We start from the raw sequence: 57,671 nt of genomic DNA on the forward strand, positions 1-57,671 counted from the left end.
CGCGACCGGCCGGACGACCTGCACGCTGACCACGTAGCGGTACATGTCACCCACAGCACGGCAGCCGGTGAGGGTGGCCGGCGGCTCGGCCTCGACCTGGCGCCGGACCGCGGGGCACGGGTCCGCCCCCGTGACGTACGCTGCCGCGCCGGCCAGCGCCGCACGGTCGGCAATGCCTCGCACCCGGTGCATCCCCAGGGCGTACGTGCCGCCGATCAGGCCCGCCCAGGCCAGCACCAGCAGGATCGCCACGGTGGAGGCGAGCAACGCCGTCCCTGAGCCCCGCTGGTCCGTCCGTCGACGGCGCGGACCGCCCGCCGGCCGACCGGCGGCCGCCCTCATCGGATCGCCCCCGGCTCGAGCAGCACCCGGGCCTCGGCGACAAGCACCAGGTCCTCCGGCCGTCCCGGTGGTCCGCTGGGCAGTTCGCCGCGGACCAGCACAGCCTGCGCCTCCGGCGAGACCGTGAGGCGGGTGCCGGCCACCGCGTCGGACCGGGCGGCGGCCACTGCCGTCCGGTCACCCCGGGCGGTCTGCCGGGCGACCTCGGCGACGGTGTCCTCCAGCAGGAGTTGCCGGGTGAACAGGTGCAGACCCCAGGCGAGCAACAGCGTCACGAGAACGACGGCGACGGTGCCGACCGCCAGCTCCGCGGTGACCATGCCGCGGTCGGCGTGCCGGCTTCGATCGGGCCATCCTGCTCGATCGGAACACCTGCCTCGACCGGGCCGCGACCCCCGGCCGCGATGCCGATGTGACGCTCGCCCGGGCCGGTGACCGGAGCGCGCGTCCCTGACCGGGTGACAGCTCGCGGTGATCATGGTGGTCCTTCCCAGGGACTGTGGCGGCCCGGGTGGACGAGCCGTCGGACGAATGGACGGAGACCGGAAACGGCCGGTGGCGACACCCAGCTGGGCTGCCGCCACCGGCGTCTCCGTTGTGCGCTCGCGGGCGGACCGGCTCAGATGCCGAGCCCCTTGGCGGCCATCACGGCCTTGAAGATGGTCTTCACCAGGTCGAGCAGGAGCTGGACGAACTCCTTGTTGCGGAAGACGTTGATGAGGGCGGTGACCAGGGCGACAGCGGCGACCGTGCCCACCGCGTACTCGGCGGTGGCCATCCCCCGCTGGTCGTGGCGACGTCGCGCGAGGGCCCGCAGGCCCCGACGACGGGCCGGGCCCTCGGAGACGAGGAGGTCGGTGGTCGGGTCGGTCATGGTGATGTCGGAGGTGGTGGTCTCGGACATGGGCTTTCCCCTTTCGTGCGCCCGTCCCCCTGCGGTCCGGGCTCGCTCGGAGGGTGGGACGGAGGCGGGGGCCTGCGGCTGCTTCGGTGGTCCGCTGTGGACGGTTGATCCGGGGAGATCCGGGCTGTGGACGAATCGGTGTGCGGGCGGGGCGAGCCGGCCCGCGACCCACCGCGTACGGCCCAGTCAGCCCAGCAGTCGTGGCAGGGTGCCGGCGACCACCGGGACGATGCCGACCAGCAGGAACGCCGGTAGGTAACAGCCCATCAGCGGCAGCACGCTGCGGACTCCGACCGTCCGCGCCGCCTCGACGATCGCCCCGTGGCGTTCCTTGCGGGCGCGCTCGGCGTGGCGGCGCAGCAGGTCGACCAGGGTCGATCCGCTCTGCACCGACCGGGCGAGGTCGCGGGCCACCAGCGTCCACACCGGGTCGTCGGCCAACCGCAGCCAGGCATGTCCTTCGCTGTCGCCGATGGCGATCTGTGCCAGCACACCACCGACGTCGTCGGCCAGCGGGCCACCGTACGCGCCGGCGACCGCCGCTGCCGCACCCCGCACCGGCAGGCCGGCGGCCAGGCAGGAGGCCATCAGTTCCAGTGCGCCGGGCAGGTCAGCCGCGAGTCGCCGTCGGCGGCGCACGGTGGCCGGGGAGACGATCCGCCCGCTCACCAGATAGCCGGCCGCGGCGCTGGCGCCGACCAACAGCGGTGCCAGCAATCCGCCACCGGGCGCCAGGCCGAGCACCACCACCCCGGCGAGGCCGCCGGCGGTCATGGCGATCCGGGCCCGGGTCTCGGTGGCCGGGGCCCCGGGCACCGGACGGGCGAAGCCTTCCCAGCGGGCCAGCCACCACGGACGGCCGGCGCCGGTCCGCAGGCGACGGGGACCACCGGGCGGCTCCGGCAGCACCAGTCCCACCGCGGCGGCCAGCAGGGCGGCGACCAGCAGGGCGGTCGGATCCTCGGGCACCACCTCAGACCTCCCGTCCCGGCGTCCGCGCCAGCGCCGTGGTCCACAGCGTCCCGACGCTGGCCAACACCACCGCCGTGACCGTGCAGGCCAGCCCCGCCGTGGTGTGCAGCAGGAAGTCCAACGGGCGGCCACCGATCGAGTACCCCAGCCCGATCCCCACCGCGGGCAGCACGGCCATCAACCGGCCGGTGGCCTGGGCCGAGGCGAGCTCGCCGCGGACCAGCCGGGACATCTCCGCCTCCCGCTCCAAGGCGGCCGCCACCTGGTCGAGGGCCGGCCCCATCGGGGCTCCGCAGGCCCGGGACACCTCCCAGGCACGGGCGAGGTCGGCGAGTCCGCCGCAGCCGGGTCCCGCGGCCTGGTGGCGCCAGGTGCGGACCACGTCGTCGCCGACCTGCAGGGCGGCCGCGGCCGGGGCGAGGATCGGACAGTCCTCGGCGACCAGACCGACCGCCCCCTCCGGGGCACGACCCGCCCGGACCTCCGCGGCCACCAGACTGCAGGCCCGGGCGACCTCGGCCTCGGACCGGGCCCGAGCCGCCTCCTGCACCCGTCCCCTCACCAGTGACGTCACCGTCAGGGCCGGCACCAGACCGATCATGACGTACGCCGCCCCCGCCAGTCCGGCGACCACGCCCGCCACCGTGGTGACGAGAAGACCGCCGAGTGCCACCAGCAGGCCGACGCGACGGAACCCGCCCGGTCGCCGCTCCCCCGCCGCTGTCTCCGCCGCGGGGCGCTCCACCAGTCGTGCGACGGATCGGCCGCGCGGAGCTGCAACGAGCAGCGCCACGGCCAGGCCTGCGGCCATCGCCGCCAGGCCCGCGACACTCATCGGATCACCCGTGACAGCAGTTCGTCGGCGGCCGGACCCCGCCGGATCGTGCCGTCCCGGGGGAACGCCAGTGCCTCCCGGACCTGCATGCCGCCCGTCGGGTCGGCGCCGAAGAGGCCGACCTGGGCCACCCTGCGGTGCCCGTCGTGGTCGCGGCGCAGGTGGATCACCGCGTCGAGCGCCGACAGGGCCTGCGTCCGGGTCGCCTCGCGGCCCAGCCCACCGAGCGCGGCGAGCGCCTCCAGCCGGGCCGGGACATCGGCGGCCGAGTTGGCGTGGATCGTCCCGCAGCCGCCTTCGTGACCGGTGTTGAGCGCCGCGAGGAGGTCACAGAGCTCGGCCCCGCGCACCTCGCCGACGACCACCCGGTCCGGCCGCATCCGCAGCGCCTGGCGGACCAGGACGGCCAGCCCGAGGGCCCCGCTGCCTTCGGCGTTCGCCGGCCGTCCTTCGAGGCGTACGCAGTGCGGGTGCGGCGGGTCGAGTTCCCGGGAATCCTCGACGACCACCAGCCGCTGATCCGACGGCACCAGGCCCAGCAGGGTGCCGAGCACGGTGGTCTTTCCGGTACCAGTTCCTCCGGAGACCAGGAAGGCCAGCCGGTGCTCGATGATCCCCTCCAGCAGCGGCACCGCCGCACCGGGCAACGCGCCACGGTCGACCAGGTCGGCCAGACTGAACCGATGCCTGGCCGGGATCCGCAGAGAAATGCAGGTGCCCGGGTCGGCCACCGACCCCAGCACCGCATGCACCCGGGTCCCGTCGGGCAACCGCGCGTCCACGTACGGTGCAGCGTCATCGAGGCGGCGCCCCACCCGGGCGGCCAGTCGCAGCGCGAGCCGGCGGACCTCCTCCTCCGCCCCGAAGGTCAGCGGCATCCGCTCCAGGCCGTGGCCGCGGTCGATCCACACCTGGTCGGGGCCGTTGACGAGGACGTCGGTGACGCCGGGCAACCCGAGCAGCGGGTCGAGGACCCCGGCACCGTACGACTCGCGGTGCAGCCGCTCGACCGCGTCGTAGAGCAGCGCGTCGGTGACCACCAGGCCCTCGGCCCGCATGGCCGCCGCGACGTCCTCGGTGGTCGGCGGGTGGCCCAGCCCGGCGAGTGCCGGGCGGAGCCGGTCGAGGTCCACCAGGCCGCTCATCGCGCTCCGTCCGGCCGACGGGAGACCCGTCGCTGCGGTCCGAAGGCATCGACGCTGGCGAGCAGCTCACCGCAGGCGGCCACCCACTCGCGGCGGGCCACCCGCCAAGGCGGGTCGCCACGTTCCGCGGCGACCGGCAGCCTGGCGTCGTGCGGCAGCAGGCCGATGACCGGGAAGCCGAGGGTCTGCGCCACCATCTCCCGATCCGCTCCCCGGACAGGGCCGCCACCGCCGCGGCGGGCCGCGATCATCGGGTCCAGCCCGTCTCCGACGCAGTGCAGCGCGACCTGGCGGGCCGACGCCAACTGCCGGACGCCCGGCCCCGCCACCACCACGACCGACCCGGCCCGGGCCAGGTGCCGGTCCCACGGCGCCCGCCGCGAGACGTCGAGCACCACGAGGTCGTACGTCGCCCGGGCTGCGGCGAGGACGCTGTCGACGGCCTGGTCGTCGGGGAGCCGGTCCTCCGGCGTCCGACCCATGGTGATGATGTCGACGCCGTCGCCGCCGGGCAGCCGCCCGGCCAGTGACCCGACGCCACCATGGGCGCGGGCCAGGTCGTCCCACCGCCAGCCCGGGGAGCGCTCGGCGCCCAGCAGCAGGTCGATCCCGCCGGCCCAGGGGTCGAGGTCGACGAGCACCGGACGGCGTCCGTCGAGTGCCGCCGCGCCGGCCAGGCCCGCAGCGGTGGTGGAGGCTCCGGCGCCGCCGCCACCGGAGACCACGGCGAGGGTGCGGGCACCTTCGCGGGGCGGCGGCCCGCCGAGCACCCGGCCGAGCACCGGGGTGTCCCGCGGCACGACGACCAGGCTCGCCCCCAACGGCCCGGACCACCGGCACAGTTCGTCGGCGTCGGTCTCGGCACCGAGCAAGTGGACGCCGTCGCGGGCGGGCAATCCCAGCTCGGCCACGGCCGGGGCCGCATCGACGGCGATCAGCACGGCGTCGGCGGCGCTCCACCGGGCCGGCAGCTGGGCGGCCGGGAGCGCCAGCGGTGGTGGCGTGGTGAGCGCAGCCGTGACGGATTCGACCGCCCGCAGCAGGTCGGTCCGCGCTCCGACCAGCACGCTCGTCGCCGTCGGGAGGGCCCGGGACGGCGACGGCAGGCGCTGGCCCGGGGGTGGACCGGACGGAGAGGTCCGGGGGATCGGACCGCGACCGGTCCCGGGGGCCGTGGCACGGACACGACGAGGCAGCAGATCCATGTCCGGAGGGTGGGCCGGCGGGCCTCCCGGACGGGCCTGCGGCGGCGGATCTGTGGATGACCGGATCCGGACGCCCCGCCTGTGGACAACCCCTGCCGGGCAGCCGGGAGGCTCGCCGCCACCGGCCAGGTGAGGCCAATCACAGCCGAAACCTTCCCCGACCACCGGGCCTACTGGTATGAATTGACCAAGGTTCACACCCCACACAGCAGCCAGGCACCCACGTATCGATCGACCGTCTTCGAGGGCGTAGCAGTCGGCTCCCCGCCGATGGGCACGACACGGCAGTGCGCCTGATCACCTGGTCTGAGGTGTCCTGTGGGACCCGCCCCCGGGCGGGTCCCACAGCACGTTCCGGGGTGATCGCAGGCCTCCCCCGTACAGTGGGCGCATGCCTTCCCCCCGCACCCACCACCCGGCGGCGGCCATGTCGTGGCTGCTGCCGGATGCCGGTTCCCGGGTCCTCGATCTCTGCACCGGGAAGGGCGCCTTCACGGCGGACCTCGTCCGGTGCGGGCACCGGGTGTTCGGCATCTCCGTCGATCCCCGGGTCGCCCAGCTGGTGTCCGGGCGGGCCGAGGGCGCAACAGTCGTCCGGGCGACCGCCGACCAGCTCCCCTTCCGGCCGCATTGGTTCGACGTCGTGACGATCGCCGGCCAACGGGCCCGGACGACCGCTGTCCTTCCCGAAGCGGTCCGAGTGCTGCGCCCCGGCGGCCACCTGGGCGTGCTGCGGACCACCCGGGACGACACCGTGCCATGGGTCCGCCGACTGGCGCGACTGTTGCAGGCGTACGACCCGACGGCGATGACCACCACGGTGTCCGGGCCCTCCGAGGAGGAGATCCTCTCCGGCGGCTGGTTCGTCACGGCGGAGTCCCGGTCGTTCCGGCATTGGGTGCCGGTCGACCGGGCCGGTCTGCTGGCGATGGTCGAGGCGCGGCCGCGGGTGCGGCAGTTGGCGGCACACGACCGGGCGGCCCTGCTGGGCGACGTCGGCGGCCTGTTCGACGACATCGCCCGCGGGCACGAACTGATGCTCCCCTACCGGGTGGAGTGCCGGAAGGCCTGGCCCGACCCCGAGCGGCAGGCGCAGGAGCCGTCGATCACCGTCGGCATCCACCTGCGCTGGTGAGGCGCCGCCTCAGATCCCGGGCGACGGCTCGTCGGTGATCCCGCGGCGCGGCAACTGGGGGTCGACCGCGCCGAAGGCGTCCGCCGGGACGGGCTCGAGTCGTACGTCCAGGGGTCGTACGTCCTGCTGGAGTCGTACGGCCGGGGTGCGCTCGCCCGGTGGGGACAGGAACGGCCGGTCCGCCACCACGGGGACAGGCACCGGCGCGGGAGCGGGTGGCGGCACCGGCGCCGCCGGGCCCGCCTCCTTCCGGCGCCGGCGCCGCGGAGTCTCCTCCTGCTGGACCCGGCGGGCCAGCCGGCTCTCGCGGCGGAGCTCCCGGGTCTCCCCGACCCGCTCGACCATCGTGTAGAGCACGGGCACCAGGATCAGGGTGAGCAGTGTGGAGGAGACCAGGCCACCGATCACGACGATCGCCAACGGCTTGGAGATGAACACCCCGCCCCCGCTGAGGCCGAGCCCCATCGGCGCCATCGCGAGGATCGTCGCGAGCGCCGTCATCACGATCGGGCGCAACCGGTGCCGGGCCCCCTCGCGGACCGCGTCGTCGATCGCCCGGCCACGGTCCCGGTACTGGTTGATCAGGTCGATCAGCACGATGGCGTTGGTGACCACGATGCCGACCAGCATCAGCGCGCCGATCATCGACGGCACGCCGAGCGGGGTATTGGTCAGCACCAGGGCGGCGACCGCACCGATCGCCGCGAAGGGGATGGACACCAGCAGGATCAGTGGCTGGACGAGCGACTTGAAGGTCGCGACCATCACCACGTACACGATGGCGACCGCCACCAGCAGGGCGAGGCCGAGCTGGGTGAACGCCTTCTGCTGGTCGGCGCTGACACCGCCGACGACGACGGAGGCACCCGCGGGCAGGCTCACCGTGTCGATCCTCGCGGTGACCGCCCGGGTGACGGCGCCGAGGTCGGTGCCGGCCGGGGTCACCGACACCGTCGCGCTGCGCTGGCCCTGATCGCGGGCGATGGAGGTCGCCACGTCGGCCCGGCGTACGTCCGCGACGTCGCGCAGGCGCACCGTGCTCGGTCCGGCCGTCGGTGTGGTCACCGCCGTGCCGCCTGCGCCGGTGGCCCCGGTGGCCCCGGTGGTCGGCGTGGCGCCGGTCGCACCGGTCGTACCGGGGGTTCCGGGGATTCCGGGGGTTCCGGCGGCGGGCGGGGTCGCCGCGACGGGCGGCGCGACCGGCGCCTTGACGGTGGCGGGGACCTCCAGGTTGCGCAGCGCCTCGAGACCCACGGGGGCGTCGCGCAAGCTGATCATCACGTCCTTGGTGACCCCGTCGCTCTCCACCTGGGCGACCTGCTGGGACGCCAGGGCGGCCTTGACGGTCGCCGTGACGGTCTGCTCGTCGACGCCTCGCTCGGCCGCCTTCGTACGATCCAGGTCCACTACGATGGTGGGCCGATCCGCGGCGAGGGTGTCGGTGACCCCGGCAGATCCTTGGACGCTGGTGAGCGCCGCATGGACGGCGGTGGTGGCCGCCCGCAGCCGCTCGGTGTCGGGGGCGGAGACCTTGACGTCGATGGTGCTGGCACCGTAGCCGGCCTGTGCGGCGACCGCGACGTCCCCGACGTCCGTCAGCGGGGCGACCGCGTCGCGGACCCGCTGCTGAAGCGCCTTCTGGTCGGCCGCGGCGTCGGTGGTCAGCGAGAAGGTCGCCTGGTCGGCGCCGCCACCGGTGAACATCGCCTCTGCCCCGGCACCGCCGATCGTGGTCTGCACCGTCTCGACGCCGGCGACACCGCGCAGGGCGTCCTCGACCGTACGGGCCTGGCGGTCCTGCTCGGCCAGGGACAGTGCCGGCCGGAACTTCTGCGTCACCGTCAGGGTGTTCTGGCCGGTGTCACCGAGGAAATCGGTCTGCAGCCGGGGCACCATGGCGCCGGAGAGCCCGAGCAGGACGACCGCGATGAGCACGGTGACCACGGGGTGGCGGGTCGCTGCCGTCAGTGTGGGCAGGTAGAGCCGCTGCATCGGCGTACGCCGCGGCCGGCCGGAAGCGTCCTCCAGGGCGGTGACATGGCTGCGGGAGCGCTCCGGCAGGAACCAGTACGCCAGCACCGGCACGATGGTCAGCGCCACCAGCAAGGAGGCCAGCAGCGCGAGCGAGCTGGTGATGGCGAACGGACGGAACAGTTCGCCGACCTGCCCGCCGACCAGCGCCAGCGGCAGGAAGACCGCGACCGTGGTGAGCGTCGAGGCGGTGATCGCCGTGGCGACCTCGAGGACGCCGGCGAGCACGGCGTCGGTGCGGCGTTGTCCCTCACCCAGATGGCGTTGGATGTTCTCGATCACGACGATCGAGTCGTCGACCACCCGGCCGATGGCCATCGTCAGCGCGCCGAGGGTGAGCATGTTCAGCGAGTAGCCGGCCGATCCCATCCCGATCAGCGCCATCAGCACCGACACCGGGATCGACACCGCGGTGACCAACGTCGGCCGGATCGACGCGAGGAACAGCAGGATGACGACGATCGCCATCAACAGGCCCAGGCCACCCTCGACGAGCAGGTTGTGGATCGACTCGGAGATGAACGGCGCCTGGTCGAACACCACGGTGGTGTGCGCGCCGTGCCCGAGGGCGGCGTCCAGCCCGGTGAGCTTGTCGCGGATCTGGCCGGAGATGGCGACGCTGTTGCCCTCCGGGGTCTTGGTGACCGACAGCGACAGGCTCTCCCGGCCGTTCGTACGGGCCAGGGAGGTGGCGGGTGCCTCGCGGTCGCTGACCGTGGCAACCTGGTCGACGCGTACGGCCGCCCCGGTCGCGCTGGTCATGGTGACCGCGGCGACGTCGGACGCGCTCGCGTACCGCGCCCCCACCGTGACGGTGAGGTCCTGGGTGCCGTCCTGCAGCGACCCGGCGGCGGCCGGCGCGCCGGCGGTCCCGATCGCCCGCTGCAACTGGGCGACGGTGACGCCCTTGTCCGACAGCTTCGTGTCGTCGACCGCGACGAGCACCTGCGGGATCGGGGCGCCGGCGACACTCACCGCACGGACCCCGTCGACCTTCTCCAGCTCGGGAACGACGAGCGTACGGACCCGTTCGGCCAGCTGCCCGGCGGTGGTGTCGTCGGCGACGGCGAGCTGGATCACCGGGACGTCGTCGACGCTGCCGGTGAAGACCTGGGTGGTGACCCCGTCGGGGAGCATGCCTTCGATCCGCGAGATCGCCGCCTTCGCGTCCTGCTGGACCGACGACATGTCGGACCCGTAGCGCATCTGCAGGGTCACCGTGGCGGAACCGGCGGTGGACACCGAGGAACTCGTGTCGAGCCCCTGCAGGGAGGCGACGGCCTGTTCGATCGGGATCGTCACCCGCTGTTCGACCACCTCGGGGGACGCGCCCGGGTAGGAGGCGTAGACGACGGCGACCGGCACCGAGATCCGCGGGATCAGTTCCTGGCGCAGCGAGGTGGTGCTGACGACTCCGAAGATCAGGACGAAGACGGTGACCAGGGCGACCAATGCCCTGTTCCGCATGCTCAACCCGGCCAATCGGCCCATGTGCTGCCCCTTCCGTGACCGCGGCCATTCTCCCAGAACGCGCGAACCGGGCTGCAGAGGCACTACGCTCATGGACCAGAGGACGCCGAGGACCGGCGCCCCGCCGCCCACCCTCGGAGTCATCGGGCCCGACGGCGGGTCGGCCGGTGCCCTCGATCCGCCGCCCCGCACCACCCACCCGTCCGCCGCAGCAAACCAGGAGTTACCCGCCATGGCCGAACAGATCAGTGACCTCCTGAAGAACATCACCGACGATGTGAAGACCATCGTGAAGGGCGAGATCGACCTCGCCAAGGCGGAGATGATGCCGAAGGCGAAGAACCTGGGCATCGGCGGGGGCCTGTTCGCTGCGGCCGGTGTGATGGCGGTCTTCGCCCTGACCCACCTGATGACCGCCGCCGGCTTCGGCCTCGCGGTGGCCTACTCCCGCGGGGAGTTCTCCGCCGGGCCGGCCTGGGGCTTCCTGACCATCGGCGGCGCCTTCCTGGTGCTGGCCGCGATCAGCGCGTTGATCGGGCTGGGCCGGGTGAAGAAGGCGACCCGCGGCGGCATGGCGCCGACCGGGGCGATCGACCAGGCGACGGCGACCGTCGAGGGGGCCAAGGCCGCGCTCGTCCGGGGCAAGGACCAGGCCGAGGCGGACGCGGCGGCCCGCAAGGCGCAGAAGTCAGTCGAGTCCTGGGCCGGGGCCGACACCCTCTGATCTGCACGAGCTGACCGGCGCGGGACTCCAGGCGGTCAGTGACCCGGGTTGTGGTCCCGGCCGAAGCGCGGCGGCACCGGGCGGACCCGATCGTGGTCCCATGGCACCGTCCACCCCGCGAGGTCGATGATCGCGTCCACCAGGTGCGCGGTCAGCCCCCAGATGAACAGGTCGTCGACCAGGAACGCCGGCCCCTGCCGTCCACCGGGATAGCGCACCGTGGCCCGGTTGGCCGGGTCGACCAGTCGACGCACCTCGACCTGGTGCAGCGCGGCGATCTCGCCGGGGTCGTTGACCGCCACCGGGTGCGGCGTGTGCCACCAGGCCACCACGGTCGCGACGTCGAAACCGCTGACCGCCACATGGGCGGTGGGCAGCACCCCGAGCACCCGGAACGAGTCGGGGCGTACGGCGGCCTCCTCCCCCGCCTCGCGCTGCGCGGTGCCGACCGGGCCCTCGTCCCCCTCCGACCAGGAGCCGCCGGGGAAAGCGATCTGGCCGGCGTGGCGCCGCAGGTGCGCCGCCTTCTCGACGAACAGCAGCCGCGCGGACGGCGGACGGGTGTCGAACAACGCGAGCACCGCGGCCCGACGCCCGCCCCGCGCGACGCGGTCGACCAGCACCCGCTGCTGGGTCTCGGGCTCGCGCAGCTTCACCCGGAGCGTACGCAGCAGCGAGGGGATCGGCCGCTGAGCGGCGGGCCGCTCGTCCAGCTCGACGTCGCGCTCGCCGAGGTCGCGCGGGTAGCCGGTGAGCGGCCGGGGACGTTCCGGACTGTCTGACGCATCATCGAGGAAATCCGGTCCCTCGACGTCGGGAATCTGCTCCGGCATGACCGCCACTGTACGCACCACCCGTGACCGGCCGAAGCAGTCCCGGACCGCTGATCGATCCCCTGCCTACCCGCTGATCGATCCCTGTCTACTCGCTGATCGATCCCTGTCTACTCGCCGATCCCGAGGTGGTCGTGCAGCAGCCCGCGCAGCTGGTCGGCCGAGGTGAGCGCACCCGCGTGGCGATACACGATCCGGCCGTCGGCGTCGACGAGCAGCGTCTGCGGGATCCCCGCCACCCCGAGCCGACCGGCGAACGTACGCTCCGGGTCCGCCACCTGGGCGTACGTCCAGCCCTGGGCCCCGGCGAACTCCAGCGCGGCGGCCGGATCAGGATCCGCCACGTCGACCCCGACGAACCGTACGCTCGCCCCGGTCTGCCGCGACACCTCGGCCAGGTACGGCGCCTCGGTGCGACATGGTCCGCACCAGGTGGCCCACAGGTTGACCACCATCGGGGTGCCCCGCAGCGCCGAGAGGTCCACCGGCCCGGACCCGTCGAGGCACGGGGTGGCGACGGCGGGCAGGCCGTCCGCGGCAGCGCCCTTCACGACGCCGTCCCCCGCAGCACCATTCGCAGCACCACCGCCCGCCGCGCCGCCACTCGCCGCACCGTCCGCGGCAGGTCGGGGCGTCGTCGGGCAGGCGGCGATGCCGAGCGCCTGGCGCTTCCCGGCGAGGTCGGGACCTGGGGTCGCCGATCCGGCGCCGGTCGGTGCGCCGGTCGAGGACGACGCGACCGGCTGCACCGGCTGAGTGGTCGCACACCCGGCGATCAGCAGCAGACATCCCGCAAGGACCGCCGGCAGCACCCGTCGACGGATCCCTCTCATCGGCGCGGCTCCCGGACCAGCGCTGCCGCCTTCACCGGGTCGGTCTCCCCCTCGCCGTATGACGGGCACAGTGCGGCCACCGGGCAGGCACCACATGCAGGGCGACGGGCATGACAGCGACGCCGACCGTGCCAGATCAGGTGGTGGCACAACATCACCCAGTCGGCCGGAGGGAACAGCGCGCCGACCTCGGCCTCGACCTTGTCCGGATCGGTCTGGGTGGTCCATCCGAAGCGGCGGGCGAGCCGGCCGAAGTGGGTGTCCACGGTGATCCCCGGGATGCCGAAGGCGTTGCCGAGCACCACGTTGGCGGTCTTCCGGCCCACTCCGGGCAGGGTGACCAGGCCCGGCAACGTACGCGGCACCTCACCACCGAAGTCGTCCAGCAGCTGGCGGCCGAGCCGCAGCAGTGCCTCCGACTTGGCCCGGTAGAAGCCGAGCGGGCGCAGCGTGTCCTCCAGCTCCGTACGATCGGCGCCGGCCAGCGCGGCCGGATCGGGCCAGCGACGGAACAGCTCGGGCGTGACGGCGTTGACCCGTACGTCGGTGGTCTGTGCGGACAGGATGGTCGCCACCAGCAGTTGCCACGGCGAGCCGAAGTCCAGTTCGGCCCGGGCGTCGGGGTAGGTCTCGGCCAGGATCCGGTCGATCCGGCGGGCACGGCGGATCAACGCCGTCCTGGTCTCCCGCCCCTGGCGGGCGTCGCGCGCCGTCACCCCTGCAGGGTAGCCGTCCCCGGCAGCGGCGAGGTCCACGTTCGCGTTGCGCCTGATGTGGCAGACGCCTCGTCCGGTGCGACAGCCTCACACGAAGCGGCTAGTCTAGGGGCGGTAATCCCATGGCCAGCGCAGGAGGAAAAGTGGATCCGGACGTGCTCAAGCAGGCACCCCTCTTCCGGGGGCTGGACCGTGAGGCGACCAATGCTCTGGTGCACTCGATGTCCAGCATCCGCCTCAGCCGCGGGGCCGTCCTGTTCCACGAGGGCGACAGCGGCAACCAGCTCTACATCGTCGTGTCGGGCAAGCTCAAGTTGGGCCGCACCGGCGCGACCGGCCGGGAGAACCTGATGGAGGTGCTCGGCCCCGGGCAGATGTTCGGCGAGCTGTCGGTCTTCGATCCGGGCCCGCGCTCGACGACCGCGACCGCGGTCACCGCCGCGGAGCTGCGCTGCCTGGAGCACGACGACCTGGTCAAGTGGCTGAAGGACTACCCGCAGGTCGCGCAGAGCATCATGGCCCAGCTCGCCCGTCGGCTGCGCCATGCCAACGACTCGGTCAGCGACCTGGTCTTCTCCGACGTGCCCGGTCGTGTCGCGAAGGCCCTGGTGGACCTGTCCGGCCGGTTCGGCGAGCAGCGGGCCGAGGGCATCCTGGTGCACCACGACCTGACCCAGGAGGAGCTGGCCCAGCTGGTCGGCGCCTCCCGCGAGACGGTGAACAAGGCGCTGGCCGACTTCGCCGCCCGGGGCTGGATCCGGCTGGAGCCGCGCTCGGTGACCATCCTCGACATGGACCGGGTCTCCCGGCGCGCCCGCTAGTCTGACGCCATGACCAAGTGGGAGTACGTGACCGTCCCGGTGCTGACGCACGCCACCAAGCAGATCCTCGACAACTGGGGCATCGACGGCTGGGAGCTGGTGCAGGTCGTCCCGGGCCCGAACCCGGAGAACCTGGTCGCCTATCTCAAGCGCCCGCTCCAGGACGCGGAGTGACCCCGACCAGCAGGCTGGCCGAGCTCGGGCTCGCCCTGCCCACCGTTGCGGCCCCGGTCGGGGCGTACGTCCCCGCCCTGCGCGAGGGCTCGCGGGTGACCACCTCGGGCCAGCTGCCGCTGGTCGCCGGCGCCCTGCCGCTCACCGGCAAGCTCGGTGCCGAGGTCAGCCCGGAGCAGGGCCAGGACCTGGCCCGGACCGCCGCCCTCAACGCGTTGGCCGCCGCGGCCGACGCCGCCGGCGGTCTGGACGCGATCGCCGGGATCTCCCGGGTCTGCGTGTACGTCGCCAGCGACCCCGGTTTCACCGCCCAGGCTGCCGTGGCGAACGGGGCGAGCGAGTTGCTCGGCGCCGTGTTCGGCACGGCCGGTCGGCACGTCCGCAGTGCCGTCGGCGTGGCCGTGCTGCCGCTGGACGCCCCGGTCGAGGTCGAACTCACCGTCACCCTCGCCTGACACGACCGCTGACACGACCGCGCCCGTCGCGGCGCGAGGAGGATCAATCATCGTGACCGAGCCCCAGCGGATCCTGGTGCCCAACCCCGGCGCGATGACGCTGGAGGGCACCAACACCTGGATCCTTCCCGGCCGTGACGGCACCCCGGCGGTGGTGATCGACCCGGGCCCTGCCGACTTCGGTCATCTCGACCGGGTCCGCAAGGCCTGCCCGGACGGGATCTCCGAGATCTGGATCACCCACGGGCACGCCGACCATGTCGGCGGCGCGATGTGGCTGGCCGAATGGACCGGCTGCCCGATCCGGGCGTACGACCCCACGATCGCGATGACCGATCCGCTGCGCGACGGCGAACGCGGCCAGGTCGGCGGGAGCGCGGTGATCTGCGTGACCCTGCCCGGGCACACCCGTGACTCGATCGGCTTCATCGTCTTCCTCGACGACGGTGCCGTGATGTTCTGCGGCGACACCATCCTGGGCCGCGGCACCACCCAGATCACCTGGCCGGACGGCAACCTCGCGCTCTACCTCGCCACCCTGGACAAGATGGAGCGCCTCACCGAGCTCTACGGGATCCGGCGCCTGATGCCGGGCCACGGCCCGATCGTCACCGACCCGCTGGCCCGGATCCGCTCCTACCGTGCGCACCGCCAGCAGCGGCTGGACCAGATCCGGGTCGCCTACCAGGCCGGCCACACGTCGGTGCCGTCCCTGGTCGATGCGGTGTACGGCGACCTGGTCGGACCGACCCACCAGGCGGCCGCCCTCACCGTCAAGGCACAGCTGGACGGATCGTCGCCGTGGCCGACATCGACCTGGCCGGGGCGAAGGCCGTCGTGAGCCATCGACTGCGCTGAGTGGTTGAAGCAGAGTGGTTGAACCTGCTGTGGTGAACGTGCTCGGGATCAGCTCGCGAGCGGCGTGGGGCGCCGTACGCCGCGGGACCCGTGCCCCGCGGCTCGTCCGATCAGACCGCCGCAGCGGCCCTCCGGGGCGCTGCATGGTGCGTGGCACCAGGGATCTTCCCGTCGTGTGCCCGCAGGATGTCGGCCCATTCCCTGATCTCAGGGTTCTCGCGGAGGATCTTGCGGCGCTCGCGCTCGGTCAGCCCACCCCACATCCCCCAGTTGATCCGGTTGTCCAAGGCTTCTGCCAGGCATTCGACCCGTACTAGGCAGCCCATACAGATTCCCCGTGCTTTGCGCTGGGCAGCCCCCTCGGCGAAGAGCTCGTCGAAACGGCCTCCGCAATTCGCGTGTACTGCCCAGTCCTCACCGACAAGTGCGGTCACGATGACCCCCGCCTTTCGATCCGTCGTTGGAGCGGTGCGGCTCATTGTTCGTCCGGGGCTCCCCCGAGTCCCGATGTCCGCCACCCTTCCGATCGGTCCCCGTGACGTACGGCGCCTGTTTGCCGTCCGCCCGGTGGAGTGGACCAATCACCCAGGTGGTGTTACCCGGTCATCGTAGCCTGAAGCTGATCGGCGGTGCACCCTTGCCCACGCGGCGTACCCTGCCCCCCGCAAGAGAGGCTCGTCACGTTCCCGCCCTGACGCGTGTCGTCCGGGGTGCCCGTCGGCTCCCGCGTCGCCGCGTCGCCCGGGCGCGGGTCATTGGGTCGGATCCTCACGTCACGTAGGCTCGGGATCGTGTCGGAAGATCCTCGTCCCGGTAGCAGCACTCAGGCGGTCCTCACCCTTCTGGTCGTGAGCGTCCTGATCGGCGTGCTCGCGGCCGGGTTCGTCATGCCCGCGGTCGGTGTCGCGACGTCGACGCTGAAGGCGGCCGCGACCGGGCTGGAGGAGGTCCCGGCCAATCTCGAGACCCCGCCTCAGGCCGAGCGGTCCACCCTGCTGATGGCGGACGGCACCACGCTGGCCACCTTCTACGACGAGAACCGCGTCTACGTCCCGTTGTCGGAGATCGCCCCGGTGATGCGCCAGGCGCAGCTGGACATCGAGGACCACCGGTTCTACGAGCACGGTGCCCTCGACGTCAAGGGCACCCTGCGCGCGCTGCTCCGCAACAGCGCCGGCGGGTCCACCCAGGGTGGCTCCTCGATCACCCAGCAGTACGTCAAGCAGGTGCAGATCGAGGCGGCACGGGCCAACGGCGACGAGGAGGGCGTCAAGCAGGCGCAGGAGAAGTCGTACGGTCGCAAGATCCAGGAGCTGCGCTACGCGATCGCCCTGGAGAAGCGGCTGTCGAAGGACCAGATCCTGGAGCGCTACCTCAACATCGCCTACTACGGCGACGGGGCGTACGGCGTGGAGGCGGCCGCCCGCCACTTCTTCAACAAGTCGGCGAAGGACCTCACCCTGGTCGAGGCGGCCATGCTCGCCGGTCAGGTGCAGAGCCCCGACGCCTACAACCCGCGGCTGCACCCGCAGGCCGCTCTGGAGCGCCGCAACACCGTGCTGGACCGGATGGCCGAACTCGATCCGAGCCTGAAGGAGCAGGTCGACCAGGCGAAGGCGACCACCTTCGACGCGTCGCAGGTCAGCGCGATCCGCAACGGCTGTTCCTCCAGCCCGTACCCGTTCGTCTGCGAGTACGCCCGCCACGAGTTGCTGGACTCCCCCGCCCTCGGTGAGACGGTCGAGGACCGCCAGCGGATGCTCAACCGCGGCGGCCTGACGATCCGCACCACCATCGACCCGGGGGTGCAGGAAGCGACCCAGCGGTCGGTCTCCAGTGTGGTGGCCGACCGGGACCCGGCCCTCGGCACGATGGTGATGATCAAGCCGGGCACCGGCGAGATCCAGGCGATGGGCCAGAGCCGCCCGGCGATGGGCAACGGGAGTGGCGAGACCTTCTACAACTACAACGCCACCCAGGCGATGGGCGGCGCCGAGGGGTACCAGGCGGGCTCGACTTTCAAGATCTTCACCCTCGCGGCGGCGATCGAGAAGGGCATCCCGATCGACAAGACCTATCCGGCCAGTTCGCCGATGAGCTTCCGGGGGACCACCTTCAGCTCCTGCACCGGGCCGTTCGTCCTGCGTGAGCCGTGGACGGTGTCGAACTCGACCCGGTCGGCTCCGTCGATGGACCTGCAGACGGCCACCGACTGGTCGGTGAACACCTACTTCGTCCAGCTGATCCGCGACGCCGGCATCTGCAACGCCACGAAGATGGCCCAGAAGGTCGGCGTACAGATGGCCACCGGCGGCGACATCGTCCAGCTGATGAACCGCAATCCGTCGTTCGTGCTGGGCGTCGCGGAGGTCGCACCGGTCTCGATGGCCGAGGCGATGGCCACCTTCGCCTCCGGCGGGATCCACTGCGACGCGATCATCATCGGCTCGATGACCACCGCCGACGGCAAGCCGCTGGCCACCCCGAGCGCGAACTGCCAGCGCACCGTCGACGCGGGCGTCGCGGCCGCCGTCAACAAGGTGCTCACCGGGGTGTCGGCCAACGGCACCGGCAAGCCGGCCCGGGTCGACGGATTCCCGGACCAGGCGGGCAAGACCGGCACCACCGACAGCAACCAGGCGGTGTGGTTCGTCGGCTACACCCCGGAGCTGGCCGGCGCCTCCATGGTCGCCATCGACAAGACCAACCCGTACTGGAACAACCACAACAAGACTCTGAAGGGCATCCGCCTGCCGGTCTCCGGCACCGTGCTGACCGGCTCCGGCTCGGGCGACGCCGGCCGGATCTTCAAGTCCGCGATGACCGCCGGGCTGCAGGGCAAACCGAAGACCCCGTTCGGCCAGGTCAAGCCGGAGTTCGAGCCCGGCCAGCTGGTCGCCCTTCCCCAGGGTGTCAACCAGATGACCCCGGACGACGCCCGCAAGGCCCTCGAGGCCGCCGGTTTCCAAGTGGACCAGACCTACCTCTACAACTCGGCGCCGTACGGCACCTTCCTCGGCGTCACGCCGACCGATCAGGCGCCCCAGTCGTCCACGGTCTACCTGACCTTCTCCGCCGGGCCCGCACCGCAGGGCGACAACCAGACGACAGACCCCTCCACCACACCGGCCCCGACTCCGACCGGAGGCAACTGAGATGGCCGGAGGCCGCGCCGTGGGGCGTACGATCCTCGGCGCCGCGGGCCTGGCGGCCGGCTGCGTGGCGTACGGTCACTTCGTCGAACTGAGCGCGTTCCGGCTGCGACGTTTCCGGGTGCCGCTGCTGGCGCCCGGGAGCGCCCCGGTGCGGATCCTGCACCTGTCCGACATCCATCTGCTCCCGGCGCACGGCAAGAAGCAGACCTGGATCTCGCTGCTCGCCGGACTGGAACCCGACCTGGTGGTGAGCACCGGCGACAGCCTGTCCTCGGACTCCGCACTGGACCACCTCGAAGGGGCGCTGGGGCGGCTGCTGGACGCGCCGGGCGTGTTCGTCTTCGGCTCCAACGACTACTACCGCCCGACCATGAAGAATCCCCTCGACTACATCGTCAAGGGACCCAGCTCGTCAGACGTACGCGACCGCGCGATGCTGGACACCGAGGCACTGCGGGGCCTGTTCACCGACCGCGGCTGGCTGGACCTCAACAACGCCGCCGGGAGTCTCGAGGTGCAGGGTCACCGCATCGAGTTCCGTGGCACCGACGATCCCCACATCCGCCGCGACGACTACGCCGCGGTGGCCGGCCCGCCCGACCCGTCAGCGGACCTGCACATCGGGGTGGTGCACGCCCCGTACGCCCGGGTGCTCGACGCGATGACCGCCGACGGGATGGACCTGCTGCTGGCCGGCCACACCCACGGCGGGCAGGTCTGCCTGCCCGGCTACGGGGCGCTGGTGACCAACTGCGACCTCGACCGCGATCGGGTCAAGGGACTGTCCACCCACACCGCCGAGGGACGTACGGCCGCCCTGCACGTGTCCGCCGGGCTGGGCACCTCCCCGTTCGCGCCGTACCGGTTCGCCTGCCGGCCGGAGGCGACGCTGCTCACCCTGCAGCCACGTATGCGTTGACCGCCGACCGCCGACCGGCGGGCCGGCGGGCCGGCGAGGTGACCGTACCCCGCCGCTGGTCCCCGACGGGCCGGTCCGCTTGCTCACCGGAGCCCCCTCGATTTTTCTCCGGCGAGCGGGTGCGCTACAGTTCTCTAGTGCCCGCGAGGGCATGAAGGGCCGCCCGACAGGGCGGACGGGGTGTGGCGCAGCTTGGTAGCGCGCTTCGTTCGGGACGAAGAGGCCGCAGGTTCAAATCCTGTCACCCCGACATTTTTTTGATGTCTCAGGACATCGGAATGGCTCGAACCTACGGTCCGTAGGTTCGGGCCATTCGTTGCTTCTGGGGTCGGTTGATGGGCTGGTAGCGGCGGGTCGGGGTCGAGGGTCAGGTCACGCTGGATTTCCGTGGGCCGATTCGGACGGGCCTTTTCGCACCCTTCTTGGCGACCGATATGGTGTGGTGGCTTGAACCGCGAAGCGCCTAGCCCTGTGACGGACCGACCATGATCCTTGCTCTATCCGACGGCGTCGCTGAAACGCTGGCTGCTTGCGCTCTGCTGGCGGTGTTGGTGTTCGCGGTCACCCGGCCCCACGGTCTGCCCGAAGCGGTCGCCGCAGTTCCGGCCGCAGCGCTCCTCGTGGGCCTCGGCGTCGTCGCCCCAGCGGAAGCGCTGGCACAGGCGGTCAGGATCGCGCCGACCATCGGCTTCCTGGCAGGCGTACTCATGCTGGCCCACCTCGCTCAGGCCGAAGGTGTGTTCGCCGCCGCAGGTGAGCTGATGGCCGCCGGCTCGCGCGGGCGGCCAACGCGTCTGCTGATACTGGTGTTCGCGGTGGCGTCGGTCACCACCGCTGTGCTCAGTCTGGACGCCACCGTGGTGCTGCTGACGCCGGTGGTCTTCGCCACCGCATCACACCTGGGCGCCCGGCCCAAGCCGCATGTCTACGCCACCACCCACCTGGCCAACTCGGCTTCGCTGCTGCTGCCGGTGTCCAACCTCACCAACTTGCTGGCCATGAGCGCGGCCGGACTCAGCTTCACCGCCTTCGCCGGCCTGATGGCGGCCCCGTGGCTCGTCGCGGTGGTGGTGGAGTTCGCGGTCTTCCGTTGGTATTTCGCGGCCGAGCTGTCGGTGGCCGCCACCCCGCGGCCGGCGTCCAAGCGCACCCGGGTGCCGGTGTTCGCCCTGGTCGTCCTGGGCCTCACCCTGGTCGGCTTCGTGGTGAGTTCACCGCTTCATCTGGAGCCGTTCTGGGCGGCTCTGGCCGGTGTCGCCGTGCTGGTGGCCAAGCGCATCGTTGTCCGGGCACAGCCGGTGCGCAACGAACTGCGCTCCCTGCTCACGGCAGCGAACCTGTGGTTCCTGCTGTTCGTGCTGGGCCTGGCCATCGTGGTGCAGGCTGTGGTCGATCACGGTGTGGCCGACCTGATGCGCACCATCCTGCCGGCCGGCCGCGACCTCGGCAGCCTGCTGCTCCTGGCCGGGATGGCGGCGGTGCTGGCGAATCTGGTCAACAACCTGCCGGCGGTGTTGGTGTTGTTGCCCCTGGTGGCTCCGCTCGGCCCGGTCGCCGTGCTTGCCGTGCTCATCGGCGTGAATGTGGGGCCGAATCTCACCTATGTGGGATCGCTGGCCACTCTGTTGTGGCGTCGGATCATGGCCGATCATGATCACGACGCCGAGATCGTCGAGTTCACCACGCTGGGTCTGGCGACGGTGCCACTCAGCCTGTTGTTGTCCACCATCGCGCTCTGGGCGAGCGCCATGCTGACGGGAGTCTGACATGCGGGTGTTGGTGTGGATCGCTCCGGGAACCTGGCCGGCGGCCGTGGCGGCCGCCCAGCAGCGCCCGGCGGACGATGATCTGCTGCTCGTGGCTGTCGACGACCCACAAGAGGCCTTGCCAGCGGGCGCACTGCTGGGGCTGATGGGACGCGGACGTCCGCCGGCGGGCGCTCCCGGATTGACCACGCAGGAGGCCAGGGCGCTGCTCGATCAGGCTGCTGAGGCCCTGGGCCGTCCCTGCCGCACCCAGGTGCTCAGCGGTCCGACCGAGCGGGTGATCACTGCCGCCGCTGTTGACGCCGATCGGCTGATCATCTCGAGGGACGGTGACCGCAGTCGCCTCGGGCCATCGAGCCTGGGGCATCACGCGCGATTCATCATCGACCACGCTCCATGCACGGTCGAGCTGATCTGGCCGGAGAGCATTCCAGGGCTCGGCACGATTCCGCCACTCCCGGGACGCTGAGCCCGACTCAGCGTCGCAGGAGGGCGATCCCCCGATCACTGCTGCTGGGACGGGACCATGCGCGCGATCACCTGGCACAGCAGTGCGACGGGGATGAGGATCGCCGCTCCGTTCAGGTAGTCGCGCGTCGTGAGCGACATGCCCGTACGCCGCAGCTCCTGTCGCGCGAAGACAGCGCCGGGCAGCATGACGGGCACCGCCGTGGCCACCCCCGCCGTGTACCCGCGTCGGATCACCGACGCCGCAAGATGTGTCACGACGTGCGCCTCGAGCCCCGCGACCACCGCACGGTAGAACGCGGAACGACCCTGCGTCACCACTCCGCGCTGACACGCCAGCAGGAGCACCGCACCCGCCAGGCCAACAGCGACCCAGGACTCGCGCTGATCGATGCGGAACTCCTCGATTCCGGTGTCCTCAGCCAACACGTCACAGGTTGCAGGAAACGCCAGTGCCTCCTCGACATCGTGCAGCGCCCACGCTGCGAACAACATCACCGGGCCCCTGACACTCATGACGGGAACGCTACAGGTGCTGGGATCCGTCTCCCCCGGTCGAGGCCGTGACGCGCGCGTTCAGCCGGCGCATCACGGCGGCGACCGCGTCGCGCCCCGCCCGGTTGGCGCCGACCGTCGACTGGGACGGCCCGAAGCCGATGAGATGCACCCGCGGCTCGCCGCGCACCTGGGTGCCGTCCAGCGCGATCCCGCCGATCGCGTTGCGCAGGTGAAGCGGCTCCAGGTGGCGCAGGTCAGCCTTGAAGCCGGTCGCCCACAGGATCGCGTCGAGCGCCGTGAACGACCCGTCGGCCTCGCGCACACCGTCCGGCTCGATCGAGACGAACATCGGTCGGCGCACCAGCGCGCCACGATCCCTCGCCGCCAGCGCGTACGGCGTCCAGGACAGACCGGTGTAGCTGACGACGCTGCCGGTGGGCCGGCCCGCCTCGACGTCGGCGGTGACCCGGTCGATGGTCGCCCGTCCCACGGTCTCCGGATCGAACGCGTACGGCAGGAACACCGGCTCGCGCCGGGTGTACCAGAACGTCGTCGCGACCCGGGAGAGCTCCTCCAGCAGCTGCACCGCGGTGATCCCGCCGCCGACGATCGCGACGCGGAGCCCGGCGAACTCCTCCAGCGATCCGTAGTCGCGCGCGTGCAGCTGTCGCCCGCGGAAGGTCCCGGCACCGGGGTAGACAGGCAGCACCGGGTTGTTCCAGGTGCCGGTCGCGTTGATGATCGCCCGGGTCGTCCAGGTGCTGCGGCTCCCGTCGGCGGCGACCGCATGCACCAGGAGATCGCCGTCCTCCTCGTCGTCGGCGTACGCCACACGGTCCACCGTGACGGGGCGCAGGATCGGATAGCCGCCGATCCGCTCGTAGTCGGCGAAGTAGCGGGGCACCACCTCGCGGCTGGGCTCAGCCGGGTCCATCACCGGCTGTGCCAGGCCGGGCAGGTCGAAGATCCGGTTCAGCGTCGCGACCCGCAGCGACTCCCAGCGGTGCTGCCACGCGCCGCCCGGGGCCGGGTTCGCGTCGAGCACGACATAGCTACGCGTCGCCTCGGGCCGCTCCAGGGCACTGACGAATCCGTGGCGGTGCAGGTGATATGCGGCCGACAGTCCCGCCTGGCCCGCGCCGATGACCACGACGGTGGCGGTCTGCTGGCGTACGGTCACGCCGATCCCAACCGCGGCGGCCGCGTAGATATTCCGCCGTACGACAGTAGCCCCGTTCCCCGCGACGCCGCCGTCGACGATGTGACCTGAATCTCTTTGTCGACTAGTCGTAGATCCTATAGGATCTGTCATATCCGCTGGATGCGGACGTGACCTCAGCGACGAGGAGTGGCGATGGCCTTCTTGGATCATGACCCCGAGACCTTTGCGGCCGCGGCGGCCGCGGGATTCGTGGCAGTGCACGGCGAGCTGGTCCAGCAGGTGCCCGGAGGGGTGGTCCGGGCGACCCGGAGTGCCGCCGACGAGGTGGCGGTCGTGATCGGCGGAGGCTCCGGCCACTACCCCGCGTTCGGCGGTCTGGTCGGGCCGGGCCTCGCGCACGGCGCGGTGCTCGGCAACATCTTCGCCTCCCCCAGTGCGCACCAGGTGACCGACGTCGCCCGGTGCGCGGAGCAGGGTCGCGGCGTCCTGCTCAGTTACGGCAACTACGCCGGCGACGTCCTGCAGTTCGAGGCCGGCGCCGAACGTCTGCGGCAGAGCGGCATCCCCGTACGCTCCGTGGCGGTCACCGACGACATCTCCTCCGCTCCGCCCGCCGAGGCGTCGAAGCGACGCGGGATCGCCGGTGACCTCGTCGTGTTCAAGATCGCCGGCGCCGCCGCGACGGCCGGCTACGACCTCGACGGCGTGGCCCGGGTGGCCGAAGCAGCCAACGCCGCCACCCGCTCCCTCGGGGTGGCGTTCAGCGGCTGCACGCTACCCGGCGCCGACGAGCCGCTGTTCCGGGTGCCGGCGGGCCGGATGTCGGTCGGCCTGGGCATCCACGGCGAGCCCGGCCTGGAGGACGTCGACATCCCGACCCCGCACGGCCTGGCGGAGCTGCTGGTCGGCCGGCTCCTCGCGGAGGTGCCCGGCGGCCACGACCCGCACGGCCGCCGCGTCATCGTCATCCTCAACGGGCTGGGGTCGTTCAAGTACGACGAGCTGTACGTCGTCTTCGACGAGGTGCGACGCGCCCTGGCGGCGCGCGGCATCGTGCTCGCCGACGCCCGGGTCGGGGAGTTCTGCACGAGCTTCGAGATGAGCGGGCTCTCCCTCACCCTGTGCTGGCCCGACGAGGAACTGGAGGGCCTGTGGCGTGCCCCGGCGCGATCGGCCGCCTACGTCCAGGGCAGTCCGGCCGACGACGCACTGCGTACGGTCGACCTGGCCGACCGGGCGGTGGGCGATCCCGCAGGCGCAGGCGCCACGACGCCCGCGGCGAGCGAACAGTCCCGGGCGTACGTTCCGCGGATCCTGACGGCCCTGGAGACGCTCAGCCGGACGGTCGACGAGCACGCCGACGACCTCGGCCGGATCGACGCCGTCGCCGGTGACGGGGACCACGGCCTCGGCATGCAGCGCGGGGCCCACGCCGCGGTGGCTGCGGCTCGGGCGGCCGGCGCGGCCGGAGCCGGCGCCGGCACCACCCTGCGCCGGGCGGCGGAGGGCTGGTCCGACGACGCGGGCGGCACCTCGGGGGCCCTGTGGGGTCTCATCCTGGGGGCGGTCGCCGAGGCGATCGGCGACACCGACTCCCCCACCGCCGACGCCGTCCGTCGCGGCGTCCGCGACGCCTGCGCTCGGGTCATCGAGCACGGCGGTGCCCATGTCGGGGACAAGACCATGGTCGACGCGCTGGCGCCGTTCGCCGCAGCCCTCGACGACGAACCGTCGACTCCCCTGACCACCGACTGGCCCCGGGCCGCCGAGGCCGCCCGGCGAGCCGCCGACGGGACCGCGGCGATGCTGCCGAAGCTCGGACGCGCCCGCACCCACGGCGCGAAGGCCGTCGGCACCCCCGATCCCGGCGCGGTCTCCTTCGCCCTGATCGTCACCGCCCTGGGCGAGCAGGCCCTCCGATGACCGACCGTCGGATCGTCCTCGGGACGAGCCTGAAGATGTACTTCGGCCACCAGCAGACCCTCCGGTGGGCCAGTGCCGTGGCCGACATCCTCGCCGCCTCCCCGGCGGTCGAGACCGGGCAGCTCGAGTTCTTCCTCGCCCCGGCGTTCCCTGCACTGCCGGAGACCGTACGGATCTTCGCCCCGCACCCGGTCGCCGCCCAGGACGTCGCCGCCGCCGAACCCGGAGCATTCACCGGCGAGGTGAGTGCTGCCGAGCTGGCGGAGATCGGCGTACGCCTGGTGGAGATCGGCCACGCGGAACGACGCCGACTGTTCGGCGAGACCGACGCCCAGATCGCGACGAAATGCGCGATGGCGCTCGCCCACGGCCTGACCCCGGTGCTGTGTGTCGGCGAGCCGGAGCTGGGCACCGTCGCCGAGGCCGCCCGGGTCGTCGTCGACCAGGTGGATGCCGCCCTGGCCGCACCGTTGCGCGACACCCCGGATCGCCGCGTCATCGTCGCGTACGAACCGCAGTGGGCGATCGGCGCCGCCGAACCGGCCCCCGCGGACCGGATCCGCGCGATCTGCGACCTGGTCCGCGACGAGCTGCGGGAGCGCTACTCCGATCTCGTCCTGCTCTACGGCGGCAGCGCCGGCCCCGGCACGCTGACCGGGCTCGGCGACGCCGTCGACGGGCTGTTCCTCGGCCGCTTCGTCCACGATCCCCGCAACGTCGCCCGGGTGGTCGACGAGGCCGGTCGCCTGCTCGGCTGCCCCACGCCCGCCCCCGCATCCTGACCCGCATCCTGACCCATGTCCTGACCGGCAGACCGCCGGCGGGACCAGCAGTCCCCAGAAAGGGATATCCCATGTACACCCCAGAGAATTGGCCCATCGCCTGCAAGATCAACTTCGGCCCTCGTGCCGAGGACGGCACGCCGATCGGCGAGGCCCCCGTCCGGGCCTGGGAGGACCAGCTCGCCCAGGTGGCCGGCTGCGGCTTCACCGAGATCGACCCGATGGACGACTGGATCCCGATCGCGGAGCTCTCCCCGGAGCGCTTCGCGGAGTTCCGCCGGGTGCTGGACCGCTTCGGCCTGCACGTCGCGGCGATCTCGATCGGCCGCAACAGCGTCGTTGACGTCGAGCACGGCGCGCGCAACGTCGCCACCATCCACACCACGATCGACCGGGCCGCCGACCTCGGCGCGGAGATCGTCAACATCGGCTTCCAGCAGGCGCTCACCGCCCCGCAGAAGGAGGCCCTGTGGTTCTGGCTCGCCGAGGGCCACCACGACGATCCGGCGCTGCGACCGCTGGCGATCGAGCGGGCCCGGGAGCTGGCGGACCATGCCCAGCGGCGTGGTCTGCAGATCGCCCTGGAGATGTACGAGGACACCTACCTCGGCACCCCGGAGGGCGCGGTCTCCTTCCTGAAGGACGCCGACCACCCGGCGCTCGGGATCAACCCCGACATCGGCAACCTGATCCGGCTGCACCGGCCGATGGCCAAGTACGACGTGATGTACGACCAGGTGCTGCCGTACTCGAACTACTGGCACATCAAGAACTACCTGCGCGACGAGGACCCGGCCACCGGTGCCTACTTCTCCGCGCCGGTGCCCCTCGAGTACGGCCTGATCGACTACCGCACCGTCATCCGCAAGGCGCTGCGGGCCGGTTACGCCGGTCCGTTCATGACCGAGCACTATGGCAGCGACTGGCTGGGCGTCGGCGCCACCAACGCCCGCTACATCCGCGAGGTGCTCGTCCAGGCCCGCAGCCTGATCGAGCGGGTCGCCGAGCCGGAACTGACCCCGGCCGGGGCCTAGCCGGGCGGCGTACGTCCGGCGCCCGTCGTACGTACGCCGCCCGACGTACACACCGGGGGGATGACCACCGCGGTCGACCGGCCGCGGGCACCGAGCCCGTCGCGGACGGGCCCAGCACACCATGCAGGCAAGTGGAGGAACTGATGTCAGAGCAGATCAAGAAGACCACGGTCGTCGGGGCCGGCTACATGGGCGGCGGCATCGCCCAGTCCCTCGCCATCGCCGGCTTCGACGTGACGATCGCCGACGTCGACGCGGCAGCGGCCGAAAAGGCGTACGCCCGGCTGATCGCGGAGGCACAGGAGTTCGAGGACCAGGGGCTGTACAAGCCGGGCTCGGCCGCACTCGTCGCGGCCAACATCCGCTGGTCGCCGTCCATCGAGGAGGCGGTGGCCGACGCGGACTTCGTCGAGGAGGCCGTCTTCGAGGTCGCCGACGTGAAGAAGCCCGTGCTGGAGCGGATCTCCCGGGCGGCGCGGCCGGACGCGATCATCGGCACCAACACCTCGACCATCCCGGTCCACGTGCTGGTCCCGGCCGTGGTCGGCCCGGAGCGCTTCCTCACCGTCCACTTCTCCAACCCCGCCCCGTTCATCCCTGGGGTGGAGCTGGTCGCCGGGCAGGCCACCCGGCCGGACGTGGTGGCCACGGTGAAGGACATCCTGCAGCGGTGCGGCCGCCAGGGCGCCCAGGTGGCCGACACGCCCGGCATGGTGCTCAACCGGCTGCAGTACGTGCTGCTCAAGGAGGCCTGCTCGATCGTCGAGGAGGGCATCGCCACGCCCGAGGACGTCGACACCATCGTCCGGACGACCTTCGGCTTCCGGCTCGGCTTCTTCGGGCCGTTCGCGATCGCCGACCAGGCCGGCCTGGACGTCTACGTCAACTGCTTCAAGACCTTCGAGGGGGCGTTCGGCGAACGCCTCGCCACCCCGGAGATGCTGCGCGACGCGGTCGGTGCGGAACGGCTCGGCGTGAAGAACGGTCGAGGCCTCACCGGCGACTTCGACGACGACGTCAAGGCCGCGCTCATCGCGTACCGCAACAAGGCGTACGCCAAGATGCTGGACCTCGTCCAGGAGATGGGGCCGGCGCCCGCCGGCACCAAGGTCGCGGCCAGCGTCGACTGACGGCGCACCGCCCCACCAACCACCATTACTTTGGAGGATCAACGTGGATTCATCAAAAGTGGTTATCGACGAAAGCAAACTGATCGCGCGGATCACCCGGCGGATCGTGCCGTTCGTCATGGTGCTCTACACCGTGGCGTACGTCGACCGCTCGGTCATCGGATTCGCCAAGCTGCAGATGGCGGCGGACGTCCACATCTCCGATGCGGCGTACGGCCTCGGTGCCGGGCTCTTCTTCCTGGGGTATTTCCTCTTCGAGGTGCCGTCCAACTGGGTGCTCCCGCGGGTCGGGGCGAGGAAGTGGTTCACCCGCATCCTGGTCACCTGGGGTCTCGTCACGATGGCGACGGCGCTCACCCGGAACTCGGCGTCCTTCTACACGCTGCGCTTCCTGCTCGGCGTCGCCGAGGCCGGGTTCTATCCCGGCATCCTGTTCTACCTGACCCAGTGGTATCCGCAGCGGCACCGGACGAGGGCGACCGGCACCTTCGTGCTGGCCGCACCGCTGGCCTTCCTGATCATGAGTCCGCTCGCGGGCTGGATGCTCGGGCTGGACTGGTTCGGGCTGCGGGGCTGGCACTGGATGTTCCTGCTCGCCGGCGGCGTCGCGGTCGTCGCCGGCATCCCGACCATGTTCTACCTCAAGGACACTCCGCGCGACGCCGCGTGGATCTCGCCGGCCGAGGCCCAGTGGATCGAGGACGAACTCGCCAAGGACAAGCGCGAACTCGGCCAGATCGAACACCACAATCCGTTGGCGGCATTGAAGTCGAAATATGTCTGGGGATTCGCCCTACTGTTCTTCCCGTCGACCGTCGGCGTCTACGGCCTCAGTTTCTGGGTGCCGTCGGTGGTGAAGGAATTCACCGCCAGTGACGTCACCGTCGGATGGCTGTCGGCGATTCCGTACGCTTTCGGATTCATCGGCATCCTGATCACCACCTGGTGGGCCAAGCGATACACCGAGAACTGGTATCCGTTGGCGGCCATCTTCGCCGTGTCGGCGCTCGGGATCGGCCTGGCCGGCGCCTTCCACACGCCGGGTCTGGAGCTGGCGGCCATGTCGGTCGCGGCGTTCTGCCTCTACTCCATCGCGGCTGTCTTCTGGCCGCTGCCCTCCCGCTACCTGGTGGGCGCGACGGCGGCGATCGGCATCGCTTTCGTCAACTCGTTCGGCAACATCGGCGGATTCGTCGGACCGTACGCGGTGGGCGCGATCTCCGATGCGACCGGCACGCCGCGCAACGGCATGTACTTCCTGGCCGCCGTGCTGCTGATCGGGGCGATCGGGACGCTGGTGCTGAAGGGGATCTGGGGCGGTCGCAACCCCGAACCCGTCGAGGCCGCGGTGAGCGCCCCAGCGGCGAACACTGCCCAGACGAGTGCTGCCGTCCGGTCCGATGAGGCCCCGGCCCTCTCGGAGTCGGTCATCTCGGGCGACCCGCGCAGGGCGGTCGAGTAGCCACTCCCTCGCTGAGTCGGTTGTGGGTGGGGATGACGCGGTCATCCCCACCCACACCCATGCCCGCCCGCGCCGACCGGGTCAGGCCGAGACCCGCGCCTCCAGGTTGGTCAGATGGATCCGCATCTGCTCCACCGCGCCGGCGACGTCGTGGGCGCGTACGGCCTCGAGGATGGCGAAGTGCTCCGGCACGGCGTCGCCCGCGTCGGAGACACCGATGCCGACGGTCTGACGCATCCGATGCACCCGGAACGAGAGGGCATCGACGGCCTGGGCGATGTACCGGTTGCCGCAGTGCTTGAGGATGGCCTCGTGGAAGGACCAGTCGTCCTCGAAATACCGCCGGACGTCGTCGTGGGCGGGCTGACGGTCCGGATCGAGCAGGTCACGTGCGGACCGCTCGTGGCGGGCGTACGCCTCTTCGAGATCGGGCAGCAGGGCCTCGACGTTGCGCATCGCGCGCTCGATCGCCCCGGTCTCCAGCACCAGCCTCGCGTCCGCCAGCTCGTACATCTGCTCGCGCGACATCGGCGGGGAGACCCGATAGCCCCGGCGCACCGTACGGCGGACCAGCCCGGTCGGTTCCAGCCGGGCCAGCGCCTCGCGGACGGGTGTCGGTGAGACGCCGAGGGACTGCGCCAGACCGTCGATCGACAGCGGGGCACCCGGCTCGAGCGCTCCCCAGGTGAGCATGTCGAGCAACGCGTCGTAGACGTCGTCGGGGAGGGCTTTCGCTCGGATCGGACCCAGCAGCGGGGCGGCGGCGACTTCCTCCGATTCCTTCACACAGAGAGTTTAACCGCCGGCGCCGGCGACGCCCGGATTGCGGCGATTGATGGAATTACCCGCCGCATTCTGCATTTCCAGGTTATGGCACACTCGGGGGCTTGCCGCAAGGCCCAGGGGGCGGCGCACAATCGGTCACCTCGAGGCACATCACCACAGGGAATGGACCCCATGACCCCCCAGACTTCTCCGATCCCTGACAGCACGCACCCGACGTCCGACGGGACCCGTACGATCTTCGATCTTCCCGAGCGGCTGGCGGCCAAGGCCGACCCGGCGCTGATCGCCCAGGACGAGCGGCACTTCGCCACCGTGGCGCGGGCCCTCGACCGGCAGATCGCCGGACTGGAGGACCGCCTCGCCACGCTGCGCCGGGCCCCCGGCGGCCGCGGCCGCCAGGCACTGGACCGGGACCTGGAGATCCATCGGCTGTCGGCACGACTGCGGGTGCTGCAACGCTTCGGCCTGGACATCTGCCTGGGCCGGATGGTCGGCTCCGGCGACGGCGAGCCGGTGTACGTGGGACGACTCGGCCTCCTCGACGCCGAGGGCGAGCCGCTGCTCATCGACTGGCGGGCACCGGCCGCCGAGCCCTTCTTCGCGGCCACCCATGGCACCCCGATGGGGCTGGTCAGCCGCCGGCGGTACCGCTGGAGCCACGGCCGGGTGATCGACTACTGGGACGAGGTGTTCGCCCTGGAGGGGCTGGCGGGGCGGGCAGCGCTCGACGACCAGTCGGCGTTCATCGCCGGCCTGGGCGCCCGTCGGACGGCGCGGATGCGGGACGTGCTGGCCACCCTGCAGGCCGACCAGGACGCCGTCATCCGCGCCGGCTCCGACGGGGCGCTGGTGGTCGACGGCGGTCCCGGCACCGGCAAGACCGTCGTGGCGCTGCACCGTGCGGCGTACCTGCTCTACGCCGATCCGCGGCTGGGCGGTCACCGTGGCGGAGTGTTGTTCGTCGGCCCGCACCAGCCCTACCTGGACTACGTGGCCGACGTACTGCCCGATCTCGGCGAGGACGGCGTACGGACCTGCACCCTGCGCGACCTGGTGCCCGAGGGCGCCACCGCGGCACCGGAGACCGATCCCGAGGTCGCCCGGCTGAAGTCCTCCGCACGGATGACGGCGGCGGTCGAGCCCGCGGTGCGACTGTACGAGGAACCGCCCACCGCGCCGATGACGGTGGAGACCGACTGGTCCGACATCCGGCTCAGCCCGGCCGACTGGGCCGAGGCCTTCGAGGCCCCCGATCCTGGCACCCCGCACAACGAGGCCCGCGACGAGGTCTGGGACGCCCTGCTGGACATCCTGGTCGACACCGTCGAGGACGTCGATGTGCCCGCGGAGGCGCTACGCCGCTCGCTGCTGCGCAACGAGGAGCTGCGCAGCACCTTCCGCCGGGCCTGGCCCATCCTGCGGCCGACCGATCTGGTCGCCGACCTGTGGGCGGTGCCGGCCTATCTGCGCCGGTGCGCGCCATGGCTGGGCCCGGAGGAGCTGCGCCGGCTGAGGCGCCCGGAAGGGGCGCCGTGGACGGTGGCCGACCTGCCGCTGCTGGACGCGATGCGGCAGCGGCTCGGTGATCCGGAGACCTCGCAGCGGCGACAGCAGCGCGAGGCCGCGCTGGCCGAGGACCGTGCGTACATGGACCGGGTCGTCGAGTACTTCCTGGGAGCGGACGACGACCCGGAGAGTTCGCTCGACCTGCTGCGCCGCGACAGCATCCGACAGTCCCTGGTGCACGACGACCGGGTGCCGGACGAGGGGGCCGATCCGCTGGCCGGCCCGTTCGCCCACATCGTGGTCGACGAGGCGCAGGAGCTCACCGACGCGGAATGGCAGATGGTGCTGCGCCGCTGTCCGTCGCGCAGTGTCACGATCGTCGGCGATCGTACGCAGGCCCGGCACGGTTTTCCCGAATCGTGGCAGGAGCGACTGGCGCGGGTGGGGTTCGACGTCGTCCGCCGAGCCACCCTGACGATCAACTACCGGACGCCGGAGGAGGTGATGGCGGCGGCCGAGCCGGTGATCCGGGCGGTGCTGCCGCAGGCCGACGTGCCCGTCTCCATCCGTCGCGGCGGCGTCCCGGTACGGTACGGCGCGGTCGCGGAGCGGGACGCGATCCTCGCCGAGTGGCTCGCCGAGCACGAGGAGGGCGTCGCCTGCGTGGTCGGCGACCCGACGTTCCGGGCCAGCGACCGGATCCGGTCGCTGGCTCCCGACCGGGTGAAGGGCCTGGAGTTCGACCTTGTAGTGCTGATCGATCCGGACCGCTTCGGCGCCGGCATCGAGGGTGCGGTCGATCGCTATGTCGCGATGACCCGGACGACCCGACAGCTCGTCGTCCTCACCGGCCCAGGGCCGGCCTGAACCTGCGCCGGCCCGGTCCGATGGACCGGGCCGGCGCAGGTGGGACAGGGTCGGCCGCGGGGGCCGGGTGGATCAGCTCTCGGCGTCCGCCGGCTCCATCGCCTGCTTGCTCAGGGTGTGCACCCAGCGGTACAGGCCGACGGTGAGGACGACGAAGACGATCAGACCGAGCCAGGTGGCGACGCCCGCGAAGCCGTCCGGCATGAACGCCAACGGAGAATCCTTGCCGGTGGCGCCGACGATGCCTGCGAACACGACGCCGAACAGGCTCTCGCCGACGATCAGGCCGGTCGCCATCAGCACGCCGAGACGCTTGGTGCGCTCCGGCTTGTCCGTACGGGCCGCATACCGGTCGTAGACCAGGCCGATGATCGCGCCGATCGGGATCATCAGGGTGAGGTCGATCGGCAGGTAGATGCCCATGCCGACGGCCAGCGGCGGCAGGTGCAGGTGTTCGGTGGTCCGGCCGAGCACCTCGTCGATGAGGATGACGACGACACCGATCACCGCACCGATGCCGATCAGGCGCCAGTCCAGCGACCCACCGAAGACGCCCTGCGCCAGCGAGGAGATCAGCGAGGCCTGCGGCGCGGCGAGGGCGTCCGGACCGGCACCCGGGGCGCCGGCGAAGCCGAAGCCGGTCTGCATCAGCTGCAGCACCGGCGGGATGACCAACGAGCCGAAGACGACGCCGATGATCAGGGCGACCTGCTGCTTCCACGGGGTGGATTCGACGAGCTGGCCGGTCTTGAGGTCCTGCAGGTTGTCGTTGGAGATCGTCGCGACACCGAACACGACCGCCGCCGTGAACAGCGTGTACGCGACCAGCACCGGCACCTGCGAGGGGTCGCTGCCGTGGACGGCCTTGATGAGCAGGGCGATGGTGAGGATGATCAGGATGCCGACACCGGAGATCGGGCTGTTCGAGGCGCCGATCAGACCGGCCATGTAGCCGCAGACGGAGGCGACGGCCAGACCGATGAGCAGCACGTAGACGACGCTGATGATGACCAGGCCGGCGGCGCTGGAGGCCAGCGGGGTGCCCCGGACGAAGAGCCACAGCAGCAGGCCGATCGGGATCATCGACGCCACGGTGACGCCGGCGACGACGGTGATCGGCAGGTCGCGCTCGGTGCGGTCGAGGCGGGCGCCGCTGCGCCGCTGGCGGGTGCTCGCGACGGCGTCGGCGATCCCCCGGACGATGGGACCGATGATCTTGATCAGCGTCCAGACCGCCGCGACGGCGATGGTGCCGGCACCGATGAACCGTACGTCGTGGGAGAACACACCCTGCAGGGTCTCGGCGATGCCGCCGCTGCCGGGCAGCTGACCAGCCGAGTAGATCGGCAGCAGCACCCCGTACGCGATCAGCATGCCGACGATCATCGCGACACCGACGGTGATGCCGACGAGGTGGCCGACGCCGATCAGGGCCATCGACAGGCTGGCACCGACGATGGTGCCGCCGCTGCCGATCCGGAAGGCGGTCGCGACGCTGTTGCTGATGACCTTGAACGCGGAGACCAGGGAGAAGGCTGCGGCGCTCACGGCGCCGACGATGATCACCTTCAGGCCACGCTTGTTCTCCTCCGCGCCTTCGGTGGTGTCACCGACCCGCAGCACCTCCGCGGCGGCGACGCCTTCGGGGTAGGGCAGGTCGGAGCCGGTGACCAGCGCCCGCCGCAGCGGGATGGAGTACATCACGCCGAGGATGCCGCCCAGCGCGCACAGCGCGGCGGTCGTCCAGTACGGGAAGCCGCTCCACCAGCCGACGATGATCAGGCCGGGCAGGACGAAGATGATCGCCGACAGGGTTCCGGCCGCCGACGCGATCGTCTGAACGATGTTGTTCTCACGGATCGAGTGGTTGCGGAAGTAGCGCAGGATCGCCATCGAGATGACAGCCGCCGGGATCGACGTGGCGAACGTCAGACCGACCTTGAGGCCGAGGTAGACGTTCGCCGCCGTGAACACCAGCGTGATGAGGCCACCGATGATGACCCCGCGCACGGTGAGTTCCCGCACGGAAGTGTGCTGGGAGGTTGTTGTGGTGGACAAGGGGGGCACCTGTTCTTTCGTGAACGACAAGACGGATCGCCATCCCGGTGACATCGACACAACACACGGTGATCCGGGCACGCGATCGGACGCAACCGTCCCTGCCCACGACTGAGGCCCGTCGCGGCCGGATCTCTCCTGCCGGGGTGGGGCAGGACCCGATCGTTCCCGCCCGGGTGGGGCGAGACCGATGATCGACACACGACGACGGTGACGAGCGGAAAGGCATCGGTGCGGTTCTGCGCGCGTTACGGGGCACGACTCCGTCGCCCCGACGATACTCCCGCGCTACGGAGCCGCCTGGCCCGGGTCTCCCCGAGCCCGCGTCGCCTGCCGCGCGATGGACGACCGGCGCTCTCAGAGGCTGCGACCTCAGGCGGCCTCGACACCCAGATAGGTCCGGCGGACCCGGTCGTCGGCCAGCAGCGCAGCGCCGGTGTCGGCGAAGGCGACCGACCCGACCTCCAGCACATAGCCCTGGTCGGCCAGGGCGAGGGCGGCCCGGGCATTCTGCTCGACCAGCAGGATGGTCGTCCCGGTCGCCTTCAGCTCGGCGATCGTCCGCATGATCGTCCGGGTCATGATCGGCGACAGCCCCATCGACGGCTCGTCCAGCATCAACAGCCGCGGGCGACTCATCAGTGCCCGGCCGATCGCCAGCATCTGCTGCTCCCCGCCGGAGAACAACCCGGCGGCCTGCTGGCGGCGCTCCCCCAGCACCGGGAACAGCGAGTAGACCTTGTCGATGTCGGCCCGGACGCCCGCCGGATCCCGCCGGGTGTAGGCACCGAGCATCAGATTGTCCTCGACGCTCATCCGCGCGAAGAGCCGGCGGCCCTCCGGTGACTGGGCGATCCCCAGCTGCACGACGCGGTGGGCCGGGAGGTTGTCGATCCGCCGCCCCTGGAAGGTGATCGAGCCGCTGACGGGCCTGATCAGTCCCGAGACCGTACGCAGCGTGGTGGTCTTGCCGGCTCCGTTGGTCCCGAGCAGGCAGACGATCTGGCCCTCGTCGACCGCGAAGGAGATGCCCTTGACCGCTTCGACCCGACCGTACGCCACCACCAGATCCTTGACCTCAAGCACGGTCGTCCTCCTCCGTCTCGCCCTCGTCCACCGGGGCACCGATGTAGGCCTCGATCACCCGCGGATCGTTCTGCACGGTCGCCGGGTCACCCGCCACCAGCACCTGACCGCGGACCAGACAGGTGACCCGGTCACACAGGCTGAAGATGAACCGCATGTCGTGCTCGATCACCAGGATCGCCAGCCCGAGCCCCCGGATCCGGGTGATCAGCGCCTCGGCGTCACGGGTCTCCTGCGGATTCATCCCGGCAGTCGGTTCATCCAGCAGCAGCAACCGGGGATCCGTCGCCAGGGCGCGGGCGATCTCCAGGCGCCGCTGGTCGCCGTACGGCAGGTTGCGGGCCAGCGTGTCGGCCGAGCCCTCCAGCCCGACGAACTCCAGCCACCTCAGCGCGTGCTCGCGGGTCTCGGCCTCCTCGCGGCGGTGCCGGGGCAGCCGCAGCACCGCCTCCAGCGCGTTGGTCCGGGTCCGGCAGTAGCGGCCGACCATCACGTTCTCCAGCGCCGTCATGTTCTGGAACAGCCGGATGTTCTGGAACGTACGCGCCACGCCGGCCACCGCCACCCGGCGGGGCCTCGGCGGGAGCAGCTCGCCGGCGAAGCGGACCTCGCCGGAGGTCGGCCGGTACATCCCGGTCAGACAGTTGAAGAAGGTCGTCTTGCCGGCCCCGTTGGGGCCGATCAGCCCCATGATCTCGCCGGTGTGCACGGTCAGGTCGACCCTGTCGACGGCGGTCAGGCCGCCGAACTGCATGGTCACCTGCCGGGCCTCCAGCAAGGGGACACTATCGGTGGGGCGGGCTCCACCACCGGCGGGGCCGGCCGGGTCGGCGGCGGTCGTCATCGATGCTGGGGTCATCGGTGCTGGGGTCATCGGTGCTGGGGTCATCGGTGCTGGGGTCATCGGTGCTCCTTGCTCGCGGCGGCGGCACGAGCCGGGACGGCCTGGGCGCCGGCCAGGGACGGCACGACGTGCTGTTCGACGTTCTCGCCGATCTCCTCGGCAAGTTCCTCGTCCTCGTCGTGGAACTCCAGTTGGCGCCGTTCGTCCGGCATCAACCCCTCGGGCCGGATCCGCATCATCACGACGAGCAGGATGCCGAACATCAGCAGCCGGTAGTCCTGGAAGAACCGCAGCTTCTCCGGCAGCAGCTTCAGGATCGAGGCACCGAGGAGGACACCACCGACGGTGCCCATGCCACCGAGTACGATCCCGGCGACGAGGAAGGCCGACTCCATGAAGACGTACTGGTCGGGGGTGACCGAGACGTCCTGGTGCGCCTTGACCGCCCCGGCCACCCCCGCGAGGAAGGCGCCGCCGGCGAAGGCGAGCAGCTTCAGGCCGAACACGTTGACGCCCATCGCCTCGGCGGCCCGCTCGTCCTCGCGGATGGCGACCCAGCCACGACCGATCCGGGAATGGTTGAGGTTGGTGAAGACCAGGATGATCAGGCCGATCACCAGCAGCATCAGCCAGTAGTAGTTGGAGAACCGGCCGATCGTCACCCCGAGGATGGCGTGCGGCCGGCCGAAGTCGAAGCCGAGCAGCGACAGGTTCGGGATGCCGGGGATGCCGTTCGAGCCGTGGGTCAGGTTCGGGCCGTCCTGGCCGTCGAGGTTGTTCATGGTGATCCGGAAGATCTCACCGAAGGCCAGCGTGACGATCGCCAGGTAGTCACCGGAGACCCGCAACGTCGGGGAGCCGATGATCAGGCCCAGGGTCGCCGAGATCGCACCGGAGATCAGCACCACGACAAGGAACGGCGGATGCCAGTCGATCGTCGCGAAGGCGGAGGTCGACAGCGTCGCCGCGGTGAACGCGCCGGCGCCGAGGAAGGCGATGTAGCCGAGGTCGAGCAGCCCGGCGAGGCCCACGACGATGTTGAGACCCATCGCGGTGGCGGCGAAGATCAGCACCTGGGACGCGATCGACATGTTGGCGTCCGAGCCGTTCTGGGTGAACGGGAAGGCGAACGCCACGACGAAGGCCGACAGGACGAGCACCCGACGGTTCTGCGCGGCGGCGGTGCCGAGCCAGCCGAGAATCCCACTGCGGTGGGCGACGTAGACCGCCGAGCCGAGGAAGACGGCGAAGGCGATGAACGACCCACCGTCGTCCTGTCCCAGACCGTACGCCGCCGCGAACAGCACGCCGGCCATCGCCGCCACGATCCCGAGGATCTGCAGCCAGCGTGGCGCCCGCACCCACTGCAGGGTCGGGGTGACGCCCTTCGGCAGGGTGAGGGTGCCGGCGAGCGCGAGGACCGCGCCGGCGAACGCCAGCCAGCCGCCGGGGTCGACATTGACCAGGCCGCCGAGTTCGAGGGCGATGGCGGCCAGGATCACCGCCAGGTAGGCGGTGGCGCCGATGGCCGCGGCCAGGGCGCCGCGGTTCCAGTTCACCCGGTCCTGCTTGCGGCCGTGCAGGAAGCGCCGCGCGGGGAACGGGGCGAGCAGCAGCACCAGCAGCACGACACCGCCGAGCAGCGCGAAGAACTGCAGCCCAGAGGGCCCACCGGTGTAGGTCATGTCGTCCAGAGCTTCGTGGCCGTACGCCCAGGACAGGTAGGGAGTGCCGATCAGCAGCAGGGCCCCGACGACGGCGGCGACCCGCCCGGCCGGCGCGAACCGGGACCAGCGCTCGGGCGTCGAGTCGGGGGCGGCGCCAGGGGCACCGGCGGCGGAGGTCAGGGTGTCGGTGGTGGTGCTCATGCCCGATCCACCACCTTCGCGCCGAGCAGGCCCTGCGGTCGGAAGACCAGCACCAGGATCAGGATGGCGAAGGCCCAGACGTCCTTCCAGGCCGAGCCGCCGAACTGGCCGGGGATGAAGGTGGTGGCCATCGATTCGGCGACACCGAGCACCAGCCCACCGACGACCGCGCCGTTGATGTTGCCGATGCCGCCGAGCACGGCCGCGGTGAAGGCCTTCATGCCGGCCATGAAGCCCATCTGGAAGTCGATGGCGTTGTAGCGCAGCCCGTGGGCGACGCCGGCGATGGCGGCGAGCACCGCGCCGAGGCCGAAAGCGGTGACGATCGCCCGGTCGACGTCGATGCCCATCAGCCGGGCGGTGTCGGGGTCCTGGCTGGTCGCCTGCATGGCCCGGCCGATCGCCGTACGGTTCACGAAGAACCACAGGAAGGCAGTGCAGACGGCGAGGGCGACGAGGGTGAAGATGGCCGAGTTGGGCACCAGCACGTCCCCGAGCTTCGTGGAGCTGCCGGAGATGCCGCGTACGGTCGGGAAGGCGACGTTCTGCCGCGAGTCGGGGAAGCCGGGGATCCGGCCGAAGAACAGCCGGACGATCTCCTGCAGGCCGATCGAGATGCCGATCGCGGTGATCAGTGGCGCCAGCCGTGGAGCGCCGCGCAGCGGGCGGTAGGCGAGGCGTTCCATCGTCAGCGCGATGGTCACCGACACCACGACCCCGCCGAGGACCATCAGCGGCAGCACCACCCCGAGGGCCTCACCGAGGGAGAGGTCGGTCGGGCGCCCCAGCACGACCCAGGTGGTGTAGGCGCCGAACGCGCCGACCATGAAGATCTCGCCGTGGGCGAAGTTGATCAGCTGGACGATGCCGTAGACGACGGTGTAGCCGACCGCGATGAGCGCGTAGAGAGCGCCCAGGGACAGCCCGTTGACGAGTTGTTGGAGGAAGAGATCCATCATGTGCCTTCCCGGCGGCCGTGGGTGGGCCTGCCGTGCCGTCCGCCCGCTCGGCCGGGGCGGAGGGATGTTCCGCCCCGGCGGAGAGATGCCAGAGGTGGTTCCGACGCGTGTGGCGGAGGAACCGGCCCGCTACTTGAACTCGCCGGTCTTGTCCGCCACCCACGCGCCGTTCTTCACCTTGTAGACGGTCAGCACGCGGGTCTTGTTGTCACCGAACTCGTCGAAGGAGACCTTGCCGCTGGCACCCTCGACATCGACCTTCCCGAGCGCGGCCACGGTGGGCTGGCGGGCGGCGGTGGCGTCGCTGGCGTTGGGCAGCGAGACCTTCAGCGCCTCGATGATCGCGTTGGCGGCGTCGTACGCATAGAGGCCGTAGGTCGAGTAGCCGCTGGAGTAGCCGGCGGCCTGGTAGTCGGAGACGAACTGCTTCGCCGACGGCAGCGACTCGGCGGGGGCACCGACCGAGGTCACCAGGTCGCCCTCGGTGGCCGTACCACCGTTGGTGATGTAGGCCGGGTCGTACATGCCGTCACCGCCCATCAAGGGGATCGTCAGACCGGCGTCCTTCATCTGCTTGGTCAGCAGCGAGCTGACCGGGTGCTCCCCGCCGTAGTACAGGGCCTGCGGTGCGGTGGGCTTGATCTTGGCGATCACCGCGGCGAAGTCCTTGTCGTCGGGGTTGACCGTCTCGGCGGCGACGATTGTGCCGCCGCCGGCGGTGAAGGCCTTGGTGAACTCGGTGACCAGGCCCTGGCCGTACGCCTTCTTGTCGTGGACGGTCGCGACCTCCTTGATGCCGGCGTCGAGCAGATACTGGGCGGCGAACGGACCCTGGACGGCGTCGGTGGTGCAGGTGCGGAAGTAGCTGGCGTACGTCCGTTTCGGGGCGGTCGAGGCGTCGGCGCCACGCGTCAGCGTCGGGTTGGTGTTGGCCGGCGAGACCAGAGCGATCGTGGCCGGGTCGAGGATCGGCTGGATCGCCTGGCCGACCGACGAGTTCAGCGGGCCGACGACGGCGACCACGTCCTTCTCACCGGCCAGCTTGGTGGCGGCGTTCTTGCCGACGTCGGGCGAGGCCTGGTCGTCCTGGGCATCGATCCGGATGGTCCAGCCGGGCAGCGCACCGCTGGCGTTGGCCTGCTTGACGGCCAGGTCGACCGAGTTCTGGATGCCGGTGCCCATCGAGGACAGGTTGCCCGACAGCGGGGCGATGACACCGATCGTGACGATCTTCTTGGCGCCCGGATCAGCGGTGGCGGACCCCGCCCGGGTGCCGCAGGCGGTGAGACTGAGCGAGGCGATCACCACACCGGCGATCCCCGTCGTGAGGAAACGACGTCGTACGGTCACAATAGGTCCCTCTCGTTTCGGGCCGACACGCAGGTCGGCCCTGCGGATGCCCGGAACGCTAGGAGGGGATTCCTGCGGTCGTGTTACGCCGACGGGTCGCTGCGATGTCGGACCCCGAGCGCAACACGACTGTTACCCGGCCACCGTCGTGGCCGGGTAATAGTCGTGCGCAGGCGGCGGTCGCGACTCAGCGGTGCGTGAACTCCGGGTCGCGCTTCTCGACGAAGGCGGCCATGCCCTCCTTCTGGTCCCGGGAGGCGAAGGCGGAGTGGAAGAGACGCCGTTCGTGGCGTACGCCCTGCTCCAGAGTCGTCTCGAACGCGGCGTTCACCGCCTCCTTGGCGAGCAGGGTGGCGACCCGGGACTTGCCGGCGATGGTGGTGGCCACCTCCAGCGCCGCGCCGAGCAGGTTCGCGGCCGGCACCACCCGGCTGACCAGCCCGGCCCGCTCGGCCTCCTCGGCGTTCATCATCCGGCCGGTCAGCACCATGTCCATCGCCTTGGCCTTGCCGACCGCACGGGTGAGCCGCTGGGAACCGCCCATCCCGGGCAGCACACCGAGGTTGACCTCCGGCTGGCCGAACCGGGCGGTGTCGGCAGCGATGATCGAGTCGCACATCAACGCCAGTTCGCAGCCACCGCCCAGGGCGTAACCGGACACCGCGGCGATGATCGGCGTACGGACCCGGGTCAGTTCCTCCCACTCGGCGAACCAGTCGGTGAGGAACATGTCGGTGGCCGACTGCTCAGCCATCTCCTTGATGTCGGCACCGGCCGCGAAGGCGCGCTCCGAGCCGGTGATGACGATGCAGCCGATCGCCTCGTCGGCGTCGAACGTACGGGCGGTGTCGAGCACCTCGCGCATCGTGGCCGCGTTGAGGGCGTTCAGCGCCTTGGGCCGGTTCAGGGTGATGAGGCCGACCCGGCCCCGGGTCTCGACGACGATGTTCTCGGGTGCGGTCATGGCGGGTCCACTTCCTGACGACGACGGACTGACGACGGGCACTGCCACCGGCGAGGCCGGCAGTGCCGCAGCACCGATCCTGCCGCAGCACCGCGCCACAGGGCTACCCCCGGCGTCCCGTACCCCGCGGGACACCGGACGGACGCGGGTCAGTCGATCGCGAACTCGTACAGTCGCACCTCGCCGTCCCGCTCCGGGTTGCGGTTGACGTAGACGATCGACCCGACGTAGTCCTCGAACGCGGCCGCCTTGTCCCGCGGGGCGCCGATGACCAGCTGGAAGCCGAGGCTCTGCAACGCGTGCAGGGCCCGACCGGTGTACTCCGAGTCGGCCTTGACGAAGCCCTCGTCCAGCACGATCGGCGCGAACCGCGGCGCCTGGTCGGTGCCGTCGCCGAGCTGGTAGCGCAGCGCGGCGCCGAGGATGAAGGCGATCAGCTCCTGGCCCTCACCGCCCGACTTGCCGGAGACGCCGTCGTGGACGATCGGTTCGCCGTCGGGGCGGTGCTCCACCGCCCGGAACTCGACGTGCTCGCGGGCGTCGAACACCCGCCGCCGCCACGCCTCGGCCGTCGTCGACTGCTCGTCGAGCCGGGCCAGGTCGCGGCGCATCGCGACGAACAGCTGTTCGGTGATGTCCTCGCCGATCTCGGCCGCCCCGACGGCGGTGTAGCGGGTGATCGTCGCCCGGAAGTCCTCCAGGTCGGCCGTCGGGATCGGCCGGTCCTCGATCTGCAGCCGGGAGCCGTCCCGGAACTCGACGCCCGACAGCGCCCGGTTGACCGGCAGCAGGCCGTCGCGGATGGAACGCCGGTCCTCCTCGATCTGCACCAGCAGGGTCCGCAGACTGCGCTGCATGTCCTCGCGGGTCTTGGCCAGCCACTCGGACCGGGCGCGCGGCAGGTCGTCCGACTCCAGGTCGGCCAGGATGGCCTCCACCGCCGGCAGCGAGGCGATCGTCTCGTCGATCTCGGCCCGCGGATCGACCCGCAGGTACTCCCGGAAGATGCCGACCAGCGCGGTCTCGGCCAGCTCCACCGCGCCGGTGTGCTCGTGCGCCAACGTCCGCAACCGCTCGGCGCTGATCGCCAGCGTCTCGTGAGCCCGGGCGGCGCTCTCCGGCTCCGGGAAGCCGAGGCGGCCGAGCGTCGTACGATCCTCCTCGGTCAGCGTGCCGCGGGAGGCGACGTCGGACATCTCGTCCTGCAGGTCGACCAGGGCGCCCCACTCCTCGTCCAGCCCGGCGCGCCGCTCGCGGGCCTTGGCGGCGGCGGTGGTGTGGGTGACGTAACGGTCGCGGGCCGCGGCCCGCTCGGCCTTCAGCGAGTCGAGCGTACGGTGGCCCTGGGTGAACCGGCCGAGCAGCTCCGCGGCGTACGCCTCGGCGGCCCGGGCCGTCGCGACGTCGATCGACGCCCAGGTCTGCTCGGACAACCAGCGCAGTTCGCCGGCCACGTCGATGCCCTCGCGTCGCCGCTTGTCGAGGTCCTCCAGCTCGCTGTTGTAGCGGCCGATCGCGGCGCGAAGCCCCTCGACCTTCTCCTCCAGGGAGGCGATGGTGGCCGCGTTGTCGAGACCCAGCCACGACGGCAGCTTGCGGTCATCCTTGATCACCCGGCCCTGGGCGGCGGTCCGCATGCCGGCGACGGTGACCGCCCCGGTGTAGCCGGCGGGCCGCGGGGCGTCCAGGCCGGCCGCATCCTCCACACAGAGCACCGAGTAGCCGGCGACCAGATGGTCGAGCAGCCATTCGGCGTACGGCCCGGACTCGTCCAGGCGCAGCTTGGCCGGCACCGAATCGGGCAGCACCCGCGGCGTCGCGTTGTGCGCCGGGCGGGCCGGCAGCAGGACCACCCGTCCGCGCATCCGGTGGTCGTTGACGTAGCGGGTGACGGTCCGCCAGTCGTCGGGGGCGACGATGATGTTCTGCGCCAGCTGACCGAGCACCCGGTCCACCGCGGTGGACCAGCGGCGCTCCTCGGGCGTCACCTCGAGCAGTTCCCCGACGTACGGCAGCCGAGCCGGGTCGATCCCACAGGCTTCGGCGATGTCGCGGCGGGTGCGGTCCGCCTCGGCCGGCACGTTCGAGCGGCGTTTGCGCAGCGAGGCGATCTCGTCGGCCGTCGCGTTCAGCTCGTCGCGGGCCCGGCCCCGGGCGGAGGCGGCATCGTACGACGCGCTCTTCCACTCGGCGTCCTGGCCGGGCAACCCGCGCAACCGCTCGTGGATGGCCTGGACCAGCGTCGCGAACGTCGGCTCGTCGGCCGGCTCCTCGAAGCCCTGCCAGCGTGCCCGATCCACGTACGCCTGCCGGGCCGCGGTGCGCTCGGCGAGCTCCGTCGCCGCCTGCTGCCGCCGCCGGACCAGGTCCTCGGAGTCGCCGCCGCCCTTGGCGTAGTAGCGCTGGGTGAGCGCCTCCTCCTCGTCGCGGGCCGCGATCGCCTCCGCATCGTGCTGCTTGGCGACCGCCCCCAGCTCGGTGGCCCGGGTGCGGTTGTCGTCGATCCGGGCCGCCGCCCAGTCCAGCAGGTGCTCCGCGTTCCACAGCTCCAGCGGGCTGGGCCGGTCATCGGGGTCATCCACCGGCGCCGCGTCGGCCCCGGACCCGCCACCTGCCGCCACCCCGGCCGGACCGAGCAGCCGCCACTCGGTGGCGGAGTCGTCCAGCGCCGTACGGTAGCGAGCGGCCAGCTCGGGCACGTCCTTGAGCACCTCGAACCGGGTCCGGGCGTCCTCGAACACGTCGTAGAGCTGGGCCGCCTCGCGATAGGTGACCAGCGCGGTCTCCCACCGTTCCAGCGCCAGCGGCCGGTCCAGCACGAAGTCCTTGAACAGCGCGTTGATCGAGAAGATGCCCTTCGATGCCTGGGCGTTGCGGAGCAGCTCGAGCGCCCGCCGCGACGACTCGTCACTGCGGCCGATGCCGAGCAGCCGACACAGCTCCTTCTCGAACTCCGGCTGGGAGGAGGTGACCAGATCCCGGTTCGGGTTGAGCAGCCGCTTCAACGCGTTCGTGTCGAGCGGCCACGTACGACTCCCCCGCAGCGGCTGGTCGATCGCCTCGTTGAGCCGGGACAGGTCGAACCCGCCGCGGACCAACAGATAGCGCGTGGTGGAGTTGAGGTCGGCGTTCGCCGCGGCGTCCGCACTGACCCAGACCACCCGGGCACCGGTGATCTGCTCGTCCAGCCCGTTGGTCCAGGTGATCGCCGCAGCCGACGGGAACGGCCGCTCCCCCGGCGGACGCAGGTAGTGGGTGCGGGTCGTCCGCCCGTCGGACGCCAGCACATCGTCGATCTTGCCGCGGGCGTACGAGTAGACCGTACGCTCCGACCGTTTGCCCCCGTCATCGCGGGCGGCCCGGTTGAAGGCCGGCGGGTTGGGCATCATCACCGCCGACATCGCATCGAGGATGGTCGACTTGCCCATCCCGGTCGGGCCGAGGATCGCGGTGCCGTCGCGACGCACGTGCATCACGTGGTGGCCGCCGTAGCCGCCCCAGTTGACCACCTGGACCGCACTGATCCGCCACTGGTCCGGGCCGTCGGTCAACAGTTCGCTCTCGCTCATGCGTCCGCTCCGTCCTCGGCCGGGTCCATGTCGTCCTCGACCCCGTTCTGGTCCGTGTCGTCCTCACCGTACGATGCGCCCACATCCGGGCCGTCCTGGTCCGGACTGCCCTCCTCCGGCCGGCCGGCGTCGGTCGGCCGGCCGTACGCCGACCGCTCGCCGTTCGCCGCCGGGCCGCCGCCCGCCAGGACCTGCAGCTGGTCGCGGATCGCCGCCAGCCGGTCCGGCGTCACCAGGGCGACGACCGCCGGCGAGACGATCCAGGTGTCCGGGACATCCTGATCGGGCCGCAGCAGGCCGAGCCGCTCGACACCCCGCAGCGCCGTCTCGACATCACGCTGGAAGCCCGCCTCGTCGGTGTCGCTCGGGTCGCGGAACCGGGCCAGGAAGTCCGTCGCCTCGCTCAGCGTGATCGCCACCGCGGAATCCGCCGCATCGGTGAACGCATGCAGCTGACGCAGATGCACCAGCAACAACGTCGCGTCCTTGCCCAGCGGCTTCTCCCGGCGCAGCACCACCGGCGCCTCCGGATCGTCCACCTGCCGCTTGAACGCCACCTCGTGGTCGTGGTCGATGACCAACTCGAGGAACATGTCCGCCAGCCGGGCGCGGATCCGCGGCTCGTGATCGATCAGCCCCTGCCACGCCGCGGCATGGCTGGCCCGGGTGATGAACCGGGAGGTCAGCAGTGTCGCCATGCTCCGGCGCGCCGGATCCGGCAACACCTCCGGGTCGGCTGCTGTACCGAACGCGTCCTCGGCGTACGCCCCGGAACGGGAGCCGAACGCGTCCTCAGTCTGCGGGTCACTCATTGCCAGCGTCCTTGATCGGGAGAGGTCGGTCGAAATGCACCAGCGGGACCAGGACGGTGCGCTCCCGGCCGCCGGGGGTGACCAGCAGGACGCGCTCGGTCGAGCCGTCCTCCACCCGGCCGTGCGCCAGACCGAGGTCCAGCACGCCGAGCAGCACCACCAGGCGACGACAGACCTCCGGGGTCGCCGCGAACACGCCCGCGCCGGTGGTCGGCCCGGAGGCGAGCAGCTGGTTCACCGTCGCGGCGACCGCACGGGTCGACGTGCCGGCCTGGATCATCATCAGTTCGCGGTCCTCGGGCAGCATCCCGGTGGGATTGAGGGCCTGCAGCGGCTGGGCCTTCGCCTCCTGGCTCGGCTGCCACAGCGCCGCCTGCGACATGTCGCGGACATCGAGGGTGCCGACGCCGAGCACGTCCTCGACCATCGGCCGGCCGGGGCGACGGCTCAGCTCGTCGCCGGCCTCGAGCACCTGGTCGACCAACGCCAGCAGCCGCTGGTGGCGCCCGCCGGAGGACCGGGTGAGGAAGCGGCGCAGCGACGCGGTCCACCGCGTGTAGGCGGCCTCCACCTCGTGTTCCTCCTCCAGCAGACTCGACATCAGCGTCCGCAACGCCGCCCGGTCCCCGTCACCCAGCGCGGTCGACGCCGCCTCCTGGTCGAGGATCAGGTCGATGTCGCCGCGCAGCGACTCCGCCTCCCGCGACACCAGCAGGTCGGAGAAGCCGCGGTAGGCGCGGCCCTCCGGGGTCTGGGCCAGCAGGTCGTGCTCGTGCAGGAACTCCTCGACCGCCGCCCCCTTCGGCGTGCCGGTGCTGGAGATGCCCGCCGCCACGGCGTGGTGGCGCCGCTCGATCATCGTCGTCAGCGCGCGGAAATCGGCCGGTAGCGACGCGAGCAGCCGGCGCACCTCGTCGAACTGGCGGCGCATCTCCTCATCGGTCGCGGCGCGTACGTCACCCGCCCGCAGCGCCTCGCGACGCTCCTCCAGCTCGGCGATCCGCGCATCGATCCGGGCGATGTGCGCGGCGATGTCGGGGCTGGCCATGTCCGCCAGCCGGCGCACCGCATCGGTGATGGAGCCGAGCCGGGAGTCCGACACGGTCGACGAGTCGCCCGAGGTGTCCCGGACGATCCGGATCGCCCGCAGCGCATTGTCAGACAGCTCATACATCAGCCGGCCGTCCTCCGGGTCGCGGCTGCGGACCAGCCAGTGGTCCTGGTCGACCCACTTGCGACAGTGCTCGGCCGGGGTCGGGCTGTCCGGCAGCCCGAGCGACTGGAGCGACTCGGCGACCCGGCGATGGAACCAGGCCGCCGACACCGGGCCCTGCGCGGGCTCCAGGTGCTCGGAGAACAACGGCAGCACCCACCAGGCGGTGTGCGCCGACAGCAGCTTCAGCGTCGGGCTGTCGAGCGCGCCACGGACCCGTTCCGGGTCGAGCGGTTCATCGGTCACGTGCCCTCGGTTCCGTACGACAGTTCCTGCGACGGGTCATTCTCTCAGGCGAACGCCTCGGACCGAAATCCGCGCCCGTTCCCCGCGGCCCGACACACCGCAGCCCGCCGGGCCGTACGCTGGCCCTGTCGCCGTCCGCCGCCGTCACCATGGGGTCGCCAACAGTGTTCCGCCTGCCCGTCCGGTTCCTGGCCGTGGGGTCCAGCATCCTCGCTGCCGGGTCGGTGGCCTTCGCGTACGTCACCAATCCGTTCTCCCGCTTCACGATCGTCCGCAACACCTACACGGCGCGGTTCGTCGACGGCCGGCTGGAGACGGTCGACCGCAACGACACGCTGGTGCTGCGCCAGCATCCGCTGTGGCGGGCGCTGGCCTACTACTCCTGTGCGGTGAACGTGCTGCGGACGCGCTATCTCACCAGCCCCCGCTCCGGCGCGTCGACCGTGGACGGGGTGATCACCGACATCCACACGCTGCGCTTCGACCCGGCGCGGCTGCTGCTCATCTCCGGCGACCAGTTCAGTGCGTTGTTCGTCCGCAACCTCGGGGTCTTCTACTATCCGATGCTCGACCGGGCCATCCCCGGCGACGAGGCCGACTGGCAGGCGCGGCAATTGGTGTACCTGCAGACCGTCGGCTACGCGCTCGGGGTGTTCGCCCGCCAGCCGGAGCTGACCACCACGATCGTGGCGACCGGCCCGCGCGCCGCGACCTGCGTCGACATCTACGCCTACCCGTCCGATGCCCTCTACGGGATGCTCTACGCGGTGGCCGCGCTGGCCGGCATCGAGTCGGCGCGGCCGGCGGCGTACGGCCCCGACCGGCACGTCCTCGCCACCGAGGAGGCCGCTGCCGACCTGCTCACCCGCTACGGGGAATCGCTGGCCCGGCACTATGCGACCTACCGGGACACCGTCGTCGACCCGGCGACCGGGCTGGTGCGCACCGACCTGCCGCTGTCCGGCGCCAAGGACATCACCCGGCGCCTCTCGGCCTTCTACGACAACGTGATCCTGTGGAAGACCACCCAGCTCGCCGGCCGGCTCGGCCTGGCCGACATCGACGCTGACGCGCTGGCCGCCCTGAAGCGGCGGATCCTGGAGACTTTCTGGCTGACGGAACAGGGTCACTTCCTGGAGGACCTGTCCCCGGAGGGGATCGGCGGCGGCTACTACTCCTCGGACTGGTTGATCGTGCTGGCCACCGGTTTCCTCGACCCCGCCGACCCTGCCGAGCGGGACTACTTCGCCCGATCGGTGGAGCACATCCGCACCACCGGGGTCGCCGAGCCGTTCGCTCTGAAGTACCACGCCGACACCCGGGCGCACCGGCAGTATCCGGTCGTCCGGCTGGCCGTCGCCTCGTACGGCGGCGACTCGGTGTGGAGCTTCTGGGGGATGGAGTACATCAAGGTGCTCCTGCTGCTGCACCGCGCCACCGACGACCACGGCTACCTCGAGGAGGCCGGCCGGCACCTGGACGCCTACGCCAGCGCGATGCTCCGCGACGGCGGCTTCCCGGAGGTGTACGACACGGCGGGCCGGATGCTCATCACCCCGCTCTACCGCAGCATCCGACAGACCGGCTGGGTGATCGGCTTCGAGCAGGCCCGGGAGATGTACCGCGCGGCGATGCCGGCGGACGCCGTCTGAGGGGCGCCACACACGCGAGCGCACCGCCGAGGCGGCGATGCGTGAGCCGAATCTGGCGGCTCAGTATCCCGACAGCACAGCCGACGATCACCGATCCGCGCAATGACGCGGATCGTCGGCGCGGGCCGCACGCCCTCGGCGAGTGAGCCGCCAGATTCGGCTCACTCGCGTCGACAGCTTCCGGCCGGGAGGCAAGCCCGGCTCGCCTCAGCGGCCGGTGCCGGCGTAGACCACGGCCTCGCCCTCGGCGTCCAGGCCGAACGCGGTGTGCGCCGCCCGGACCGCCGTCTCCAGGTCGTCCTGGTCGACGACCACCGAGATGCGGATCTCAGAGGTGGAGATCATCCCGATGTTGACGCCGGCCTGGGCCAGCGCCTTGAAGAACTTGGCCGTCACGCCCGGGTGGGAACGCATGCCGACGCCGATGACCGACACCTTGCCGATCTGGTCGTCGTAGAGCAGCTCCTGGAACTGCACGGATTCCTGGATGGACTTCAGGGTCTCGATCGCCTTGCGGGCGTCCTTGGTCGGCAGCGTGAAGGAGATGTCGGTGCGGGAGGTGTCCACCCGCGACACGTTCTGGACGATGATGTCGATGTTGATGTCGGCCTCGGCCAGCGCGGTGAAGATGGCCGCAGCACGGCCGACCTGGTCGGGGACGCCGACCACGGTGACCTTCGCATCGCCGCGCTCGTGGGCGATGCCGGTGATCAGTGCCTGTTCCATGCCAGGTCCTTTCTGGACGTCCTTGAGGTCCTTGACCCACGTGCCGGGCCTGTCGGTGAACGACGAGCGTACGTGGACGGCGACGTGCTCGCGACGGGCGTACTCCACGCAGCGCAGGTGGAGGATCTTGGCGCCGTTGGCCGCCATCTCCAGCATCTCCTCGTACGAGATCTCCGGGATCCGCCGGGCGCTGGGGACGATGCGGGGGTCGGCCGTGAAGACGCCGTCGACGTCGGAGTAGATCTCACAGTAGGCGGCGTCGAGGGCGGCGGCGAGGGCGACGGCGGTGGTGTCGGAGGCACCGCGGCCGAGGGTGGTGACGTCCTTGGTGTCCTGGGAGACACCCTGGAAGCCGGCGACGATGACGATGTTGCCGGCATCGAGCGCCTTCTCGATCCGACCCGGCGTGATGTCGATGATCCGGGCGTCACCGTGCTTGGCGGTGGTCAGGACCCCGGCCTGCGAACCGGTGTAGGAACGGGCGTCCGCCCCCAGGTCGCCGAGCGCCATCGCCAGCAGGGCAGCGGACTGGCGCTCCCCGGTGGTCAGCAGCATGTCCAGCTCGCGGGCCTTCGGCATCGGAGACACCTGCAACGCGAGGTCCATCAGCTCGTCGGTCGTGTCACCCATCGCCGAGATGACGACGACGACCTCGTTGCCCGCCTGCTTGGCAGCGAGGACCCGACGCGCCACCCGCTTGATGGCCTCGGCGTCCTCCACCGACGATCCGCCGTACTTCTGGACGATGCGGGGCATGCGGCCTCCTTTGCGCGTTTTGAGTCGGAGCCACGATACCGGGCCGGCCAACGGACGGCACACCGATCCGTCATGCGGGTGGCCATCCGCTCCCCGAACGGCCGGGCTGCGGGCCGGCCGTCAGAGCAGGTCGATGCCCTCACCGTTGTCTCGCCCACCGTCGTCGTCCCCGTTGTCGCGCCCGCCGTCGTCGCCCTCACCGCCTTCGTCCTCGTCGGCGTCGTCCTCACAGTCATCGCCTGCCTGACCGCCCTGCAGATCCTCCGCGATGTCGCCGTACGCCGCCAGGACCTCTTCCACCTCGGGACTGGTGGCATGCACCGTCAGGCCGTCATCGCGCGCCTGGTCCAGACCGGCGCGGATCAACGTCGTCAACACCCCGTCGGTCGGCTGCCCGGTGCCGGCGGGTCCGACGACTGCACGGGGCATCTCGACGATCCCGCAGTTGACCTGGTAGTCGAGGAACCCGATCTCGGCGCCGTCGAGCAGGGCCTCCCACCGAGACCGATCAGGGTTGAAACGTACGCGTACGTCGGGCATGCCAGCTCCTCCTCGTCGTCGTGGGATCTTGTGGGTGGCAACTCGAGCCAGGTCGGCCTGACGGTCGGGTCAGCGTTCGACGATGACGGCGGCCAGCTCTCCGACCTCGAGCCCGGCCGACGACGTGTTGGACATCGGCAACACCCCCGACCGGCCCAACGCCGTCCACGACAACTGCCAGTGATGCGTCGCCCTGATCGTGTAATCACCCGGCTCCGTATAGACATGACCACACGTCGGCGACGGAGACCCCGGCGGCCGCGCCCCCGCCACCCACGGCGTCGACACCCCACACGTCACCGTCGTCCCATCCCCCATCTCGAACGACGACGATTGATGACGAGCAACCATCTCCAGCGTGACCCCGTCAAGGGAAACTGTCTGACTGGTCGTACTGTCTCCCTCCCACCACAGCCAGACCGGAAACCCGACCGCCAGCATGTTCCACTCATTCAACGACGGATCCGGCCCCACCCGCACCGTCTGACCCGGCAACCGCAACATCGCCGACGCCTCCCGCGCCAGCACCGCCGGATCCACCGCCCCCGCCGATGGCGGATCCAACGGAACCACATTGTTCCACCGAAAATCCGACGAATCCGTCAACCCCAAATACGCCCGCTGATGCTCCAACAACCGCCGACGCAACTCCTCACCCGACACCGACGCCGGATCAACACCCGCCCGCCACCGTACAACGGACCACCCGCCGTCGGAGGACGGCTTTCCTGGCCCACTCGCACCAGTCCGAGATCCCGCCGAGATTCCACCGGACGAACTACCGCCGCGGACAGTGCCGACGGCCGACTGCTCATCCGAAAGCCTCACCGACTGGCCGCCAGAGTAGTCCGAAAGGCCGGAGGATGCCTGGGCCAGGCCTACCCCCACGGCCAACCACAGCACGCATGCCGCAGCCGCGATCCCGCCAGATCTCAGTGACACGACTCCCCCTCGGGCGATGTACCTTCGACGATTACCCACTGCCCGTCCACGCGGCGAAGGTCCAAAAGGACAACACCCCTGGTCCCGGTGCGAACAAAGTTGCCCTGCCGATCAATAATTTCCGATCTGGTCCCGTCCTCACAAGCCTTCAGCTGCAGCGAGCCCCCTGAGTAATTCATTCCATTCACATAAACGATATCCATTGGCCGACTGGAGGAAACTCCTTCAGAATAAGCTGACGCCAAGAATCCAGAGATGGCCTCAAGATAGGATCCCGAAGCAAGCCGCTCCATCGTCGGCGTAGGGGTCAGGCTTCCTCCGGCCTGAAGGAGCCGATTCCGCTCCTTGGTGAACTCTCGATACACGAAGATCGCCTCTTCGTACGCCTCGGCCTCCTCAGCCTGCGACGCAGCCAACTCCGGCGTGCACGGAACGCCCGCCGGATCCGGCGTACACAAATACGTCGGCGTCGGACTCGGCGCCGCCCGCGACACACCACCACAGCCGGCCAACAGGCCCGCCGCACCGACCATCCCCCACGCCACTGTCAGCGTGCAGACACGACTTGGCACCACGTCTCATCCCCCTTGACTCGCGCTCGGCCCAGCCTGTCGTAGGCGTGGTCCACAAGAGAGCCCGGAATCGAGTTGTCCACAGGGAATGAGAGGCGTCTCACATCATCCACAAGCGCACCGGGCGCGCGGCAGTAAAAGGTCCAGGCGCGGTTCCCCCGACCGCCTCGTGACGTCGGTCCACCCTGGGCCCGTCCCATGCCCCGTGGTGCGCAGGAGCTGGGACGCTGAGAGTGGTCCACGCGGAGCAAGCCTTCCGTCATTCAGGTCTTCCACGTGGTCGATCGACGCGCGACCTCGTAGATCGCGCTGATCTCGTGGCGGCCGAGCCGTGCCGACCGATTCTGCAGGTATCGGCCGAGGCTCCGGCGGGGCACGACAACGACAGCACCGTCCTCGGGCTGCTTCTTGACAGTGAAGCCCTTGTGCGCGCCCATCACCGCAATAACGCCGATAGTCGCAACAGGGAAGCCAGCCCGCTCGGTGAGAAGGCGGGCCGCTCGTCGTGCCTCGTAGCGGCTGTTGCGAATGTAGGGAACGCGCTGCCCGTTCACCAGGAAGGTGTCTCCACCGACCCAGATCGATGCACGAGGATGGTTCTTTGCATTCACCGTGAATACACCGGGAGGTCCGATGACCACGTGGTCGATATCGGCGCCACAATCCCCGACGCGCACGGCGTGCAGGACCCGCCACTCGGGGCCGAGCTTGGCAAGCTGCTCAGCGGTGGCCTGCTCACCATCAGCACCGATCCGCCAGGCGCGTTCATCGGTCCGCGCACCGACGAGACGGGAGAGCACGTGACGGAAGGGCCCTTGTGCCTCACGTGCGGCAAGCGCCCGCTGTCGTGCCGCAGCACCGGCCTGTGTGGCGCTGATGTCCTCCCACTGCGGCACCGATGTACCCGCAGGTGGCTCGACTGCGGTTGCGGCACCGATGGTCTCGGCAGGACTCACAGAGCCGTTCGTGGTGCCCACTTGCATCCTGGTCGCAAGGTGATCGCCAATCACCGTCTCCAGCAAGGGGAGGTTGCCCAGGTTGTCGGAGTGGTATTGCCCTGTCTTGAGGTCCAGATAGCCCAACGTGATCCCATCCGGCGACGCCGCATAGAGCCGCTCATGCCCATAGCGGGCCCATCTCCTCACAGTCCACTCGGCCATCCTGGCTCCCCCCAACGATCGATCGCGCCCCCAAGGTTCGGTGAGTCGGGCTCTTGGGGCTGCACAAGTTTCGAGTTCAATCTAGGCAAACGTCCGGAGAGTGTCAGTCGGGTCTGACACTGGTTCGCGTGGCGACGCGGGGCGGGTAGTCCACGCCCGCGGAGGCCCTTCGGGGTGGGCGCGGCGTGCTTCTTCTCCGAATGCGCACAGACCGATGTCGCTTCCAGGTCGATGACCAGCGAATCGGCGCCGTCGGGCGGAACGCCGGGGACGCTGCCCGGGCCAGACCCAGGTGGCCTCGCCGGCGGTCTTGCTGACGCGACCGCGGCCACCACACGGTCCGCATCCACGGCGAGCCGAGCGATCAGTCGTGGGACGCACGGATCGGAGGCGACCAGCCATAGCTGCCGGGTTCGTCACACAGTGTGGCGATGTCGCAAGGCAGTCCTCACCTAACGACACCGTGACAGCCAGGTCGCACCCGGTCCCCCATCCAGACCGTACGCTTCGTATTCATTCCCGCACGGGCGACCGGGAGGGTATGCGTACCACGGGTACGGTCTGGCAGGGCGAGGGGGTCGATCCGCCACCTGAGGCGACACACCCCCGCCCGGCCCGAGCCGGCCGAGCCGGTCACGACTACCTGCGGGCGCCCCGAGCGACCGCCTGGCGGAGTTGGACCGCGATCCACTCAGAGACGATCGAGATCGCCCAGGTGATCCGTACGATCTGCAACCGAGAGCCCGCAGCTGCCCTTCGCGCCGCCGTCAGTCACGCGCCCAGCTCCGGCATGAGCGCTCCCCGAGGCGCACGATTGCCGACCAGGCCGTCCACGCGGGGAGGGGTCCGTCCCCGGTCACCGCCACCGGCGGCAACCGGAGCACTGGGCATAATGGCCTCCATGACCAGCGACCCGGGCTCCGCCCACGAGCAGCCTCCCCTCCCGCGCATCGGCGACGCCGAACGCCAGGCGGCGGTGGACGAGCTGTCCGAGCACTATGTCGCCGGTCGGCTCGACGAGGCGGAGTTCAACCAGCGCATGGACACCGCCCTCCAGGCGCGTACGATCGCCGATCTGGTCCCGCTGTTCACCGATCTCCCGCCGATCAACCCGGCAGCCCCGTGGGCGGCCGCCCCTCTCCAGCGCCGCTCCGCCGTGCCGTACGTGTCCCGCAGCCAGGTCGTGCCGGCGCCCACGGCCCCGTCCTCGTCGGCCGTCGAGCCAGGGTGGGTGAACGTGTTGCGGGTCGTACGGCCCGTCATCTGGCCGGTCGCCATCGGTCTGATCATCTTCACCAACATCCCGACCGGGGTGCTCATCGTGGCCGCCATCATCCTGACGATCGTGAGCAGCCGCGTGTTGGGTGACAAGAAGCACAGCCCCGGGCAGCTTCCTCACGGCTCCGACGACCGGCGGCAGCTGCCGCCCGGGCGCTGACCTCCCCAGCCGACTCCCAACCTTCTCTGATCCGTAGTCAGTGCGTCCGCACGCCACCGGAGGGCATACGCGGCCACGCCACGTACGCCCCTCCGGTGACCTCAGCCCCGCTGCCGACCTCAGTCCCGGCGGCCGGCCGATCTCAGCCCTGCCGGGTCACCGCAAAGCGCAGACCCAGGTCGTCGATCGCGAAGCCGTCGGCCGGCACCGCGCCCTCGGCCATCTCCACGGCCAGCACCTCGTCGGCGATCAGCGACGCGTGCTCGCGCACCGCCGCCCCCGTCGCCGCACCGGCCTGGTCACCGTCGACCGCCCAGACCAGGGCGATCCGGTCGGACACCTCGAAGCCGGAGGTCTTGCGGGCCTCCTGCACCTCGCGGATCACGTCGCGGGCCACCCCGGCCGTCACCAGTTCCGGGGTCAGCTCCAGGTCCAGTGCCACGGTCTCGCCCTGCTCGTTGAGCACCGACCAGCCCTCGCGCGGCCGCTCGGTGATCAGCACCTCGTCGGGCCCCACCTCGGTGCCCCCCTCGAAGTCCACCGTCGCCCTGCCGTCGCGGGCCAGATCATCGTGCAGCCGCGCCGCATCCGCCGCCGCGATGGCGGCCGCGACCTGCGGGGTCTGCTTGCCGAACCGCTTGCCGAGGGCCCGGAAGTTGCCCTTCGCGGAGTAGTCGACCAGGTCTCCGGCCGAGGCGAACGAGGCGACGTCCTGCACGTTCAGCTCGTCGGCGATCTCTCCCCGCAAGGAATCGTCCAGCAGGGCGTACGAGTCGCCGGCGATCAGCAGGCGCGACAGCGGCTGGCGGATCTTCACCTTGGCCTCGGCGCGGGCACCGCGACCGAGCTCGACGACCCGACGGGCCAGGCCCATCGCCTCGTCCAGCTGCTCGTCGATCAACGCCGGATCCGCCACCGGCCACGAGCTCAGGTGCACCGACGGGGCGGCGTCCCGGTCGACCGGCACGACGACCTGCTGCCAGACGTGTTCGGTGAGGAACGGCACCATCGGCGCCATCAGGCGGGTGAGCACCTCCATCGTGTCGTGCAGGGTGAGCAGGGCCGAGTCGTCACCGCGCCAGAAGCGGCGCCGCGAGCGGCGGACGTACCAGTTGGACAGGTTGTCGACGAACTCGGCGAGCAGCTGCCCGGCGCGCTGGGAGTCGAAGTCCTCCAGCGCCGCGGTGACCTCGCGGACCAGCACGTTGGTCTCCGACACCAGCCAGCGGTCGAGCACCGGCCGCTCGGCCACCGGCACCTCGACGAGGCTCCCGTCGGCCCGCACCGGCGCCCAGCCGTTCGCCTGCGCGTAGAGCGCCAGGAACGAGGCCGAGTTCCAGTACGTCAGCAGCACCTTGCGGACGATCTCCTGGATGGCCGTGTCACCGACCCGCCGCGCCGCCCACGGCGACCCCGAGGCGGCCATGAACCAGCGGACCGCGTCGGCGCCGTGCTTGTCCATCAGCGGGATCGGCTCGAGGATGTTGCCCAGGTGCTTGGACATCTTCTTGCCGTCCTCGGCCAGGATGTGGCCCAGGCAGAGCACGTTCTTGTACGACGAGGTGTCGAACACCGCGGTGCCGACGGCCATCAGCGAGTAGAACCAGCCACGGGTCTGATCGGTCGCCTCGCAGATGAAGTCGGCCGGATAGGCATGCTTGAACGCGTCCTGCGACCCGTCGACGTACGGGTACCCCCACTGCGCGAACGGCATCGAGCCCGAGTCGTACCAGGCGTCGATCACCTCCGGCACCCGCCGGTACGTGCCGGGCACACCCGGCCGGGTGAAGGTCACCTCGTCGATGTAGGGCCGGTGCGGGTCGAGGTCGGCCAGATCCCGGCCGGCCAGCGCGCCCAGCTCGGCGAGCGAGCCGACGCAGATCCGGTCATCGGTCTCGTCGTTGATCCAGATCGGCAACGGGGTGCCCCAGTAGCGGGTCCGCGACAGCGCCCAGTCGACGTTGTTGTTCAGCCAGTCGCCGTAACGACCCCACTTGATCGTCTC

General features: G+C 71.0%; 48 protein-coding genes and 1 tRNA gene (2 of these 49 running past the window's edge). 19 read left to right on the plus strand and 30 right to left on the minus strand.

Annotation, left to right across the window (positions count from 1 at the left end):
- The 7 genes from R0146_RS01995 to ssd all read right to left on the minus strand — a co-directional run.
- Window positions 1-342 carry the 5' portion of an Rv3654c family TadE-like protein gene (locus tag R0146_RS01995; protein ID WP_317691191.1) on the minus strand. 96 nt of this gene lie to the left of the window's left edge, so only the first 342 of its 438 coding nucleotides appear in the window; the start codon lies at window positions 340-342; the stop codon falls past the left edge of the window.
- The gene (locus tag R0146_RS02000; protein WP_317691192.1) at window positions 339-662 is read right to left on the minus strand and encodes a TadE family type IV pilus minor pilin; all 324 of its coding nucleotides are present in this window, start codon (window positions 660-662) and stop codon (window positions 339-341) included. Before R0146_RS02000 ends, R0146_RS01995 begins: the two co-directional genes overlap by 4 nt.
- 299 nt (window positions 663-961) lie before the next feature.
- A complete protein-coding gene (locus R0146_RS02005; RefSeq protein ID WP_317691193.1) occupies window positions 962-1,246 on the minus strand; it encodes a DUF4244 domain-containing protein in 285 nt (94 codons plus the stop codon).
- Window positions 1,247-1,432: 186 nt separating this feature from the next.
- Window positions 1,433-2,215, minus strand: coding sequence for a type II secretion system F family protein (locus tag R0146_RS02010; protein WP_317691194.1), 783 nt, complete (start codon window positions 2,213-2,215; stop codon window positions 1,433-1,435).
- Between the two features lie 4 nt (window positions 2,216-2,219).
- On the minus strand, window positions 2,220-3,053 hold the full coding sequence (locus R0146_RS02015; RefSeq protein WP_317691195.1) for a hypothetical protein: 834 nt from the start codon (window positions 3,051-3,053) through the stop codon (window positions 2,220-2,222).
- Entirely contained in the window at window positions 3,050-4,198 is a 1,149-nt protein-coding gene (locus R0146_RS02020) for a TadA family conjugal transfer-associated ATPase (RefSeq protein WP_317691196.1), read from the minus strand. Before R0146_RS02020 ends, R0146_RS02015 begins: the two co-directional genes overlap by 4 nt.
- Window positions 4,195-5,265 (minus strand): septum site-determining protein Ssd, encoded by a 1,071-nt coding sequence (gene ssd / locus R0146_RS02025; RefSeq protein WP_317691197.1) that lies wholly within the window; start codon window positions 5,263-5,265, stop codon window positions 4,195-4,197. Before ssd ends, R0146_RS02020 begins: the two co-directional genes overlap by 4 nt.
- Before the next feature lie 529 nt (window positions 5,266-5,794).
- Here ssd and R0146_RS02030 point away from each other — a divergent pair.
- A complete protein-coding gene (locus R0146_RS02030) occupies window positions 5,795-6,538 on the plus strand; it encodes a class I SAM-dependent methyltransferase (RefSeq protein WP_317691198.1) in 744 nt (247 codons plus the stop codon).
- A gap of 9 nt (window positions 6,539-6,547) precedes the next feature.
- On the opposite strand, the gene R0146_RS02035 is transcribed toward R0146_RS02030, so the two are convergent.
- Window positions 6,548-10,060 carry an efflux RND transporter permease subunit gene (locus R0146_RS02035; RefSeq protein ID WP_317691199.1) on the minus strand — a complete coding sequence of 1,171 codons (3,513 nt, stop codon included), beginning with the start codon at window positions 10,058-10,060 and terminating at the stop codon, window positions 6,548-6,550.
- Between the two features lie 70 nt (window positions 10,061-10,130).
- On the opposite strand from R0146_RS02035, the gene R0146_RS02040 reads away from it, so the two are divergent.
- On the plus strand, window positions 10,131-10,763 hold the full coding sequence (locus tag R0146_RS02040; protein WP_317691200.1) for a phage holin family protein: 633 nt from the start codon (window positions 10,131-10,133) through the stop codon (window positions 10,761-10,763).
- Window positions 10,764-10,798: 35 nt separating this feature from the next.
- Here R0146_RS02040 and R0146_RS02045 read toward each other — a convergent pair whose 3' ends face one another.
- The 3 genes from R0146_RS02045 to nth form a co-directional block, all read right to left on the minus strand.
- Entirely contained in the window at window positions 10,799-11,596 is a 798-nt protein-coding gene (locus R0146_RS02045) for an NUDIX hydrolase (protein ID WP_317691201.1), read from the minus strand.
- Window positions 11,597-11,706: 110 nt separating this feature from the next.
- Complete coding sequence (locus R0146_RS02050; protein ID WP_317691202.1) at window positions 11,707-12,429, minus strand: TlpA family protein disulfide reductase; 723 nt, start codon at window positions 12,427-12,429, stop codon at window positions 11,707-11,709.
- Entirely contained in the window at window positions 12,426-13,145 is a 720-nt protein-coding gene (gene nth, locus R0146_RS02055) for an endonuclease III (protein ID WP_317691203.1), read from the minus strand. The genes R0146_RS02050 and nth overlap by 4 nt, the downstream gene beginning before the upstream one ends.
- Window positions 13,146-13,267: 122 nt before the next feature.
- Between nth and R0146_RS02060 the strand changes: the two genes are divergently transcribed.
- Genes R0146_RS02060 through R0146_RS02075 form a run of 4 tightly spaced genes read left to right on the plus strand, consistent with a single transcriptional unit; the run spans window position 13,268 to window position 15,436 of the window.
- A complete protein-coding gene (locus R0146_RS02060; protein WP_317691204.1) occupies window positions 13,268-13,966 on the plus strand; it encodes a Crp/Fnr family transcriptional regulator in 699 nt (232 codons plus the stop codon).
- A gap of 9 nt (window positions 13,967-13,975) precedes the next feature.
- Window positions 13,976-14,140, plus strand: a complete 165-nt coding sequence (locus R0146_RS02065; RefSeq protein WP_317691205.1) for a Sp36 family protein — start codon at window positions 13,976-13,978, stop codon at window positions 14,138-14,140.
- On the plus strand, window positions 14,137-14,595 hold the full coding sequence (locus R0146_RS02070) for a RidA family protein (RefSeq protein ID WP_317691206.1): 459 nt from the start codon (window positions 14,137-14,139) through the stop codon (window positions 14,593-14,595). The genes R0146_RS02065 and R0146_RS02070 overlap by 4 nt, the downstream gene beginning before the upstream one ends.
- 52 nt (window positions 14,596-14,647) lie before the next feature.
- Window positions 14,648-15,436 carry an MBL fold metallo-hydrolase gene (locus tag R0146_RS02075; RefSeq protein WP_317691207.1) on the plus strand — a complete coding sequence of 263 codons (789 nt, stop codon included), beginning with the start codon at window positions 14,648-14,650 and terminating at the stop codon, window positions 15,434-15,436.
- Between the two features lie 127 nt (window positions 15,437-15,563).
- Here R0146_RS02075 and R0146_RS02080 read toward each other — a convergent pair whose 3' ends face one another.
- Window positions 15,564-15,887 (minus strand): WhiB family transcriptional regulator, encoded by a 324-nt coding sequence (locus tag R0146_RS02080; protein ID WP_317691208.1) that lies wholly within the window; start codon window positions 15,885-15,887, stop codon window positions 15,564-15,566.
- A 414-nt stretch (window positions 15,888-16,301) separates the two neighbouring features.
- On the opposite strand from R0146_RS02080, the gene R0146_RS02085 reads away from it, so the two are divergent.
- The 5 genes from R0146_RS02085 to R0146_RS02105 all read left to right on the plus strand — a co-directional run bounded on the left by R0146_RS02085 (window position 16,302) and on the right by R0146_RS02105 (window position 21,762).
- Window positions 16,302-18,608, plus strand: coding sequence for a transglycosylase domain-containing protein (locus R0146_RS02085; RefSeq protein WP_317691209.1), 2,307 nt, complete (start codon window positions 16,302-16,304; stop codon window positions 18,606-18,608).
- Window position 18,609: 1 nt separating this feature from the next.
- Window positions 18,610-19,527 (plus strand): metallophosphoesterase, encoded by a 918-nt coding sequence (locus tag R0146_RS02090; protein ID WP_317691210.1) that lies wholly within the window; start codon window positions 18,610-18,612, stop codon window positions 19,525-19,527.
- A gap of 176 nt (window positions 19,528-19,703) precedes the next feature.
- A tRNA-Pro gene (locus R0146_RS02095) sits at window positions 19,704-19,777 on the plus strand.
- A gap of 235 nt (window positions 19,778-20,012) precedes the next feature.
- Entirely contained in the window at window positions 20,013-21,293 is a 1,281-nt protein-coding gene (locus tag R0146_RS02100) for an SLC13 family permease (protein WP_317691211.1), read from the plus strand.
- Between the two features lies 1 nt (window position 21,294).
- Window positions 21,295-21,762, plus strand: coding sequence for a universal stress protein (locus R0146_RS02105; RefSeq protein WP_317691212.1), 468 nt, complete (start codon window positions 21,295-21,297; stop codon window positions 21,760-21,762).
- A gap of 35 nt (window positions 21,763-21,797) precedes the next feature.
- Here the strand turns inward: R0146_RS02105 and R0146_RS02110 are convergent, their stop codons facing one another.
- On the minus strand, window positions 21,798-22,256 hold the full coding sequence (locus tag R0146_RS02110) for an HXXEE domain-containing protein (RefSeq protein WP_317691213.1): 459 nt from the start codon (window positions 22,254-22,256) through the stop codon (window positions 21,798-21,800).
- Window positions 22,257-22,287: 31 nt separating this feature from the next.
- On the minus strand, window positions 22,288-23,439 hold the full coding sequence (locus R0146_RS02115; RefSeq protein WP_317691214.1) for an FAD-dependent oxidoreductase: 1,152 nt from the start codon (window positions 23,437-23,439) through the stop codon (window positions 22,288-22,290).
- A 174-nt stretch (window positions 23,440-23,613) separates the two neighbouring features.
- Between R0146_RS02115 and R0146_RS02120 the strand changes: the two genes are divergently transcribed.
- The 5 genes from R0146_RS02120 (at window position 23,614) to R0146_RS02140 (ending at window position 29,752) form a co-directional block, all read left to right on the plus strand.
- A complete protein-coding gene (locus tag R0146_RS02120; RefSeq protein WP_317691215.1) occupies window positions 23,614-25,344 on the plus strand; it encodes a dihydroxyacetone kinase family protein in 1,731 nt (576 codons plus the stop codon).
- Window positions 25,341-26,126: a triose-phosphate isomerase family protein gene (locus tag R0146_RS02125; RefSeq protein ID WP_317691216.1), complete on the plus strand. Its 786-nt coding sequence runs from the start codon at window positions 25,341-25,343 to the stop codon at window positions 26,124-26,126. The genes R0146_RS02120 and R0146_RS02125 overlap by 4 nt, the downstream gene beginning before the upstream one ends.
- A gap of 71 nt (window positions 26,127-26,197) precedes the next feature.
- Window positions 26,198-27,160: a sugar phosphate isomerase/epimerase family protein gene (locus R0146_RS02130; protein ID WP_317691217.1), complete on the plus strand. Its 963-nt coding sequence runs from the start codon at window positions 26,198-26,200 to the stop codon at window positions 27,158-27,160.
- A 143-nt stretch (window positions 27,161-27,303) separates the two neighbouring features.
- A complete protein-coding gene (locus tag R0146_RS02135; protein ID WP_317691218.1) occupies window positions 27,304-28,290 on the plus strand; it encodes a 3-hydroxyacyl-CoA dehydrogenase family protein in 987 nt (328 codons plus the stop codon).
- Window positions 28,291-28,348: 58 nt separating this feature from the next.
- Entirely contained in the window at window positions 28,349-29,752 is a 1,404-nt protein-coding gene (locus tag R0146_RS02140) for an MFS transporter (RefSeq protein WP_317691219.1), read from the plus strand.
- A gap of 81 nt (window positions 29,753-29,833) precedes the next feature.
- Here R0146_RS02140 and R0146_RS02145 read toward each other — a convergent pair whose 3' ends face one another.
- Window positions 29,834-30,538, minus strand: a complete 705-nt coding sequence (locus tag R0146_RS02145; protein WP_317691220.1) for a GntR family transcriptional regulator — start codon at window positions 30,536-30,538, stop codon at window positions 29,834-29,836.
- Window positions 30,539-30,709: 171 nt separating this feature from the next.
- Here R0146_RS02145 and helR point away from each other — a divergent pair, with 171 nt between their 5' ends.
- On the plus strand, window positions 30,710-32,911 hold the full coding sequence (helR, locus tag R0146_RS02150) for an RNA polymerase recycling motor ATPase HelR (protein ID WP_317691221.1): 2,202 nt from the start codon (window positions 30,710-30,712) through the stop codon (window positions 32,909-32,911).
- 72 nt (window positions 32,912-32,983) lie between these two features.
- Here the strand turns inward: helR and R0146_RS02155 are convergent, their stop codons facing one another.
- The 10 genes from R0146_RS02155 to R0146_RS02200 all read right to left on the minus strand — a co-directional run bounded on the left by R0146_RS02155 (window position 32,984) and on the right by R0146_RS02200 (window position 47,880).
- Entirely contained in the window at window positions 32,984-35,023 is a 2,040-nt protein-coding gene (locus R0146_RS02155) for an OPT family oligopeptide transporter (protein WP_411567167.1), read from the minus strand.
- A gap of 318 nt (window positions 35,024-35,341) precedes the next feature.
- On the minus strand, window positions 35,342-36,055 hold the full coding sequence (locus R0146_RS02160; RefSeq protein ID WP_317691223.1) for an ABC transporter ATP-binding protein: 714 nt from the start codon (window positions 36,053-36,055) through the stop codon (window positions 35,342-35,344).
- Window positions 36,048-36,959 carry an ABC transporter ATP-binding protein gene (locus R0146_RS02165; RefSeq protein ID WP_317691224.1) on the minus strand — a complete coding sequence of 304 codons (912 nt, stop codon included), beginning with the start codon at window positions 36,957-36,959 and terminating at the stop codon, window positions 36,048-36,050. The genes R0146_RS02160 and R0146_RS02165 overlap by 8 nt, the downstream gene beginning before the upstream one ends.
- Window positions 36,956-38,767, minus strand: a complete 1,812-nt coding sequence (locus R0146_RS02170) for a branched-chain amino acid ABC transporter permease (protein WP_317691225.1) — start codon at window positions 38,765-38,767, stop codon at window positions 36,956-36,958. The genes R0146_RS02165 and R0146_RS02170 overlap by 4 nt, the downstream gene beginning before the upstream one ends.
- Entirely contained in the window at window positions 38,764-39,726 is a 963-nt protein-coding gene (locus R0146_RS02175; protein WP_317691226.1) for a branched-chain amino acid ABC transporter permease, read from the minus strand. Before R0146_RS02175 ends, R0146_RS02170 begins: the two co-directional genes overlap by 4 nt.
- A 129-nt stretch (window positions 39,727-39,855) precedes the next feature.
- On the minus strand, window positions 39,856-41,076 hold the full coding sequence (locus R0146_RS02180) for a branched-chain amino acid ABC transporter substrate-binding protein (RefSeq protein ID WP_317691227.1): 1,221 nt from the start codon (window positions 41,074-41,076) through the stop codon (window positions 39,856-39,858).
- Between the two features lie 187 nt (window positions 41,077-41,263).
- Window positions 41,264-42,040: an enoyl-CoA hydratase gene (locus R0146_RS02185; RefSeq protein WP_317691228.1), complete on the minus strand. Its 777-nt coding sequence runs from the start codon at window positions 42,038-42,040 to the stop codon at window positions 41,264-41,266.
- 149 nt (window positions 42,041-42,189) lie between these two features.
- Entirely contained in the window at window positions 42,190-45,609 is a 3,420-nt protein-coding gene (locus R0146_RS02190; RefSeq protein ID WP_317691229.1) for an ATP-binding protein, read from the minus strand.
- Window positions 45,606-46,421 (minus strand): DUF4194 domain-containing protein, encoded by an 816-nt coding sequence (locus R0146_RS02195; RefSeq protein WP_317691230.1) that lies wholly within the window; start codon window positions 46,419-46,421, stop codon window positions 45,606-45,608. Before R0146_RS02195 ends, R0146_RS02190 begins: the two co-directional genes overlap by 4 nt.
- Window positions 46,414-47,880 carry a DUF3375 family protein gene (locus R0146_RS02200; RefSeq protein WP_317691231.1) on the minus strand — a complete coding sequence of 489 codons (1,467 nt, stop codon included), beginning with the start codon at window positions 47,878-47,880 and terminating at the stop codon, window positions 46,414-46,416. The genes R0146_RS02195 and R0146_RS02200 overlap by 8 nt, the downstream gene beginning before the upstream one ends.
- Window positions 47,881-48,044: 164 nt before the next feature.
- On the opposite strand from R0146_RS02200, the gene R0146_RS02205 reads away from it, so the two are divergent.
- Window positions 48,045-49,532, plus strand: coding sequence for a hypothetical protein (locus tag R0146_RS02205; protein ID WP_317691232.1), 1,488 nt, complete (start codon window positions 48,045-48,047; stop codon window positions 49,530-49,532).
- A 207-nt stretch (window positions 49,533-49,739) separates the two neighbouring features.
- Here the strand turns inward: R0146_RS02205 and R0146_RS02210 are convergent, their stop codons facing one another.
- The 4 genes from R0146_RS02210 to R0146_RS02225 all read right to left on the minus strand — a co-directional run bounded on the left by R0146_RS02210 (window position 49,740) and on the right by R0146_RS02225 (window position 54,228).
- Complete coding sequence (locus R0146_RS02210) at window positions 49,740-51,014, minus strand: aspartate kinase (protein WP_317691233.1); 1,275 nt, start codon at window positions 51,012-51,014, stop codon at window positions 49,740-49,742.
- Window positions 51,015-51,134: 120 nt separating this feature from the next.
- Window positions 51,135-51,554 (minus strand): GNAT family protein, encoded by a 420-nt coding sequence (locus R0146_RS02215; RefSeq protein WP_317691234.1) that lies wholly within the window; start codon window positions 51,552-51,554, stop codon window positions 51,135-51,137.
- A gap of 69 nt (window positions 51,555-51,623) precedes the next feature.
- Window positions 51,624-52,190, minus strand: coding sequence for a hypothetical protein (locus tag R0146_RS02220; RefSeq protein ID WP_317691235.1), 567 nt, complete (start codon window positions 52,188-52,190; stop codon window positions 51,624-51,626).
- A gap of 1,141 nt (window positions 52,191-53,331) precedes the next feature.
- Complete coding sequence (locus R0146_RS02225; RefSeq protein ID WP_317691236.1) at window positions 53,332-54,228, minus strand: nuclease-related domain-containing protein; 897 nt, start codon at window positions 54,226-54,228, stop codon at window positions 53,332-53,334.
- A 901-nt stretch (window positions 54,229-55,129) separates the two neighbouring features.
- Here R0146_RS02225 and R0146_RS02230 point away from each other — a divergent pair.
- Complete coding sequence (locus R0146_RS02230; RefSeq protein WP_317691237.1) at window positions 55,130-55,666, plus strand: DUF1707 SHOCT-like domain-containing protein; 537 nt, start codon at window positions 55,130-55,132, stop codon at window positions 55,664-55,666.
- Window positions 55,667-55,808: 142 nt separating this feature from the next.
- Here the strand turns inward: R0146_RS02230 and ileS are convergent, their stop codons facing one another.
- Window positions 55,809-57,671, minus strand: the 3' portion of a protein-coding gene (ileS, locus tag R0146_RS02235) for an isoleucine--tRNA ligase (protein ID WP_317691238.1). 1,383 nt of this gene lie beyond the right edge of the window; 1,863 of the gene's 3,246 nt are visible here — the last part of the coding sequence; its start codon lies off the right edge, out of view; its stop codon occupies window positions 55,809-55,811.

The sequence above is a fragment of the Raineyella sp. LH-20 genome, assembly GCF_033110965.1.
Taxonomy (GTDB): domain Bacteria; phylum Actinomycetota; class Actinomycetes; order Propionibacteriales; family Propionibacteriaceae; genus Raineyella.

Coding starts and splice junctions, on each gene's coding strand:
- R0146_RS02000 (WP_317691192.1), bottom strand. CDS start 662: ATGGTCACCGCGGAGCTGGCGGTCGGCACCGTCGCCGTCGTTCTCGTG.
- R0146_RS02005 (WP_317691193.1), bottom strand. CDS start 1,246: ATGTCCGAGACCACCACCTCCGACATCACCATGACCGACCCGACCACC.
- R0146_RS02015 (WP_317691195.1), bottom strand. CDS start 3,053: ATGAGTGTCGCGGGCCTGGCGGCGATGGCCGCAGGCCTGGCCGTGGCG.
- R0146_RS02020 (WP_317691196.1), bottom strand. CDS start 4,198: ATGAGCGGCCTGGTGGACCTCGACCGGCTCCGCCCGGCACTCGCCGGG.
- R0146_RS02030 (WP_317691198.1), top strand. CDS start 5,795: ATGCCTTCCCCCCGCACCCACCACCCGGCGGCGGCCATGTCGTGGCTG.
- R0146_RS02035 (WP_317691199.1), bottom strand. CDS start 10,060: ATGGGCCGATTGGCCGGGTTGAGCATGCGGAACAGGGCATTGGTCGCC.
- R0146_RS02040 (WP_317691200.1), top strand. CDS start 10,131: ATGGACCAGAGGACGCCGAGGACCGGCGCCCCGCCGCCCACCCTCGGA.
- R0146_RS02045 (WP_317691201.1), bottom strand. CDS start 11,596: ATGCCGGAGCAGATTCCCGACGTCGAGGGACCGGATTTCCTCGATGAT.
- R0146_RS02050 (WP_317691202.1), bottom strand. CDS start 12,429: ATGAGAGGGATCCGTCGACGGGTGCTGCCGGCGGTCCTTGCGGGATGT.
- R0146_RS02060 (WP_317691204.1), top strand. CDS start 13,268: ATGGCCAGCGCAGGAGGAAAAGTGGATCCGGACGTGCTCAAGCAGGCA.
- R0146_RS02065 (WP_317691205.1), top strand. CDS start 13,976: ATGACCAAGTGGGAGTACGTGACCGTCCCGGTGCTGACGCACGCCACC.
- R0146_RS02090 (WP_317691210.1), top strand. CDS start 18,610: ATGGCCGGAGGCCGCGCCGTGGGGCGTACGATCCTCGGCGCCGCGGGC.
- R0146_RS02100 (WP_317691211.1), top strand. CDS start 20,013: ATGATCCTTGCTCTATCCGACGGCGTCGCTGAAACGCTGGCTGCTTGC.
- R0146_RS02105 (WP_317691212.1), top strand. CDS start 21,295: ATGCGGGTGTTGGTGTGGATCGCTCCGGGAACCTGGCCGGCGGCCGTG.
- R0146_RS02110 (WP_317691213.1), bottom strand. CDS start 22,256: ATGTTGTTCGCAGCGTGGGCGCTGCACGATGTCGAGGAGGCACTGGCG.
- R0146_RS02120 (WP_317691215.1), top strand. CDS start 23,614: ATGGCCTTCTTGGATCATGACCCCGAGACCTTTGCGGCCGCGGCGGCC.
- R0146_RS02125 (WP_317691216.1), top strand. CDS start 25,341: ATGACCGACCGTCGGATCGTCCTCGGGACGAGCCTGAAGATGTACTTC.
- R0146_RS02130 (WP_317691217.1), top strand. CDS start 26,198: ATGTACACCCCAGAGAATTGGCCCATCGCCTGCAAGATCAACTTCGGC.
- R0146_RS02135 (WP_317691218.1), top strand. CDS start 27,304: ATGTCAGAGCAGATCAAGAAGACCACGGTCGTCGGGGCCGGCTACATG.
- helR (WP_317691221.1), top strand. CDS start 30,710: ATGACCCCCCAGACTTCTCCGATCCCTGACAGCACGCACCCGACGTCC.
- R0146_RS02155 (WP_411567167.1), bottom strand. CDS start 35,023: ATGTCACCGGGATGGCGATCCGTCTTGTCGTTCACGAAAGAACAGGTG.
- R0146_RS02165 (WP_317691224.1), bottom strand. CDS start 36,959: ATGACCCCAGCACCGATGACCCCAGCACCGATGACCCCAGCACCGATG.
- R0146_RS02170 (WP_317691225.1), bottom strand. CDS start 38,767: ATGAGCACCACCACCGACACCCTGACCTCCGCCGCCGGTGCCCCTGGC.
- R0146_RS02175 (WP_317691226.1), bottom strand. CDS start 39,726: ATGATGGATCTCTTCCTCCAACAACTCGTCAACGGGCTGTCCCTGGGC.
- R0146_RS02185 (WP_317691228.1), bottom strand. CDS start 42,040: ATGACCGCACCCGAGAACATCGTCGTCGAGACCCGGGGCCGGGTCGGC.
- R0146_RS02190 (WP_317691229.1), bottom strand. CDS start 45,609: ATGAGCGAGAGCGAACTGTTGACCGACGGCCCGGACCAGTGGCGGATC.
- R0146_RS02195 (WP_317691230.1), bottom strand. CDS start 46,421: ATGAGTGACCCGCAGACTGAGGACGCGTTCGGCTCCCGTTCCGGGGCG.
- R0146_RS02210 (WP_317691233.1), bottom strand. CDS start 51,014: ATGCCCCGCATCGTCCAGAAGTACGGCGGATCGTCGGTGGAGGACGCC.
- R0146_RS02215 (WP_317691234.1), bottom strand. CDS start 51,554: ATGCCCGACGTACGCGTACGTTTCAACCCTGATCGGTCTCGGTGGGAG.
- R0146_RS02225 (WP_317691236.1), bottom strand. CDS start 54,228: ATGGCCGAGTGGACTGTGAGGAGATGGGCCCGCTATGGGCATGAGCGG.
- R0146_RS02230 (WP_317691237.1), top strand. CDS start 55,130: ATGACCAGCGACCCGGGCTCCGCCCACGAGCAGCCTCCCCTCCCGCGC.